Here is a 57,671-nt window from a genome sequence, read left to right on the forward strand (position 1 = left end):
CTATTTTCAATCACGTCAAATGACACGTAAATCTCTTTATGCAGTAAGTTCATCAAGAAACTCATGCTGTATTGCAATCCCGCGATAAAAAATCCGATCGGAATGATCGCGTACACCCAATACACAGGGAACTGTAAGGCTGGACTTAACCGGTTGATATCTTTCAGCTCTTTAACGTAAAAGAACGCATGGTAGGTGAGATAAAACATCAGCATTGCTGTTAATAACGCAATGATGGTTGTGAGAATTTTCTGAGCTTTCGTGCTCAATGAATCGTAGACCGCTGTCATACGAATATTTCGACCTTGGCGCACCGCATAAGCGAAGCCGACGAAGGTAACAGAGACAATCAGAAACTGATTGAGCTCTTCCGAAAAAAATAGGCTTTTATTGAAGCCGTAACGACCAATCGCATTGGCCGTAGAGTTGATCATCATCGCGAGAATGGCAGTCATGATCAAAAAGCGCTCTAGCTTTTCTGTCGCGACACTTATTTTATGTAGCAGTTCTTTCATAACAGGCAGTGCTCCATACTTCGTTCAGTGACACGAGTCCATTGCCACTATTTGGAGAAGGTTGGGATAAGCTATCCGCTGACACATATCAACGGATAACTATCATCCTTACTAACGCTTTCTATTGCGTTGCTGAAGCAGCCTTCACTTCACCTAGGATCTCTTCGAGAATGGTTTTCGCACCCTCACGAGCTTCGCTTTTCTGACCCGCCGGGTAAGCATTCGCCACTACGTCGTAGTATGTCGTGTGCAGCTTCTGGCTTAGCGTTTTAAAGCGCTCACGCTCTTCATCCGTCAACACAACCACTTGCATGTTTGGACGCTCTTTCAAGATCTTGTCCATGTTCTCTTTGTTGATGCGGATCTGATAGTCGTAAGCCGCTTGATCTGCCGCTTTGATTGCTTTGTCGACCATTGCTTGCTTCTCTTCAGACAAAGCGTTGTACCACTTACTGTTGGTCGAAACGGTACTCACATAAGGTTGCTGACCTGGGAACATTAAGTAGTCTTGAACCTCATGCCACTTTGCGTTGTAGATGAAGTAGATAGGGTTAACCATGCTATCAATGGTCTTTAGTTGCAGTGAACCGTACACTTCACCCCAAGAAAGAGGGGTAGGTGTTGCACCAAACGCTTTGTAGGTTTCAACAGGAATGGTTGAAGTGAAAGTACGGATTTTCTGGTTCGCAAAATCTTCAGGAGTACGGATAGGTTTATTACCGCCCCAAACCATTTCGCCTTCAGACATCATCGACAATAGCTTGAGGTTTACACTCTCAAACTTCGGTGCCAATTTGTTGTAGATGGTTGGGCTTTCCGTTAACACCTTATGGGTGATTTCTTCATTGGTACCCAGTACATAAGGCAAGCTCACTGCCTGAACTTCAGGAACATAAGATCCTAAGTGACCCGCTCCTACAGATACGAATTGAATCGTGCCTTTAGCAGCCAATTCTACGATGTCGTTTTCTGTCCCTAGTTGACCGTAGTAATAGATGCGGACACGGATGTCGCCATCAGATTCCTTCTTAATCACTTCCGCAAATTTTTGCGCATAGATGTCTTGAACGTCTGTTTTGTCCTCTTCTGAAGCAAACTTCCATGTTTCGGCATGAACGCCAAAAACCATGCTCAAACTTAGCAGTGCTACGCCTAATCGTTTCATCCTGTCTTTCCTTTTATTATCCTAATTACACGTTGATGACCTTGGTCACTTCACGCGCTTCAGTTTTGGCTGTGTCGACAATAAACTCCGTTTAAAGTCTGCCATCTTGCAGTGCCAAATGCGTCACTGCTGAATCCGTGTCTCTACTTATCGCTTCTAATTGAGTTGTTACTTCTAATTGAGCTGCTTTTAATTCATTGTTTCTAAATAAGTGTTTCTAAATTGATCTTGTTAAACGGTCGTTCACCAACTGAACCCAGTAACTCGCACCGAGCTTTAAGATGCCGTCATTAAAGTCATATTCAGGGTTGTGCAATGCGCAGCCACCGACCGATTCCGTACCATTACCCAACAGCACATAACAGCCCGGTTTAACACGAAGCATGCTTGAGAAATCTTCCGAAATAGTCAGCGGGTCGCAGGCGTCATTAACGTTCTCTACGCCAAGCACTTTCTGCGCGGCGGCAACCGAATATTGGGTTTGTTGCTCACTATTGATGGTTGGGTAGAAGGTATTGATGAACTCGAAATCGTAAGTAGCGCCCGCAGCCTGACAAATGCCAGCCACAATCCTCTCCATACTTTGTTTGATTCGATCGAGAGAAGACTCAGTGAAGCAGCGGCAGTCACCTTTAATGGTGACTTGGGTCGGGATAACGTTAACCGTGCCATCGGTAATAAACTCGGTCGCAGAGACTACAGCCGTGTCGTGGATCGCACTAAGGTTGCGAGATACTATGGTTTGCAGACCAAGAATGACTTGCGAACCGACGACTAAAGGATCAACACCTTGATGCGGCAGAGCAGCATGCCCACCCACACCATTGATGGTGATCTCAAAGCTACTTTCACTGGCCATTAATGATCCGGGGCGAACCATCAACTCACCTTCCGCTAAACCGGGGAAGTTATGAACGCCATACACTTCATCAATCGAGAATCGCTCAAATAAGCCATCGTCTATCATCGCTTGCGCGCCGCAACCGTGCTCTTCATCAGGTTGAAAAATGAAATACACCGTGCCATCGAAGGTTGAGTTCCCTGACAATAAGTTTTCGGCTAAATAGCTTGCTGCGCCAAGCAACATTGCAGAGTGTCCATCGTGCCCACAAGCGTGCATTTTTCCATCGTGTTGTGAGCAGTGTGCGAAGTTATTTTGTTCGTGAATATGTAGCGCATCCATATCAGCTCTCAGACCAATGCTCGCTTCACTCGATCCTGAACGAAGTATCCCAACTAATCCTGTTTTACCGATGTTACGCACCACTTCGATACCAAAGCTATGTAACTTATCGGCGATGAAATCGGAGGTCAGATTCACGTCAAAGCCACACTCAGGGAAACAGTGTAAATGTTGACGCCACTCCGTCATGCTTTGAATAAGCTGCGAAGACAGTTGGTCTGGTTTGATCGAGAAAGTAGAAGGCATAGTAGTAGTCCCAAAGTGTCATTCTTTGTATTAACGTAAAATGTAGAGTTAGCTTGACTGCTGAATGTAAACACGAAACGAGCAGCTTTAATCGAAGGTTGTTACAACGACTGCGACCTTCGGTGATTATCTGAGGTTGGCTCAAGATGGTGCTCTAGCAGTGCACCGAAACCTTTTATGGGTATGGGGTAGTTCATCAACTGAAGCGAATGCCAAGCCAATACCTGATTGCTGCTAACAACGGGCTTATCTAATTCCACTTCAATGGATTCAATCACCGATGCTGCACGCAGTGCCGTGCAAGAGATAAAAAGAAGATCCGCTTCAGGATCGCAAACTTGTAGTGCGGCATTTTTAATGTCCATTGGGTCAATGAACGTCATCGCGGTGTCATCTTCAAAGCCAAAGCCAGCAATGCTCAATACCTCAATGCCTTGCGACTCAAAAAATGCTGCGACGTCTTGATTCACAGCTTCGGTATAGGGTGTTAACACTGAGATACACTTAACTTTGAAGCTTTCGAAAGCTGCTAAGGCCGCGGTCACCGGGTTGGTTACTGCTGCATTTGGGCAAGATTGATGAATAAGCTGGGTAATTCGTTCGCTGCCAATCGCTACGGTGCCGGAAGTACAAGCGTAAATCACCACATCCAATTCGGTACCCGGAAGGATGGTATCAGCGCAAGCAGCGATTCCTGGCTCCATCTTTCGCAGGTTCTCTATCGTCAAAGGATTATAGTTTCGAACTCGGCTGGTGAACGACTGTACATCGTCTGGAAACAACGTGTTTAAATCACGCTCAATATTGAAATCTGTCGCTAACGCAATCACACCGACGCGTCCTGCTGGTGCCAATTTTTCTAATTCAAACTGTAAAGTAGCGGTTGCAGATTTCATACTTTCCGACTCCTTGAGCTGCCAATATCAACACTTAACAAATGTTAACAACATGTATCATATAAACTTCAAACTCTGTGATTTTGAACTTTACATTTCGTTCACAAGGTTAATAATGCACCGACAACTTTAAGGATTATCATTAAACGAATACCTTATTGTGCGGGAATTCCGCATTTTTATTGCGTTATAGTGATTTTTTGTTCTCAATCCTCTGTGATTAATTGTTGGAGCCAAATACCTTTAACTCGATCACACACTGGAAAAAAAGAAACAAATAATTTACAAATTGACACTGGGAAGTATGGGTATGACACAACAGCCTGCATTGGTGGTCGACAGTTTCGACAAGAAGATCCTCAACATCGTACAAGACTCAAATAGAGCAACATCAGACAAGATTGCAGAGAAGGTCGGGCTCTCTCCTGCTGCCGTTCAGCGCCGTTTAAAACGCATGAGAGCACAAGGGGTAATTCAGGCTGATGTCTCGGTGATTAACCCAAAAGCGGTCGGTCACGGAATGACGTTTATCGTTCAGGTAACACTTGAACGTGAACGTGTGGATTTGATGCATAACTTCAAAAAAGAGATGAGTTCGAACCGTTCTGTGCAGCAATGCTATTACGTCACAGGCAGCTCTGATTTTATCTTAATCGTCACGGCTGCAGATATGGAGGGGTACGATAATTTTACTCGTGAGGCCTTCTTCGACAATGCCAATATCAAAAGCTTTCAAACCAATGTGGTGATGGATAACGTCAAAGTCGGGCTGGCTATTCCGATTGATGAGCAGCGCGATTAGAAAGCAAGACATGTCATGAGATGAAGTCAAAAAGAGAGAAAAAAAGACGGTATGAAGAAACCTTACATACCGCCAACTTTGGGGCTTACTTTATTATTCGTTGTTCGCGATTAGCTATTAATTGCCAACTGCTAACTGCTAACTGCTAACTATGAGCTTTTCGTTATTAGATTTTGTTGTCGATGATTTGTTGGTAGAGATCCGGGTCAGTTGCCCCTTCAGTACCAATGACTAGCACTCGGCTGTCTTGAGTTAAATCCAGTTTTTCAGCGAAATTCGGCTCTTGCTTAGCGATGATCGCTGCGGCAAACCCTGGAACGGCAGATTCGCCCCCTTCTATCGCCGCTTCCGTCTGCTCGCCACTTGCCAACATGCGCATCGCTTGTGGGATCGCCTCTTCACTCAGCGTCATGAAATCATCGGCGCCATTTTGGAGAATCGTCCATGCCAAGCTCGAAACCTCACCACAGGCAAGCCCAGCCATCAGTGTCTCTAGATCGCCGGTAACTACAACGGGCTTGCCCGCTTGAGCACTCTTCTGCAAACAGTTGGCCTGCTCAGGTTCTACGATTACAAAACGTGGACGCTCAGCGCCCCACAAATCCCAGAAGTAACCACAGACGGCTGATGCCAAACCACCTACACCGCCTTGTACGAAGACATGTGTTGGGATTTCACCATCCAATTGCTCGACAATTTCAGCCAACATCACTGTGTAGCCAAGTGCCACATCCTTCGGGATTTCCATGTAACCTTCATAAGAGGTGTCCGACACAATCACGCGGTTTTTCGCTTTGGCTTCAGAATCAGCCAAACGAACCGATTCATCGTAATTACCTGTAATGCGAACTACTTCTGCACCGAACGCTTCCATCGCTTGTTTGCGCCCTTCAGACACATCGCGGTGAATATAAATCACACAACCACAACCAAACATCTGAGCGCCCCATGCCACTGAACGGCCATGGTTTCCGTCAGTTGCACAACTCACAACGATCTCAGCAACTTCTGATTTCCATTCACCGTTGAGCAGCTCACTGATGGTCGGATTCTTCCCATAGCGATTAGCGATTTCAATCTGAAGCTGACGAGCCACCGCATAAGCGCCGCCCAGAGCTTTAAAACTCTTTAAGCCAAAACGCTGCGATTCATCTTTGTACCAAAACTTGTTTACGCCGATCTCAGCAGAGATAGCATTCAGTTCATGCAAAGGAGTCACAGAGTAACCTGGCCATTGAGAAATATCTTTAATAGCCTGTTGAGAGTTCGCGACACTTAAAATGTCACGCTGCTCACTTGAGTATTCCAATTCACGGCGTGCTTGGGGATTAGCGTAGTGTGTCAGAGTGCCTGCCAGTAACTGCATAAATGATCGTCCTTATTAGTCATTCACATGCTCCTTACATCGTTAGATTATAGAAACCTATTGGCCAGTAAGGTTGCGGATAATAAATACTATCGTCAAAAAAGTGCTGTGATTGTGCTTTCTAAAAACCAAATCTGCAGAAATTAGTTGTTACTTAGCGAATAAATGCGGTTTTTACTCACATCCATGTTTTCTCGTTGAATTCATGAGCATTACAAGCGGTACCGCCTTCAATTCCAGAACAAAAAAGGCTGGTGATGACAAAGCACAACCAACCTTTCAACATACACACCTAATTTTTAATGCGAGTCAAAGCTACTCAATACGTGTAATGAAGCCGTATTTATCTGAGTCGGCCTTTGTCACCCAGTGTTCACCAGAAGCCGGAGCAGAATCTAAAGTGAAGATATAAAAATCGATTCCTTTGTCTCCCATCACCTTTTTGAAATAGGTCGCTTGTTGGCGATGACTTTCGTTGGTGTATGGGAATTCTTTAGCCGTTTTATCACCCTCAGCCCAACTGTGCACACCCACCTGTTTATTCAGCTCAATAGCTTTGGTGGTATCAGCGCGTTGCAAAACTCGTGGATTACCTGCAGCAAACAGGTCCGTGCCGCCAGAGAACACCGAACCCGTAGGCGTTACGATCGTCGTCATCTTGTTATTGTGGATCATGCGACCGGTGTACATATTGATATCGTCGTCGGCACTTCCACCAATATGGTTGGTAAACTTCAACGTCATCTCACTGCCTTGATACAATTTCACGATATCAAAAAGCTGAGAATAAGTTGATGCGCCTAGAGTGGAAGTAATACGATCAACAGCCCCAGTCTCGTTGAGCACATCGCGGTAAAAGGCATTGAAAGCAAATGAAGTGGTGATGGTGACCTTATTACCATTTTTGGTGTTACTCAGAATCGTCGAACCCAAGCTCGTCACGTATTGCGACAACTCATTTTGGTACTCAAGCTCAACTGCTTTTGCACTGTTCGCTGTTGTTTGGATTAACGTGGTCTCATTAGAAACAGAGCGGAGCGGGGCGCCGCAATCAAACACGTCCAAACCCTTGCTCTCTGTGTAGATACCGCAGCTATCAAACCCTGCATCAGGAAAATACAGATCAACACTTTGACCTAAACGGCTCGCAAGCCTTACTACTTTTTGCTTATCACTAATATCTTCAGCAAATTGAATTTGGTCATACTGGACACCGTCATAGGTCAGTTTCATTGACTCTTGAAGCTCTTCTCGTTCTTGATACAACTTGCCTAATTTCACTGACGAAAATACGTAATCCGCCTTAGGTTTCACTTGTGCTTTAGTCGCCGCGTTACCTGCCGATTTACCCGAGTTGGAGCTTGAATTACACCCAGCTAAAATAATCAAGGGCAGTGCCAGTAACGTTTTTCTATAGTTATTCATGCGTCATTCCCAAAATGTTTGATTGGAAAATTCTATTATTTAGCGCTGAATTTATCTGTCGTGAGAATGTATGAGAATGTCGAACCTATTTGAACAATGTTTTTTATTTTCCTATAAATGCCAATTCATCATTGAACTAACTTATAAAGTGTTTAATCATTCGCATTAGGTATTTTACGTAAGGCCTGTAAATTGGGTGTACCACAATTACTAGCTACTCAAAAAGACTCCCTCACGTAATCTCGATAAATGAAACGCACGATAAGGCTGATAATGGAATGACAAAACCTAAAATGATCATCGTAGAAGACGATTTGAAACTTCAGCGAATGCTAAAGGATTACTTTGTTACGCAGGACTTTGAAGTCTCCACACTAGATGATGGCAGTGACGCCGTGCAAACCATTCTTGCCGCACAGCCTGATATCGTACTGCTGGATTTGATGCTTCCTGTAACTGATGGACTTACAATCTGCCGACAGACGCGTACGCACTATAAAGGTAAAATCTTGATGCTCACCGCTAGCGATGATGATTTCGACCACGTTGCTGGTTTAGAGACAGGGGCTGATGACTATGTCACTAAGCCAATCAAACCAAGAGTTCTGCTGGCAAGGGTTCGTTCGCTGTTACGCCGCCAAGACACCAGTACCGCTTCAGTCGATGACTCAGACACCCTTCAGTTTGATCAACTCGTTCTGAAAAACACTTATAAGAAGTGTGAGCTTTCAGGTGCGGTTTTATCACTCACTGACAGCGAGTTTGACCTACTTTGGCTATTGGCGAGTAACCCTGACACACCGCTATCGCGTGACTACTTGACGCAAACATTGCGCGGTATTGAGTATGATGGCATTGATCGAACTATTGATAACAAGGTTGTACGTCTAAGGAAGATTTTGGGCGACGACCACACACCAGCAGAGAAAATTCAGACCATTCGCGGTAAGGGCTACTTGTTTGTTTCAACCGCCTGGCATTAACTTCGCTCACTACGAGCGTAATGAAAGAGAACGATTATGCGACGTATCTTTTTGGAGTCCTTAATAGGGCTGTTAGTTTGCTTCATGAGCGGTATTGTCGCTTACGAAATCTGTGTCTATCAGCTCAATACTGACTACGAATATGTTCTGCAAGATTATGAAGCCACAGCCCACCAGCAACTCATAGAGAACATCGCAAAAAATCAGGGGCTTGAAGCGGCTCAACAAGCCATGAACCAGTTTGTCGAAACCACTCGAAATAAACTGATTACGTTCAATCCAAAAGATGAAATACCAAGCCCTGTTTCAGAGTTCTTCTCGACCAACCCAAATACCTTTATCTTCCACGATGATGAGCGTGATCTTTGGTTTCGCTTAGCAAGCAGTGACAATACCTATCATTACCTACCCAACAGTGAAGCGTTCGTTAGGCAAAAAATAGAATTGGAAGATGACCTCATTTGGTTGTTCTTTTTAGCAAGCTTTATCCTGTATGGCGTATGCCACCTATTTATCATCTTCCGCCGAGTTAAGAAGCTTGAATCGGCGACGCTAGCCTTTGCTGAAGGGGATCTCTCCTCGCGAGCCGAGACCTCAAGCGGCATTGCAATCGGCTCACTCAATAAGTCTTTCAACCTAATGGCCGACCGCATTCACCGGTTAATTGAGAGCAATCGTTCACTCACCAATGCGGTCGCTCATGAACTGCGCACGCCGATATTCCGGATCCAATGGCAAGCTGAAATGCTTAAAGACACACCGCTCAACGAATCTCAGCAAGAGACTGTAGAAAGCATTGTGGAAGATACGGAAGAGATGGAGAAGATGGTCGACGAGCTATTGTGTTACGCCAAGCTGGATAGCTGCGACCTCGAAAATTTGCAGCAGCCTGTCGAGATAAATGACTTTCTTGGCCACGCAATGACGCGTTGGAACAAAGATACAGAGCTCAACATCAACCTATCACTGCCAGAGCAACCATACGAGATTCTTGCGGATGAGATACTGCTGAACCGCGCCCTAGATAACCTCGTACGCAACGCCATGAAATTCGCACGATCTCAAGTGTTAATTGAAGCCAGCACGCATCAAGAACAACTGAAAATTGCAGTACATGATGATGGTGATGGTGTGACTCAAGAGCATCAGGCTCGTTTGTTTGAACCGTTTTACGTAGGCGATAAAGCACGTAACAAAGCCAAGAGTGGCCATGGTTTAGGATTGTCTATCGTCGAGAAGATCTGCGCTCAACACAACGCAACCGTGGAGGTAGGTCAAAGCCAAACCTTAAAGGGTGCGGTATTCACCATAACCATTCAGCTATGTAATGGTTCGACTGACAAACCCATACAGTAACTACGAAACACCTCTGGAATAATGTTCAACATCGGTCGGGAGATACTGTCTCCCATGAACCTATTGAATCTAAACTCCAATCATTCTTAAGGTGTGTTCATGAAAAAGTTATTAGTTATTTTGGGTATTGTCTCTCTTGCAGGTTGTTCAGGTATTAGCCACAACGATGAAGTTTACACAGCGCACGCTGAGAGCTTTAACATTGTCGGTTTCCAAGTTCCAGGTAATACTCAAGACCGCGCAATGGAATTAGTGCCTGAAGGTGCAACTGTTGATACGATTCGCTCAACAAACTCTGATACGAGCTCTGTTCTGGGTATCATCAACCGTATTATCGGTATCGACTACGTTCAAGTTGGCGGTAAAAAGCAGTAATTAGCTTTAGTTACAAACCATAGTTAAGTGTCTTCGTTACGTACCTTTAATCAGTAGCCTGTACAAACTAAGTTAATCTAAGCCAGTGACCCGTCGCTGGCTTTTTTCATCCAGCAGATTTTGTGCTCTGTGCCAAAGAAGTGCCCAATCCCCCTTCCCTCTTGTAACTAACAATTCGAAAAATAAGCCTAAAAATCTTCAAATTCTTATCAAAACTGCCCTTAAAATCGCTTAACAGCCTTCAGGTTAAAATGACACTTTCAAATCGTTGATCCTTCTATCAGCTCGGAACACCTTAACTGAGGCACAGATCAATTTACTTAAGAATCTTAATTTCCAATAGAAATTAACACTTAATAAAAGTGTCATAATTTTATAAATAAAACCTATGAGTGCGTTCAAAAATAAACAGAAACGATAACTATCTGTAAATACGAAAAATATAAGTTTCATGAATAAAAGAGATCATTGCCATGCTACTAATTAATCGGATCGAATGATGTAAATTCGTTGTGATAATTTTGTTAAGTTTTCATGGATTTTACATGGAAAGAGAAAATAACAATGAAAATGAAAAAACGTTTAGTTGCCGTTGCTATAGCGAGTGCGATATCTTTATCAGTACATGCAAGTGAATCAGTTAGCATCGATCAACCGATCAACTTTACTAGCTTTTCTGGGTTGAACACTCAGTTAGGCGTCAGTAACGCCTCTAGCTTTAAGATGGTAAAGGAAGTTAACCTCAAAAAGCGTGGCATCTACAAAGTTAAGATCCAACAGAACATCTGGGGAACGCCAGTATGGGGACATTACCTAAATGCCACCCAAAGTGTACAAGGTGGCGCACTTAAGTCTGTTCAAGGCAACTACCTTAAAACGACGACCCTAGAGCGATCGTTTGTTAAACCATCGATCAACAGCTCTCAAGCCGTTGAGCTTGCGAGTAAAGATCTCAAGGTTCAGGGCTTAACAAGCAAATCTTTAGATAACGTCCAGCATGAACTGTTTATTTATCAAGGTTCAGGAAAACAAGGACATGACAAAACACGCCTAGTCTACGTTGTCTCTTATCTTGTCGAAGGCAGCGAACAGCCAACTCGACCATTCACCATGCTAGACGCACACACCGGCGAAGTTATCGACCGTTGGGAAGGTATTGCTCACGCACAGATCGGTACAGGCCCTGGTGGTAACGAGAAAACAGGCATGTACGAGTACGGTACCGACTACCACTACCTTGATGTGGTAGAAAACGGCACAGAGTGTGTGATGGAATCGGAAAATGTCGTTACCGTTGACCTAAATGGCGCGACAGACGGCGACACCACTTATAGCTACGAATGTCCTCGTAACGAACATAAAGAAGTCAACGGAGCCTTCTCTCCACTCAACGATGCGCACTACTTCGGTAACATCGTGTTCGATATGTATAAGAACTGGTTCGACACAGCGCCGCTCTCTTTCAAACTCATGATGCGTGTTCACTACGGTAACAACTACGAGAACGCATTCTGGGATGGCAAGGCAATGACATTCGGAGATGGTGAAAGCTTCTTCTACCCACTTGTAAGTCTAGATGTGTCAGCGCACGAAGTGAGCCACGGTTTCACTGAGCAAAACTCAGGTTTGGTTTACGCAAACCAATCCGGTGGTATGAACGAAGCTTTCTCTGATATGGCAGGTGAAGCGGCAGAATACTACATGAAAGGTACCAACGACTGGATGGTCGGCCGTAATATATTTAAAGGCGACGGGGCTCTGCGTTACATGGACGATCCATCACGCGATGGTTCTTCAATCAATAATGCATCCGAGTACTACGATGGCTTGAATGTTCACTACAGCTCTGGTGTGTTTAACAAAGCCTTCTACCATCTTGCAACCACGCAAGGTTGGGATACCAAAAAAGCATTCGAGCTTTTCGTGTTATCTAACCAAATTTACTGGTCGGAAAATAGTGACTTCTGGCAGGGTGCTTGTGGCGTGAAAAACTCAGCAAACGACCTTGGCTACAATGCCGATGACGTTGTTTCTGCGTTCGGTCTGGTGGGTGTTACCCCATGTGCAGAGCCACCACTGCCGCCAGAACCGGAATATCAACGCCTTGAAAACGGTGTTGAAGCTGCGGTTGCTGGTGAAACCGGCTCAAAAACTTACTTCGATATCGAAGTACCAGAAGGCCAAGACAAGCTAACGATTGATCTTGCTGTCTCTACTGGTGATCCGGATATGTATGTCGGTCTAGATTATGCGCCAAGCTCTCAAGAGAATATCTGTAAGAGTGAAAGCGTAACCGATGAAGTATGTGTAATTGAAAACCCAACAGCTGGTCGCTACACGGTGAACATTCTGGGTTACTCAGATTACGCAGGTGCAAACCTGAAAGCATCGTACGAATCAGGCAATGCTAACGTACCGCCAGTTTCTTCTTTCGAACACACGGTCGTAGGCAAAGAAGTAGAGCTGCGTAGCACAAGTTCGGACAGCGATGGCCAGATCGTTTCTTACCAATGGAACTTAGGCGATGGCAACACGCAAACCGGTGAAGTGACTCGTTATACCTACGCTGAAGCTGGCGACTACGTGGTGACTCTAACCGTGACTGACGATGCAGGCGTTGCAACATCGACAAGCAAGTCGATCACGATTGAAGGTGACTCAGCAGAAGGCTTCCCGCTAAAACTGAAGTTTGGTAACAAAAACCCGAACGGTAAGGCTCGCGTTAAGCTGGCATGGGATTACGACACCAATGACTACTTCGTGATTAAGCGTAATGGCAAGAATGTTGGTGCTACAGACTTCAACTCATACGTCGACAAGTTCCGTCACAACGGCACAGTGGATGTGGAGTACCAAGTGTGTACCTCAAGCGATATCTGTTCAGAAACCAAGCACTACCGTTTCATTAAAACACAATAATCGATAGCAAATTCAGGGCTCCGAAAGGGGCCCTTTTCGCGGTTATCTGTTCAGAAAATGAAACATCTACACAAAAACATCCACGTATTACACAAAAATCACCTCCATCAACATAACAATACTCACCATAAAAAGGACGACAAATGGCTATTCAAAAAAGCATGCTAGCTTTGGCTGTACTCGGAGGCTCTTTAGCCTTAATCAACAGTACTTCGGCTTACGCATCCCTAGGCATCACACCACCAGCGAACGAGGAAGTCTGGATTACCACCGATGCTGACGCACAGCATATAATGACTCAACATGGCGCAACGGTTTATCCAAGCGTGACTGGAAACAAGCATTCCATCGTCGCGAAAATCAACCAGAAAGAGCTCGCGAAACTATCCAGCCACATGCACGAAGAAACCCACCGTTGTGGTGGCTACATGGTGCACGAAGACAAAGCAAGTGCACTCAAAGCGGCAGCTATGCCACTGACCATGAGCAGCTTCGAAAAGCCAGTGATCAGCCATCAAGACACAGTGAACGATCTACTCGCTCAGGTCGAGCCGAACAACATGGTCACGACCATCGAAAATCTAACCAACTTCACCAACCGTTTTTATACGACTTCTACTGGTGTCGCGGCTTCAGATTGGCTTTTAGAACGTTGGGAAACAGAAATTAAAGATGTGCCGTATGCGTCTGCACGCCAAATCACACATGCTGAATATCCGCAAAAATCTGTTGAAGTGACACTGCTTGGCGCTAAATATCCTGAAGAGATCGTCGTGGTTGGCGGCCATCTTGATTCAACGGTAGGTTCTTGGACAAGCGAAGGCACCATCTCACCGGGGGCCGATGATGATGCTTCGGGCATTGCGACAGTAACAGAGTCGCTTCGCCTGATGATAGCGAGCGGTATTCAGCCAGACAAAACCATTAAGTTCTATGGTTATGCGGCAGAAGAAGTAGGGCTGCGCGGCTCACAAGATGTCGCCAACGCTTTAAGAGATGAGCAAGCCAACGTTGTGTCCGTATTGCAATTAGACATGACCAACTACAACGGTTCAGCGCACGATATCACCTTCATCACCGACTACACCGACAGCAACCTAACGGCTTACCTGAGCGAGTTGATTGATACCTACACGAGCGACATCAGTTACAGTTTCGACCGTTGTGGCTATGCCTGTTCCGATCACGCATCATGGCACAACGTTGGCTACCCAGCAGCTATGCCGTTCGAGAGCATGTTCAACGATTACAACCCTAGCATCCACACGCAGCATGATACGATTGAGAACTCAGATCCAACTGCAACCCATGCCTCGAAGTTCGCTAAATTGGCGATTGCTTATCTCGTTGAAACTAGTCTGGATTCACCTGTTGCAGGTCCAACAGAACTTCAATATGACGTCCCTGTTGAAGGACTATCCGCAGGTTACGGTGAAGAGCAATTTTTTACCCTAACAACGGAAAACGCAGGGCAATTAACCGTAACCATGACAGGCCCTCGCAGTGGCGATGCCGACTTATACGTCAAATATAACGGTGTGGTATCAAAAGCAAACTTTGACTGCCGTCCATATCAGAACAGCAGCAATGAACAATGTGTATTGAACAAACCTGCGGGTGAATTCAGCATCATGGTGCGCGGCTATCGCAACTTCAGCGATGTATCTATCGTCGCTAACTTTATCCCTGATCTTCTCTAGGGCTGACTAGCTAAACTCAAGAATGACATGGCTCACTGCCAAAATAACAAAAAAAACGCAGCTGAACTGGCTGCGTTTTTTGTTAGGGAGACTGAGGAACTTGAGAGCCAATACTATTTTACGAAAATGAGTTAATTTAAGTGTAAATAGAGAGATTCTTTTCACCTAATAATGACCACAAATATATTACGCCTATTTCAATCAGTGAAAACCACTCCCACATATTAACTTAAATAAAAGCTAAAATAGAAAAACCTTAATTAGATACTTCTTTATTAACTCTATTCTCTCCTCTCTATTATGGGAATCAACAACTCAGACCAGTAAGAAAATTTAAATAAAATTAAACAAACTTTCATTTTATGATTTATTTAAAGTAAACAAATGCCATAACCTTATTTTAATTAAGGGCAACAATCAACAAGCAACCCCATACACACCAAGGCATAAGCAATAAAATCAGCAAGTAAGACCAGTTTAATTCTGGGATATAGGTTCAATAAAAACAAGCACTCGATACACCAAATAAATAAGTAATCAATGCATTTAATAAATATTGCATATATTAATTAGATGTATATTATTCACAAATAAACCAAGCTTATACGTGAATTTTATAAGTGTTATATTATTTAAAGTTCGGACATTCGCCTGAATTATAAGAAATCTTAAAAATAATCAACACTGCTTATATTGGAAAAAGTTATGAGTGCTAAACTAAAAATATTGCTTTCTATTATGGGGCTAACAGTCATGTTAATCATGACGACAAGCTTTTTAAGCTGGAAGAATTTCGAGACTTCGTCGACCGTAAGTTATAAAAAACAGTTGGGATATAAATCTCAACTTATCGCAGATACTATCGGACAGAAAATTAATCGCTACTTTGATATTTTGAAAGTAGTGAGCAATGAGCTGTCTTTCGATGAGCGTGGTCAAGTCGACACATCACGAGCAATCACAACGCTCCATAGTGCCATGAGCTCAACCAAAGTTACTAACATCTACTTTTCTCTAGCGGATGGCACTTCCTACTCGTCAAAAACCAATGGCATCATTGAAAACTTTAATGCCAAAACCAAACAACGCGAATGGTTTTTGAAAGCAATGAGTGGCGAGGACAAAATCATTACTCGTCCTTACTTGGCGTCAACCGGTGACCAAGTAATGTCTCTAGCAACGCCTATCTACAAACAAGGCAAGATTGTCGGCGTTGCTGCTCTAAACATCCTGGTTGAAGACCTGACCAGATTCACCGAGCAACTCACCACAAATAATAAAATCTTCGTCACTCGTGAAGATGGCTTTATCTTAGCCGCACAAAACCCGTTTTTAATAGGGAAAAGTATCTTCAACGAGATCCCAGCTTTTGCGAACAGAGACACCACGCGAGAAGAGAGCTTCGAGTACGTTTATCAGAATACGGAGTTCTTGGCAGCAGGCGCTAAAATCAACGATCTTGGTTGGAGTGTATGGGCGTGGGATAAAGAGACCAATGTTAATCAGGACTCAAAAGATAACCTAACTGAAACTCTGATCACCTCTTTGACGCTACTGCTTATTTGCGCGGGTTGCGTGTACTACGTTGTTGAAGTTTTGGTTTACCGCCCACTCGGTGGAGAGCCAAGTGAAATAGAAGCGACCGTAGCTAAAGTGGCCTCTGGTGACTTTACCGCAATCAAACAACAACAGGGCAAAGCGATTGGTATCAATGCTGCAGTTAACGATATGGTCAATGAGCTGAGCACCACAATTGAGATCATCCGTAACTCATCGAACGACCTGTTTACCTTTGCAGAAGGCATAACCAACGCAGCCGACAGCGTGAATGCCAGTTCTGCCTCGCAAATGGAACAGCTAGAGCAAACTTCGACGGCAATGAACGAAATGTCGGTCGCTGTAGATGAAGTCGCACAAAACGCTCATCGAGCTTCAGAAGCGGCGATGCAAGCAGCGCAAGAAGCACAGTCCGGCAATCAAACGTTTGATACTGTAAATCACAGTATTGTGAGCCTCTCTCAAGGGATTCAAGAAGTTTCCGACGTCATCAACACCGTAGGTGAGAAAACCTCAAGTATTGGCACCGTATTGGACGTGATCAAAGACATTGCAGACCAAACCAACCTGCTTGCCCTTAACGCTGCCATTGAAGCTGCACGAGCTGGTGAGCAAGGCCGTGGTTTCGCGGTTGTTGCTGACGAGGTTCGTAACCTAGCCAACCGCACTCAACAGAGCACCAATGAGATTCAAGAGGTGATTACTTCATTGCAGCATGAAGCCAATAGCTCTATGGATATGATGCAGATGAACCGAGAAGCATCAAATGTCACCATGGAGAATGCGAAACGAGCACAGGCTTCACTCAATGAAATCTCGAGCTCTATCACCGTCATTGAAGACATGAATACACAGATAGCCACAGCGACTGAAGAGCAAACCCTTGTCGCAGGCGAAATCAATCAGAGTATCGTTGACGTCAATGACAAAGCCCGCGAGACACACAACTTGTCGGCATCAAACCAAGAGAAAGCTTCGGAACTTATTGCACTGTCTGAAAAGCTCACGCAAGCAGTCAGTACCTTTAAGCTAAACCGTTAACCTCAACAGCATTTAATAGAAACTGATTAGGGGGAGGCAATTCCCCTAATCACAACGCCAAGGCGAAAACCTCATCTCACTGCCCGGGTGATTTGAGTAAACGATTTCTCGAAGTACCCCTACACACAACCTCTAGCTGTCTCTTTTCCATCTCGGCAAGGAGAGGCTTTTTGCTTTCTAAATTAAGCATATAACTTCACTAACAATAAGGATAAACCTATGAAGTTAAAAAAAATAGCACTTATTACTGCTATGATTTCATCCAACGTTAATGCCTTTCAGGTCTGTAACATCGGCGACGAATATAACGTCTTGGACAGCGAAAGCTTTCATCAGATCCGACAGAAAAACTATGATGCCTTCGGTGAAGGTATTACGCCTGAAAACCTTTTTCCATCGGCACCAGAGCACATTGTCGACTTAAAACCCTCTCTCTCTGAAGCCAGTGATGTTTTCCCTGAAACTGCTACCTTGCTAGAAACAGGACCCGCCTCAGCTGTTACGCTAGCACCTGAAGAAGCGGCAAGACTGATGGACACATTAGGCCGCTCAACGACGGGGCTAGCGCAAGGCGCATTAGAAGCTCTGGGACCGATTGGCGACGCGGTTGCCGTTGGACTTTGGGCAAATGAGGTCGCAACTAGCTTCCAAGATGAATCACGTACCTCTTACGATCGATTTGCCACTGTAATGGGACTCGTCGATTGGTTTGGCGTTTTAAAGCTGCCCGCGAGAGAGATCGACCGCCAAATTTTGAGTAGTCGCTGGGATAGAATTGCAGCAGGTAACCATTACAGTTATCACGTTCATGAGGATCTCGTCACCCAGCAAGATTTAAGAGACAAAATTTATTGGGCAGAACTCGCCTCAGATCAGCAAGCGATGTTGAACGCCGTTGCACGAGGCTTTGCCACCGATCTTGCCCTCAAATACCAACAACATTATCAAGAAGTGGTAAAGGCTCAGACCATTATGGCGGAAGAGCTGATCACCGCGGTCGACCACGAGCTCCGCAAGGCCATCTTTAGCCAACTGGCTCTCGACCATAAAGACTCTCGTCTGTTTGCATCAGACATTGCCGCTAGCTGTAACGAGGAAACTCGAGTACTGGCAGACCTTTATCCTGATCATGATATTGAAGAGAGTAATTCCCTGCCACCAGCACTACCTTCAAAACGCCAAGCGAACCGCGCATTGGCCAAACTTCAGCACTGTCAGCAGAACCTGCTAGATCAAGCAATTGCCAAACTGAATGAGTTACGAACAGGTCAAATTGAAGGGCTTGATCAAGCTGCAGTTCAACAGCTATATGCTCGCACACTTGCAGCCAAAACCCAGATCATTGAAACGGCAGATAACCATATCAATCTGCTGATGAGTAAGCTGCAAAGAGATATGTTCACACAAGGTGATATCGCCATAGAGCGACTATTCCGTTCAGGCTCGGTCGACACCATGCATAATTTCTTCAAAGGACAAGCAGAGCGCAGCGCCATTGACGAGATGACACGCAGCATTTTAGGACGCCCAGCAACAACACAAGAAATACGCAACAAAGAGATCGTCCTTCAAAGTGGTTACGAAAAATGCGTTCGTATTGGCATTCTAGGAGGCGATCCAAACTTTAGAGGTTGTGTTGAGTACGCTTGGGTGCCGGCAGAAACTCGCCCATTTATTCCATCTGAAGATAGCGTGATTGCTCAGATCTCCGTGCCAAGCAAAGAAGCAGTAAAACGCGTGCTTTTCGATTCACTTAGTAACCTAATTGATCATGGCTGGAATGCCGAAGCTGAGGAGCGTTGGTTGGAGCAACAGCTGTTGGACTTTTCTGCGCAGCAACGTCTAAAACAGCAAGCCGAATTCGACAAACAACAGGTTTATCACTGGTTACTGGACTCCAGTGCCATGCTTGAAGGTGAATGTGGTGGCGGTAGCGCATGTGCTGGGTGGAGCTTGTCTTACCTTCAAAGAGAGAACCTTTCACGACAAGCGTCGCTGCATTACATCAACAATTGGCACGCAAACTACTCAGGCAAAGGCGCCTATGTGCACTCGAAGCGCTATCAAAAGCTTGGTGGCTTGATTACCGCTGCGCTAGAGAGCGAGTGGCAAGCTAAGAGAGCTGTCGAATTTTATAGCTTCACTTACCCAGGTAGCATTGATCTTCAAAAAAATGCACCACTAATTTATTCCGCACTGAAATCATCCTCACTGGATCTTGCTCATCTGGAAGGCAACACGCTGCAACTCGCGAAAGGGATCGTAAAAACTCGTCTTGCTGAAGCGATCAGTGTCTCCGACAGCAACGGTGTTGAGTGGCTACATTCACAAGTGGGCCAATTCCAGCGCTATACATCGATCATCCATTCTCAGCATATCTCTACTGGGCACTATGCCTCTGGGGAAGGTGAAGTCACCGCTCTGTTTTCAGAGATGCTGCCTGCTCACCTTATGCGCTACCTGATTTCAGACATCATCCCTGATAGCTACGATGCGCGCATTGAGCGCTCTATCGATGCCATCTTTAACCCAACGTCTGAACTCAATCAAAAGCTCGATAAGTTAAGCAATACAAACGAAAACTTTACCTATAAACCGGGCCGTAGCTGCATGATTTACTACCCATACCTTAAGAGCGCACTGCTTGATGTTGCGGCTGATGATGACCTGTATTGGATTTCGCCTATCTCAGAATGGTACGACGCAGTCACTCGACAACAACTCAATATGTTTGGTGCTCTGAAGTATGCCGTCATCAATCAGAACACTTTCGGCATTCCATGTGATTTAAGCCCTAACAGCTACCAATACCAATAAAGGGCGGACACTATGAATACTCGACTTTTATTACTGCTCTGTTGTCTGAGCTTTACTGCCTTCTCTCAACCGTTTGATGCGATCAAACAGCCAAACCGTTCAGAGGAAGAGGTCACCCAGCTGGCAGAAGACTTCAAAGACTGGTCAAAGGCTTCCAATGGTTGGCGCTACTCCTTCATAACTGCCAATGAAAAGGAAGCTGTGGAAGACTTTTCAATTTCCGGCTATCAGACCACTAATGACTACCTAAGAGCAACTGACACCTCAACATGGGGTGTCGCGGGGGCGGATGCGAGGCAGTACATTCGCACGGTTAAATCGGCTATCAACAAGCTGCCAAAATACAAAGGGACCGCCTATCGAGGGACTTGGGTAAAACTATCTCTGCTTAACAAGCTCGAAGAGGGGGACGTGTTGGTCGAGCCAGCATTTACTTCAACCTCTACTCTCCCAGAAGTTGCTAAGCGCTTTTCGGTAGTGCATCCCAACTCCCCACAAAGGCTCAAGCGAGTGCTGTTTGAAGTAAAGATCAATCAAGGGGGTCACACCATTGCAGGGCTTTCGGAATACAGCAAAGAAGCAGAGGTTCTGTTTGCGCCAAATGCACACTTTCGAATCAACCAGATAGAGCGAACCTCTACCCATACCTACATCGGCGTGGAAACGGTGAAGGCATCTGCCGTCAAAAATACTCAGAAATATAACCTCTACTCAGGCGAAGAAGTAGAAGCGTCATTTTGGCACTCTCTCGTTTGTACATAAGCTAAGGATCAAGCAATGAAAAGATTTATTTGGGTGCTTTGTCTCTCTTTAATGACAAGTTTTTCGGCACAAAGTGAGGAGTTTCCTGAGTTTAAAGGGCGTTCACTCTCCTATCAGGCGCAACAACAAATTGCGGATGACTTGATGGATTGGGCAACGACACACCATGTAAAAGCTGAAAAAAAGATGATCAGTGAAGAGTACTCTGCCATCAAGAATTACGGCCGAGTTGACCATGATGTGGTGAATGAATACATGAGAGCGGGAGAGCCTGAAGGCTACTTATCCGAAATGTTTGGTCGTACATTGAAATCACGCGTATTCCACATGCGAAATGTCATGAATAAACTTCCTAACTACAAAGGTACGGTTTACCGTGGCTCATCCATCAAGAACTCACTACTCGATAAACTCAACGTGGGTGATATTCTGCATGAGAAAGCATTTTTGTCGACATCGACTCTACCAAGTGTCGCCAAGAACTTTTCTTCAGCCGGTGTTTATGAAGGTGCTTCTGCTGCTCAATTCAAAATTGAACTCAAGTCGGCAGGTCGCGCCATTAACGCGTATACGTTCAAACCAGATGAAGCAGAAATACTCGCGAAGCCAAACACTTATTTTCGAGTAGAAGCGATTGAAAAAATATCGCCAAACAGAAACTACATCAAGATGAGAGAGGTAAAGAACCCTAGTCGTTATCTTAAGGCTGAACCCGATATCCATATATACGACAGCTTTAATGGTGAAGAAGTCTCCCTTCGAAATCGCAGTTCCCTCTACTGCCTGTAGCGTAATGCACCGTCTTCTCAGGTTATGTTCTTAACGAACGATTAAACACAAAAAGACCATCGAAATGATGGTCTTTTTTATTACTGATATTCGCTAATCTAGCGCTATTAACTGGCGGTTTTACGCATCACCTTAGTACAAATATACTCACCAATCGGCATTGCCGAAGTCGCTGCAGGCGATGGTGCATTACACACATGCAAGCTTCTTGGGCTTTCAGCAAACAGAAAATCATGAACCAAGGTGCCATCCTTCAGTACCGCTTGAGCACGAATGCCTGCTGGGTATGGTTTGAAATCTGACACCGTAATACTTGGGCAGTACTTATTAACCAACTTTAGATAACCCGGTTTCCACCACGAGTTCTTAAACTCAACCAAACCAGTTTTCAGGTGATTCGCAGTCACCTTCCAAAAACCCGCAAAGCTCAGCATTTGCCAAGTGTCCTTGAAACTAAAGTTAAGCTTGCCATAACCTTCTCGCTTCCAACCTTGAACCGCGTTTGGCCCTACCGTTACCGAGCCATCAATCATGCGTGTTAAATGCACGCCCAAGAAAGGCAACTCTGGGTCTGGGATTGGATAGATAAGGTGATTCACCACTTGGTTGTGTTTGGCATCAAGCTGATAGTATTCACCGCGATAAGGCACGATTTGGAAGTCGGTTTCAATGCCAAGCATGCTGGTCATTCTATCCGCCATCAAACCAGAACAAGTGATCAAAAATCGACTGTTGAGCTGTAGAGTCTGCCCATCCACTTTGCACGTTAACTGCACCTCATCTTCTTGCTCATCCGCCATAATCACTTCCGTGCCGAGGCTGAGCTTACCACCCGCTTCAACAAACTTTTGAGCCATCACTTCGGTGACTTTTTTGTAGTCGACGATACTGGTGGTTTTGACATAAATCGCGCCCAAGCCCGTGATGTTCGGCTCTGCAAGTTTCAACTGCGCTTGATCCAAGAGGTCGACATCAATGTCGTTATCGTGGCAACGCTGATAGAGCGCGTTCATGCGCTTCACTTCCTGCTCATTAGTCGCGACCAACAACTTACCGCAGTTTTCAACGGGAATATCGTGTTGGCTACAAAAGGCGATGGTGCGCTCGACGCCACGCTTACAGAAATCCGCCTTTAAACTGCCTGGAGCGTAGTAAACGCCTGCGTGAATCACACCACTGTTGTGGCCAGTTTGGTGCTGCGCAAAGCCACGCTCCTTCTCGACTAAAAGGATACTTTTATCAGGGTGAGCTTGTTGCAATTGCCATGCGGTCGATACGCCAACAATGCCACCACCAACGATAATATAGTCGTATATTGAGTTCATAATATTCCTACACTCAGTCCTTTTAGTTATAGGGAAGCCGCGACAGCGTTAGACCCGGTTTGAGGCAATTTTGACTCCTCACGCTCTTGTTCCTTTTTCACTTGATTAGAATCGTATTTGCGGCCGCTGTAGACAAAAATGCCAACAAACAGCGCCACACATACCAAGCGGATCACGATCGACACATCAGGCCAAACCAAAGCGACCCCCAATGCAATCAATACAACACGAAGAACGAGATTGATTTCACTTTCTAGGTAACCCTCAATCGCTGCGATAAACGCGTACGTACCGATAATAGCAAAGCCACCGGTAACCAAAACCGAGGTCACATCCCAACTTACCAAGTTGGTGTAAGCGATAAGCAGTGGCACCAAATACAAACCTTTGGCGATCTTCCATGCCATTAAGCCCGTTCTCATTGGCGGCGTTTTAGCAATCGTCGCTGCCGCAAAGGCGGTTAAACAAACCGGTGGCGTCACGTTACTATCTTGCGATAACCAGAATATAATCAGGTGTGCAGAGAGCAGAGCAAGGCTGATCGCTTCCAAGCCTAAGCTTTGTTCAAGCAGCGTTTCCACAAAATCAGCGGGCACTAACGCAATCAGTTCTTTTGCGGTTTCCAAAGCCATAGGTGCATTAAGCAGTTCCAGCTTTTCTGGCGCTGCCAACATGAAGATCGCTTTCGCCTGTTCAGGTAACTGACCCGAAACCAACAGGTCAAGTAATTGGCTTTCAGCAATCAACTTGTACAAAGCGGGAGCAGATAGAGTACCCAACACGATATAAGCCGCAGTTACGGGCAGGCCCATACCGAGAATCAAAGATGCCAGCGCGATCAAGGCAATCATCACCAACAAGTCACCATTAGCCCAACTATTGATCATCAACGAGAAGGTGTTACCAATACCAGTCGTGCTGATCACGTTGATAACGAGGCCAATACCTACCAACAACACCGCCGTAGTCGCCATGTTTTTCGCGCCTTGAGAAAGCGCTTCGATGATCGCCTTTGGTCCCATTTTATGATTTTTGGAGAACCACGAAGCAACAACTACCGAGATGATTGAGATACCCGCAGCGTACGTCGGCGTAAAGCCCTTCACTAACAGAGTCACTAACACTGCTAACGGGATCAGGTTGTGCCAACCTGACAGTAATACCTTCAACAGCGGTTCACAGCCAGAAGTGACCTTTTGGACACCACTACGCTTTGCTTCAATACGCACGAAAAAGGCCACCGACAAAAAGTAGATAAGCGCAGGAACGAAGGAAACCGCAATGATATCGACATAAGGGATCTGCGTGTAAGACGCCATGATAAACGCACCTGCGCCCATCACAGGTGGCATCAACTGCCCGCCCGTCGATGCAGCTGCTTCCACACCCGCGGCAAAGCGCGAAGGGAAACCCGCTTTTTGCATCAAGGGAATACTGATTACGCCAGTAGAAACCGTATTTGCCACACTCGAACCGGACACTGAGCCCATCAAGCCAGAACCAATCACCGCAATAAAGCCAGGGCCACCAATCACTTTGCCCGCGGCGGCGCGAGACACATCAATAATGTAATCACCAACGCCCGATCGCACTAAGAATGCGCCAAATAGGATAAACATGAACACGAAGGTCCAGCTGATTCGTGAGATAGAACCGAACATCCCTTCTGATGAGTAAAAGCTTCGGTAAAGCAGTGTTTCAAGGCTCAAGCCCGGAAAATGGAAGATGCCGCTGGTCCATTGTCCCCACAGTACTACGTAGCTCAAACACACTAAGATAAGCACCGGAATAAACCAGCCCATGGTGCGTCGAATCAGCTCAATAACGATGGTAATAGCCAAGATAGAAAAGAACCAATCACTGGCGATAAACTTCACGCCTCGCTCATACAAAGCATCTTCTGCAAAGGGGATGTAGATAAGACAAGCCAGAGCTGCCAAAGCGATTCCGATATCGACCGCCAGAGCGATCTTGCTCTTTTTCAGCGAGATATGGGCGGGATACCAAAGTGCACAAATGATCGCAAAGCCAGCAAAGTGGGTCGCCGAGATCCAAAGCTCTGGTAAAGTAGATAAGGTGTTAAACCAAATGTGTAATAGGGAGAGGATTACTCCCATTGTCGTTATCGCTTTGCCCACCCACGGAAAATCCGTTCGGGTCGGCAGTTCAAATTTTTTCAGTTCCTGCTGCAGCGAATCGCTCATAGAAAACTCCTGCTCTCCACAGCCAAACGCGCAGAGAAAATCCATAAAGTGAGGTGGTGCACGAACGCGTTCTCTAGCGAACGAGCACCAAGCAATTAAGTCACGAAGGGTCAGTGGACAACCAATAACTTGTCGGGAACTAGCTAGTTGACGATCAACTCAGAAGGGATATCGATACCCATTTCTTTATAGTAACGAGCCGCGCCCGGGTGAAGCGGAACAGGAAGGCCTGCAATCCCTTTATCGAGTGCCATTGCTTTGGTTGCTTTGTGGATACCTTGTAGGAAAGGTAGGTTTTCATAGATAGCCTTGGTTAGCTGGTACACGTCTTCTTCAGAGATGTCTTCACGAACCGCTAGGAAGTTAGGTTGAGCGATGGTGGTGATTGGCTTATCTACACCCGGGTAAGTATTTGCAGGGATTTCATATTTTGTCCAAATATTGTAATCACCGTTCGCTTGTTTAATTTGAGTATCGGTAAACGACAGGATTTGAATGTCTTCACCCAAGGCTGCAAACGCTTGGGTCACCGCGCCAACAGGTACGCCTGCAGGCGTGTTCATGCCATCAATCGTGCCATTCTGTAGTGCGCTCGCACTACCGCCGTACCCCATAAAGGCAAGTTTAAATTGTTCTGGGTCTACGGACAGGCCTTGCATGATCTGACGTCCCGAGTTCTCGGTACCTGAGTTTTTCTTACCAATAGAGAATTTCTTACCGTTCAGGTTCTCTAAGTCGCTCACAGTGCCTGTTTTGGCTAAGTCAGAGCGCACAATGAAGTGTTCTACGTTTTGCCATAACATGGACACCGAACGAAGCTGTGTTTGTTGACCTGATTTCTCATATGGACCTAGCCCTTGCCACGCCCACGCGCCATACAAACCTTGTAAAATGGCAAACTGTGCTTCGTTCTCATTCAGCAGTTTTACGTTTTCACCCGATCCCGCAGAGCTGATCGCGGCCAAAGAGAAGTGCTGCTTGGGTGCAAGCTTAACTTTACTCAATGTTGCCAAAGCGACGCCCACTGGATAGTAAGTCCCCCCCGTTGAGGCCGTCGCTAAAATGTAGCTGCGATCCTCTTGAGCTGAGACATTGCTGATAAGGCCGATAGAGGCCATTGCGATTGCTAAAGTTTTAACTAGCTTGTTGTATTTCATTATTACTCTCCATGTAGAGTTATTCACGTTATATTTTTGTTAACAACGATTGCTAGATAGCAAGCACAATGCCAAAATTTAAGCTATTGATTTAATTAAGTTTAAATAAAAAGCTCAATAACAATAGGCGGATTATTGCTTATTCAGTGCAGATAGCATGAGCCATTTTTTGCTCATTAAAAACAGGTAGTAACATCTATATAAAGTTAGCCACATCACACTTTACGTGAGAAATGTGACCAACAGTTATAAAATCACAAATACAGTGTGAGCCATTTATTGCTCATTAATTTTCAATAAACACTACAGTCTTGTTGCTCACTAAGATTCGACATAGTCGCTTCGATTCAGCGCATAGCGCACCATTTTTTGGTTCAGTGTTCGGCGAGGTAGATCCAAATCTTGCATCACATCATTAATACGCCCTTGATAACGCACTAACGCATCGTGAATCACCTTGCGTTCAAAGCTCTGCACCTGCACCGCCAACGGAATTCCCGCTGTGGCAGACTCCGTTACCGAGTTGGGACGACACGCCAAGATATCCCCAACTGTTAGGCTCTCATCTAACGCAAAACGAATCGCGACATTGCGCAGCTCACGCACATTACCCGGCCACGCATAAGACAATAAAGCGTAACGATCAGCCTCACTGGCTATTCGTGTTTCGGGATTTGCTTCTTGGGTGAAGTGTTCAAACAAAAGTAAGGCATCTTCTTCGCGATCACTGAGTGGAGGTAAGTGCAGCTGTGCGACGTTCAAACGATAGAAAAGATCTTGGCGAAAATCAGGGTGATTGAGTAGATCGCTTTTCGAAGCAGACACCACTCGCAGGTCAACGTTTTGTTGCTGATTACCACCGACACGTTCAACAACATTGTCTTGTAGAGTTCGTAGAACCTTAACCTGCATCGACAATGGCATGCTCTCTATTTCATCAAGGAACACCGTGCCTTTGTCGGCAAATTCAAGCTTGCCAATACGTCGCTTGGCCGCACCAGTAAATGCTCCGGCTTCGTGTCCAAACAGCTCGCTTTCAAAGAGGTTTTCTGGAATCGCGCCACAGTTTAGCGGCACAAACGGATGAGGTTTTCGCTGGCTAAACTCATGCAGACAAGAGGCGACCAGCTCTTTACCGCAGCCGGTTTCACCATAAATGATCACATTGGTATCAATCGAGGCGACTTTTTGTATTTGCTCTCGTAATTCACACATCACTTTACTGCGGCCAATCAGAACCTGTTCAATACCCTTCAGGTTATCCAGATAGTTCTGACGACTGTTTCTGTCTTGGCCACTTTGATGTTTGTCGACCGCTTCAGATACCGTTTGAGAGAGGCGCTCTGGGTCGAATGGCTTTTCAATGAAATCATACGCCCCTTGTTGTAACGCTTTCACGGCCATATCGACATCACCGTGACCAGTGATCAAGATGACAGGTACCTCAGGTACTAACTGCTTAAATCGCGCAAGCAACTCAACGCCGTCTATATCAGGTAAACGAACGTCGGTGATGATGGTTTGGAAATCACCCTGCTCTACCGCGTTTAACGCATCTTGCCCAACCTCAAATGCGGTGACATCGAAGCCCGCTAATTGTAACCATTGGCTGGTTGCTTGACGCACAATTGCATCATCTTCAATCAAAGCTATACGCTGCATGGTTTGGTTCCGCCACTTACCTCTGAATAATGTCGCCTACGGTATGTAAAAAATCCGCAGACGAAAAGGAGCTAGCTCCCACTTTGAATAACACTCCTTTAACAGTTTTATAATGTTTGCTAGCTTCAACTTGTCTCACTCTCCATTCGCTTAAAAAGCAAACAGAAAACCTTCTCAAGTCACTAGTTTTAAAAGGATTTGATCAGCAATGATGAATAACAATCGATATTGGTTATTCCTATGTGCCTGTTTATTAATTGGTTTGGTTCAGGTAACCACCAAAAGTGGTATAAGCCAATGGAAGCTCGAACAAGCCCAACGCTATGCAGAACAGCGCTTCCTCGGATACATTGCCGAAGCCAGACGTACCCTGAAACGCTTCTATTATCTGCCCTACCTAGTGACGAACGATGAAACCAGTGTACGTTTCATTGATGGTGAAGCCCGCCTTGAAAAACGCATTAAGAAACAGCTGATTCAACTGGATAAAGCGGCCAACACCAAGGGCTGGTATCTGCTTTCTGGCGAAGGTGATTTGTTGGTATCGAGTGTAGAAAGAAGCAAGCTGAGCAAAAAGAACGCCAGCACGATTGTGTCGAAAATCCACCAGCAAGGTGGGGCGATTTCAGTAGTAACCAAAAACAAAGGCGTAACCCCAGATTACTTTATTGCTGCTCCGGTGTATCGAGCCGCTGATGTGGTAGGCATTGTTGCGGTGCAAATTGACTTATCGCTGCTGACTGATCAATGGTTTGCTGATGGCGAAGCAGTCCTGTTCCAGAACCCTCGCGATCAGTTCTTTCTCTCAAGTGATAACCGATTGAGTGCTGACTGGTTTAACGACACCTTCAATTCTCAGCCTACTGCCACCAAACGCGAGTTGTACGACCAAACCCACATTCGCGTTTGGCGACTGCAAGGTAAGGATTACCTAATTCAGTCCATCAAATTAGATGACCTCAATTGGCGTTTAACCTATCTCACCCCATTAACTAGCCTCAATCAAACCACTAACTGGATAAGTTGGAGCGTGGCGGTGGGCTGTCTTTTCATCATGCTATTGCTGGTCATTCTCTACCAAAGACGCCAGAAAAAACTCAGCAACCTACGAATCCAAAAGCTGATTGAAGAATCTGAAAAACGATTGTCTGGAATGATCAACAAGACACACGTTGGACTTGTGCTGATCGATAAACACGGCCACATCCACGACATTAATCTGATGGCCAAAAACTACTTCTGCCTATCTGATTCGATGATCAACAACATCAAAGCATGGCAACTTTTTGAGGCCAGTAACCCGAATTCAACCACTTTGCAGTTGTTGAAGAACTTAGAGCAACATCAGGAGCTGGCCGAGATCACTAGTGTTGAAACCATGGCAAGACGCAGCGATGGCAGCTACTTCCCGGTGTTGTTCTCTATTAGCCCCTTTCCTTGGCATGCCACAACCTATTACCTGTGTACTGTGATTGATATCAGTAAACGTAAAAAAGCGGAGATCGCGGTTCAGGAAGCCAATAAAACACTTCAATTGAGGGTAGAAGAGCGAACGCAAGACCTCAAAGATGCACAACAAGAGTTGGTTGAATCAAGCAAACTTGCCGCATTAGGGCGTATGTCGAGTGCGATCACTCATGAGCTTAATCAACCGCTTACCGGTCTAAAAACTCTGCTTTCGAGTAACCAGTTACTGATGGAAAGAGGCGAGACTAAGATGTTGAAAGCGAACATGGACTTGGTCATGAGCCTAATCGACAGAATGGCTAACATGACCAGCCAATTGAAGTCGTTCGCCTTTCAAAGACTTGAAAAGCCCTACCCAGTTTCACTGACTGACGCATTGCAAGAAATCCTACGTATTCATCAAGCCGAATTGGAAAACGTCGATATTCGCGTGCGTGTAGCTTCCAATATTTCGATGGTAATGGGAGAAGAGGCGCGGCTTCGTCAAGTGCTTGGCAACCTACTTAGAAATGCCGTCGATGCCACGAAAAATCAGAAACCAGCAACCATTGTTATCAGCGCTCATACCGAACAGCAGCGAGTTATCATCAAGGTTCAAGACAATGGCTGTGGCGTATCCGAAGACCAACTAGAAACCATTTTCGAACCCTTCCACACCAACAAAAAAATGGGCGAAGGGCTCGGGCTCGGACTCGCCATCACCGCTAACAATGTGCGCGATATGCAAGGCTATCTAATTGCTAAGAACAACCCTGAACAAGGAATGACGTTCACGCTAACGCTTAAGAGTGCCGACAGTGAGTCGTCGCTTACATGATGTTTTGTTCCTGATACTCTATTGGAATTCTGGAACAAAAAACCGCCCCTAGAGGGCGGTTTGAAGAAGTTTATTAGCGTGTGACTTATTCTATCTCGCTTACTTGCTCAGGTGCTTAAGCAGTGACTCCGTTGGACGAACTATCGCAATGATCGATTCATCGTAGATCTTCGCTGCATCAGATAGGATAGCTTGGTAGGCGTTAGCGTCTGCTTCTCGAACTTGCTCACCCGCTTTCGCTTTAGCAATCAAGGTGAGCGCCAGATCGGCAACTTCGACAGTTTTCTCTGCCACCACCACAGTCTCTACCGAAGAGACATTACCTGCTAAGACAGTTTTAGCAGCCAGTGCAGACGCTTTCGCTTGCTGATAATGCTCTGCAAGTTGCTCAAGCGCTTGTTGATTCCCCGTCGCCACTTCATTGACCAAATCTTGCATCTCATACACTGCGTAGCTTTCCACTGGCAGCGCATCCACGAAGCGGTTTAGGCGCTCGTATTGGCTGTACAAGGTGCCCTTAGGTTCGGTGGAATTCCACTTCTCCCAGTTGCGAGCATAATACTGTGCTGGCTCGGTGTATTTTGCTAGCACGCGCAGGTCGTGAATATCTTGGCCTTTCGCAATGCGCTTCAATAACATATCAGCATCGGCGTGGTGACGTAACCCAACCGACACTTCCGACCATGTATCCATCGCTTTCATGCGCTTGTACATGCTGCGCTCATCTGTCAGTTCAGCATCCGACCAGAAACGCTCTGCAATTGCATAGCTGCGTGGCCATAGATAGTTTTCTACCGTGAGGCTATCTTTGTTTTCTAGCCACATGGTGATCTCACCACCTAAAATCAGCTCTTTTTCCTTGTCGGTTAGCTCCGCAGGGTAACCACCGTTTGGCTCAGGGATCACGCTGCCTTCTACATCGCTGCTCGCAATCACTTCACCTGTGGTTGGCCAACGCACGTTACCAATTAACTGATAGCTGCCTTCCGCAAACCCATTTGGATTGAGGTTAAGGTTGAACTCGGTGTAAGACATGAAGTTATCGAAGTGGCCAACAAAGGTTTTGCCCGGCACATAATCAAGAATGTAGATCTCTTCACGAGACTTACCGTTGTAATCACTGAACGCTCGGAAAGTGCCGTCTTTTGCTTCAATGATAGTCAATGTTCCCTTACGCGGACCGCCTTTTGAGCGTGGCTTCTCCCATTGGTACGTCACGAATTTTTCGCCACTGTTCAGCTTATCGTCAACCGTGATGCCGCTTGGCATTGGATCATTACGATAGTGGTAGCTAGTCGGCTGAGGTTGGTCTAGGTAGTAACCGGTAGACAGGATACCTGGGTAACCCTCTTTCGCCGCACGACCAATGCTGTCGTGCCCTTGCCAGCTTTGAATCACGATAGAGGTTGGCAGATCTTTATGCCAAATCTCATCCCAACCCGTCATCTTCTTGCCGCGCTCTTCCAGCATCTTTTCAACTTTTACGTTGAGGTAAGACTGTAAGCCGCGCTCACCATCGATATTGTTCTCTTCAATGAACTCTTGGTGCTTTTCGCTGTTTTTCCACTGCGCATAGTTCGGCTCATCTCCACCAATGTGGAAGTACTCATCTGGGAATAGTTCTGTCACTTCGTCGAACACGTCACCCAGCATTTCATAGAGCTCTGGGTTAAGTGGATCCATCAATGGCTCAAATACGCCCCAGCCACGTTCTTGTTCGTAGCTTTGACCTTCACCACCTGACATCAAGCGTGGGTAAGCGTGCGCCACAGAAGAAGAGTGGCCCGGCAAGGAGACTTCAGGAATCACACGAATACCAAGGTTACGAGCATACTCAACTAGGTAACGAACTTGGTCTTTGGTGTAGTAGTTGCCATCGGCGGTTTCAGACCACAGACGCGGCCAAGATTCCGTTTGAATGCGAATGCCTTGATCGTCCCAGAAGTGCCAATGGAACACGTTCATCTTCGCCGACGCCATCGCATCTAGCTGACGAATCAACACATCAAATTCAATGAAGTGACGCGAAGTATCGTAAGAGACACCACGCCAGCGGAAACGGGGCTCATCAACAATCGTGACAGCAGGAATGTGGTAGCCAGTCGCCGTCGTATCAACGAGCTGTAAAAGGGTTTCGATGCCGTGAATAGCGCCATAAGGACTTGGTGCGCTCAGCGTGATTTGTTCACCCTGAGTAGTAATCTTGTAGGACTCTACAGAATCGATATTCTGTACTTCAGACTTTGGTGCCGCGTCGATATCAATAATCAGGTTTGCTTCGTCTTCACTATCAACCTGCCAGTTTAAAATCGGCATCCCCGTCTGGCGCTCAAGGCGATCAATAAAGCGTTTCGCAGTGTATTCAACGCGATCAGAGTTAAAGCCTTTGATATAAACTTTAAAATTACCATCTACTTTTACTTGGCCTGATTTTAATTCCACAGTTTGTGGATAAGGCATTAAATTCAAGTCTGTATTTGGAGCCATTGCTAAAGCCATTGGAGAAACTACTGAACCGGATATCAATAGTGACAATATAGTTTTTTTCATTATTAATTTTCCTATATAACTTTCATTGTATTTTATTTATCAGAGCCTATTCACAAAAATAACTAGGCTATGTTGTTTTAGAATGAGAAATTAACACCAACTCGGAAGCGCCAATCCGTTTTATCATTTTCAGATTGCACCGTATCCGCATCAACCACTTCAGCGTATGGCCTCACTGTTGGTTTCCATTTGTAAACTGCTTTGACGGTATGCTCGCGGGCATTTAGATCGCCGGTTGCAAGCTCTGTCGTATGATGCGTAATCTGGTCGAAATACGTAAAGGCATACGAAATCATGTATTTGTCTGTATTGTATCCCGTCCAAATATCATAACGGTTTCGCTTTGCTGTCTCTTCATTGCCATAGTCATTCACTAAAGCTTCGGTCGAAAAGTCATAACGATAACGGCCATGTACAAAGAGCCCATTGTCAAAGTTGTAGTTGAGCTTTAGATAAGGCATCAAGAAGGTATTTGAGCCTTGAAAATTCATCACTACGCCAGGGTTCAGCATAAAATTGTCATTGATGGCATAGGTGTAATAATGGGTAAACTCGGTATTAATCACCTTCGTTTCGTCATACGCTCCCGCTGCATGTCGAACATTCGTCAGTGTTTCTAAACCATACCCATTATCAAAATGGTGACCAACAATAAAACGACTTCGATACTGATCTGTCGTACTTCGATACTCTGCCCTTAAATCGACATAACCCCCGGCAGTTGAGGTCATTGGTAATAATGCTAGTAGTGTTAAAGGAAGTAATTTTTTCATAGTTCACCGATATTATGATTATAAAAAACCACCGCACATTGATATATGCAGAAAGATGTAAATTCGGAGACTACCTGTTTTATTTCTTATTAATTTTTAGATTGTACAAGGTTTATTTATAGCTACTGCTCATATTCAGTAGCTATTATTTATTTTAATAAATGCTTAATTTAGCTATTTCACCAACTCAACCGCTTCACGAACCAACACCGCGATCTCATCCCACTGTTCGTTCTCGATCATATTTGGAGAAACCATCCAAGTGCCACCGCAACAGACTACGCGATCGATCGCTAGGTAATCATTGACGTTGTGTTTGCCGATACCGCCCGTTGGCATTAGCGACACATCAACGTAAGGCGCGAGCAAAGATTTCACCATATTGATCCCACCAGACGCTTCTGCTGGGAAGAACTTCAAAAAGTTAAGACCTAGCTCCAACGCTTGCTCTACTTGGCTTGGGTTGTTTACGCCAGGAACGATTGGCATACCGATCTCTTGGCAACGTTTTACTGTGTTTGGATTCAAGCCCGGTGTTACGATGAATTCGCTGCCCGCCTCTTTCGCAAGGTCGATCTGCGCTGGCGTTAATACTGTACCAGCACCGATACACATCTCTGGGTAGGCATCACGCATCGCACGAATCGAATCCGCTGCTGCTTCGGTACGGAACGTCACTTCTGCTACTGGCAGGCCGTTTTCTACTAACACTTTTGCTAGTGGAATCGCATGTTCCACCTTGTTGATTTGGATAACAGGGATAACTTTGAACTGCTTAAGTGTGTTGATCATTTCTTGAGACATAATAAATTCGCTTTGTTTTTCTATTTTTTAATTAAGTGATTCATAGCGCTTACCGGGATGATCGCGCCTGAGTATTGAATAACGGTAGAAGCCAATTGGTGACCCAGTTCAGCTGCATCATTGGTGCTCTCACCTGTAAGACGCGCCGCCAGATAACCCGCAGCGAAGGAGTCACCCGCTGCGCAGGTGTCGACCACGTTAGAAACACGAGTCGCGGATACATAACTCTCAAAAACATCGCCTTGTTCAACTTGAACAATCTTGCATGGCTCACAGCCACGCTTGATGACGATCTCTTGGCACCCCAAACGGAGGCAGCGTTGTTGAACGCTCTCTGAGTTCCCCCAGACAAGTAGATCGTCGTCTTCGGTAATCAAGGCGATGTCCACCAGCGGCAGTAGCTTGGCATACCAATGTCGAGCTTGCTCGATGCTCCAAAGTTGCGGGCGATAGTTGTTATCAAAAATCACCTTTCCGCCTTGGTTTGAGAACACGCTAATGGCTTTGAATAGGCGCTCACGAGAGGCGTCATCCAAAACCGCGATACTGATCCCGCTGATGTAAACCGCATCGACTTGCTTCTCTGTCAGAGCGATTTCAAGCTTATTCAAGTCATTAGCATGGAAGTAAGATTTTACTGCCGCATCGTTGCGCCAGTAGTGAAAGTGTCGCTCGCCTGTCTCGTCGGTTTCGACCATGTAGAGTCCAGGAAGCTTGTTCACAATGCGTTCTACGAAATTGGTTTGAATACCTTCTAACTGCCAGCTATCAATCATATCTTGAGACAGCTCATCACTGCCAAGCCCTGTCGCGTAATGCACAGAGATGTTTTGATGTTGAGTTAAGCGAGAAAGGTAAAGTGCGGTATTAAGTGTGTCACCGCCAAACTTTTTGGTTAATGGAGAGCCGCTGATTTCGACCATACATTCGCCAAAGAAAGCAATATTGAAATGAGAAGATGCAGGCATAGCCGCTCCTAAAATAGAGATAAATGGGGAAGAAGGCTCTGCCGCTAAGCAGAGCCTGAGCTAACTAAATCACTCCACTGTTTGTCGTACTAACTTTGCTGTACTGACTCGCCGCGGAGCGTTGAGTTAGCTTGTTTGATTTGCTGGACGTTGAGGTGCCGCTTCTTCTTCAAGTACGCCAGACTCAGACATTTCCATCTCCATCAGAGCACGCTCGTCATCAAGAATCGCTTTTGCCATTTCAGGTGTTACTTGGTTAGCCGGAGTACATAGGCTCACTGCCACACCTGCAGCTAGAGCAAACAGACATGAAGGAATCACTGGGTTGCCCCAGAAGGCTGTGTAGTCAGCGTTTAGCATTACTACGAATGAAGCGACAGAAGCACCCGCTAGCGTTGCAAGCGCACCTTGCCAGTTGTAGCGTTTCCAGAATTTACCCAACATACCGCACACAAACATGCCCGACATTACCGTTGAAATCATCTTAGTGATGTAGCCAATGATGTCGTTTGAGGTCAGTGCAAACAGTAGTGCGAAGCCAATCACCACAACTAAAGCTAGACGAGAGTAGTTCAGCATTGATTCTTTGTTTGGTACGCGGCCTGTGAACATCACGTACACGTCACGCAGTAGGATAGATACACCGGCAATCGCATCTGAGCTTGCGCTCGACATCGTTGCAGATAGGCCAGCGATAAGAACAATCATACCTACGCCAACTGGAAGAACCGTTGCAGCTACGTAAGGAAACGAGTAGTTCGGGTTGTCCAATGATGGGTCGATTGCGTGAGCAGCCATACCAATGATTGCTGGAATAATTGAGAAGAAAAGGTACAACACACCAGAAGCGACGAATGAGCGACGGATAGTTGAAACATCTTTACCAGAATAGATGCGTTGGCGGAATGAAGGCGTTGCCAGTACACCCACACCGATAACCACAGCCAGAGAAACAGCAGGCAGAATGCCCAGTTTATCGATTGCTAAAAAGCTTGTAGCAGCAGGGTCCATCGCAGCGTAAAGGTTGTCCATGCCACCAATGTGATCAACAGACATTACCGCCATTAGGATGAAGCCAGCAAAAAGGATGATTGCTTGAATCGTATCGGTCCATACAACCGCTGTGTAGCCACCGATAACAACATAGATAGTGAATGCCGCTGCAATAATGATTTTCGCAAGGTTAAGGTCGATGTCTGCAATCCACGCTAGGTACATGCCACCACCTAGAATGTGCGCACCTAACCAACCGATTGACGCGATAAAGATAAGTAGGCCAACCACGTTTTTCACGATTCGGTTAGCGCCTACGTAGTAAGCCAGCTCTTCACTCATGGTCATGAAGTTCAGTTTACGAACCGGAGCAAACCAAAGGGCTAGCAATAGGATGCCTATAGCGCCACCAATGCCGTACAGAGCACCTGCCCAGCCATTTGCGTAGCCGAAGCCAACCGCGCCCATACTTGAACCCGTGCCGACCATAGTCGCAACAGTTGTACCAAGTACTAAAAACAGTGGCAGGCCACGGCCGCCTAATAAGAAATCTTCGCCAGATTTTTGATTACGCGAGACAAACCAGCCTAACCAAATTAAAAAACATACGTACACGCCGAAGCCTGTAAGAAAAAGTGTGCTGTTCATTTGACACCTCTCAGTGAAATATTGAGTTCATTCTTGAACTTTATTTATGATTCATTCATTTTTATATTTCATATAATTACTTTATTGATTCTATCTATTTTAATTAAAGTAATTTTTATAAATGTAGGGTGAGAGTATTAAAGGATAATAACAGGGAAGACTAACCCCTAATACTCTCTAAGTAGGTAATTGTGATTAGGTTATTACTAAACGCGATCAGCGCGGTAGCAAGTCACATCTACTTCAACCTTCACGTCTACAACTAGGTCGCAAACCATGCAGATACGAGCCGGTGGGTTAGCACCAAAGAACTCTTTGAATACCTTATTAAAAGATTGGAAGTAACGAGAATCCGTTAGCACAACCTTTACGTGCATTACGTCTTCTAGGGCGTAGCCCGCTTCAGTCATGATATCGACACAGTTTTGGATCGCTAGGCGAGACTGGTCTACAATGCCACCCTCTACCACTTCACCATCTGTCATCGGTGTCTGGCCAGAAACGTATAGGAAACCACCCGCTTCAGTTGCGCGTGCAAATGGTAAATGTTGTCCGCCTGTACCTGTACCGCCTTCAACACCGTAACGTTTAATAGTCATTTTTTAACTCCACTTCTTTATAGATAATATTGGTTCTTTTCCAATATATTTAAATTAATTCGTCGTTTTATTACTACTGTATATTTAATGAAACAATTAAATTCTAATTACGGTAAATAAAAACGCCTGAACGATTATTTTTTACTTTTCCTTTTTGGTAAGTTAACTCACCATTTACAAATACACTTTCTATTCCCTCAGCAACTGAAATAGGATTTTCAAATGTTGCTGTGTCTTTAATACTCTTTGGATCAAATAAAACTAAATCAGCAAATGCGTCTTGGCGAATCTCACCTCTTCCCGCGAGGTTGTAGCGCTTCGCAGACATTCCGGTCATTTTGTGAATCGCTTCTGGCAGCGCGAACAGTTTTTCATCTCGGCAGTAGTGACCCAACACTTTCGGGAAGGTGCCCCACAACCTTGGGTGTGGATGCGGGTCATTTGGTAAACCATCAGAACCAACCATGGTCAGCTTGTATTTCAATACGCGCTTTACGTCATTCTCATCCATGCAGTGGTAAACCGCACCGGCTGGTTGAAGTGCTTTCGCCGCATCCATCAGTGGTAGATTCATTTCATCAGCAATTTGCTTCAGCGTTTTTCCTGCATGTTCTGGCTTTGCTTCAGACCAAGTGATGAAGATATCGAAATCGTCCGTCACCTGTTTCAGATCTAATGTCGAAGAGCTCGCTGAATATGGGTAGCAGTCACAAGACACATCTTGGTGCTCAGAAACCTTGTCCATCAAATCAAGCACTTCAACGGTTCTTCCCCAGTTGCCCGCCCCAGCACATTTAAGGTGAGAGATAACAACAGGCACTTTCGCGTATTGCCCAGTCTCAAACGCTTCTTCCATCGCGCTTAAGATCTCTTCAAATTCGGTACGCATATGCGTGGTATAGATGCCGCCATGGTTAGACAGCACTTTGGCTAACTGCATCACTTCGTTGGCATTCGCTTGTTTCGCACTTGCGTAAGCCAAACCTGAACTCAAACCCAACGCACCCTGATCCATCGCTAAATCAAGGTTGGTTTGCATTGCTGCAATTTCTTCTTCGCTTGCGGTGCGCTGTAGATCGTCCATCACTTGGTTACGCAGTGTGGTGTGGCCAACTAACGCTGCTACGTTCACCGCTGGTTGCGCTTGCTCTACCGCTTGTGCATACGCCGCAAAAGTTGGGTATTTGAAATCAGCCTGCGCGCCTAATAGATTCATTGGGTCAGGTGGATCGCCCGCCAAAACCGTTGGCGATGCGCTGATGCCACAGTTGCCAACAATCACGGTCGTCACACCTTGGCTGATCTTTGGTAGGCAGTCTGGGTAACGAATTACATTGGTATCGTCATGTGTGTGTACATCGATGAATCCAGGAGCCAATGCTAAGCCTGCTCCCTCAACCAACTGGCTACAATCTTCATGATCGATTTTGCCAATTTCAGCGATTTTTCCATCTCGGATTGCTACATCGGCACAAAACGATTGTTCGCCGGTGCCATCAAACACCTCTACATTTTTAATTATCGTATCGAACAACATTTCTCACTCTCTCAATCCACTCTGTTGATGGAGCTATATTAGAAATCCAGCCGATTATTTTCAGTGACAAAACACACATAATATTTTAATTTGTGTGATAGTTTCTATCACAAAGTACATTATAGATATATTTAAACATTAAATAACAATCACTTAAATCATGTTAGGAATCAGCAATGAAACATAACCCGGCGCAAAAAGATGTTATAAAGTATCAAAAAGATAGTTTCATCTTGACTGAAAAAGGCCAAAAAGGGAGAGCAGTATCACAATCTGAGAACGGTGTTTATCGACTGGTTGATGAAGACATTTCGCTTCCGGTAGCAATTATCAAACAATCAGCGTTGACCAATAACCTGAATTGGATGCAATCATTCGCCGATCATCATCAGGTTAAATTGTCGCCACACGGAAAAACATCGATGACACCTGACTTCTTCCGTCAACAGTTAGAAAATGGCGCTTGGGGAATTACCGTTGCGACACCTGCACAAGCAGAAATTGCAGCAATGGCAGGTGCAAAAAGAATCATCATGGCTAACCAATTGGTAGGTAAAACCAACATGGCGATCATCGAACAGCTTATTAGTGAGTTCGACGTTGATTTCTATTGTTGTGTGGATTCGTCAGTAAACGTGCAGCAACTCAACCAATATTTCTCCAACAAAAAGCAGACGCTAAAAGTTCTAATCGAGTTTGGTGTTCCGGGTGGCCGTTGTGGTTGTCGTTCACCTCAAGAAGTTCTAAAACTGGCGCAAATTATCCAAGATACGCCTGCGCTTTCGCTAGCGGGTATTGAGGTATACGAGGGTGTGATTCATGGCGACAATGCCGAGCAAGACATTCGTACCTTCTTAAACCAAGCGCTCACTTCGGTCGAAAGCCTCGCATCAGATGGCTTAATTACCGGTCAACCTATAATTACGGGCGCAGGCTCGGCTTGGTATGACGTGGTGGCAGAATGCTTGGCAAACCTCACAAATTACTTAGCGATTATCCGCCCAGGTTGTTATGCCATTCACGATACTGGGATCTACCTAGATGCCCAAAGCAAGGTATTGCAACGTGCGCAAGTAAACCAAGGTTACGCGTGTGAATTGGGTGGTGATTTAGAGTCGGCACTTGAAGTGTGGGCATATGTTATCTCTCGCCCAGAGCCGACCAAGTTAGTGATTGGATTAGGTAAGCGTGATGTTGCCTTCGATGCCGGTTTACCAATTGCAGAGCGCGGCTATCGTAACGGCGAAGCTATCTCAGTAAAAGGGCTCACTGCTACCGCGGTAATGGATCAGCATACCTTTGTTGAAACAGACGGTTCTTCTGAGATTGAAGTCGGTGACATGATTGCGTTTTCTACCTCACACCCGTGCTTGACGTTCGATAAGTGGCGTTACATTGCTATCAGCGATGACGACTATCAGGTAACAAACTGGGTAGAGACCTGCTTCTAGCTCGATTTTTCAATAAGCTAGAATCAGCGAAACATTCAGATATACTTACGGGGCTAAGGCTGAGTTTTATATAGGTTAGTGCTAAATGGCTTAATGCCAAATAGCCTAGTTCTAAATAGCTTGGTTCTTACGAGCTAGGTTCTTAAAAACTAAGCCATAACGGTTAGCCCCATCAACAAAGGATCAAGATTCTTGAGTTTAGAAGTAGATATCATTTCACAGATAACAGAGCGTTTTCCCGCTCTTCGTGATGCCGAGAAAAAAGTCGCCAAGCTGATCATGGACGACATTGATTTTGCTGCCAATGCCAGTATCACAGAGCTTGCTGAAGGTGCTCAAGTCAGTGAAGCCACGATAACCCGTTTTGCTAAGGCGATCGGCTGTAACAACGTACGTGATATGAAAATCAAGCTTGCTCAAACCTTAACGGTGGGCCAGCGCTTTATTCTCGAACCGGTAAACCAAACGGGCTATCAAGGTATCTACGAATCGATCAAGCAGAGCCTAGACATCAACCGCACTCTATTCAAGGAGCAAGACGTTGAAACCGCGGTGAGCTGGCTGCACAACGCCAGACAAATTATTGCTATCGGCATGGGTGGCGGCTCAACCATCGCCTCTCAAGAGCTGCAACACCGCCTGTTCCGCTTGGGCTACCCAGTGGTGTCGTACAACGATGGTTTAATGTCACGCATGGTTGCTGCCACGGCAGATGCCAACGATGTGATGGTGATGATTTCCGCGACCGGTTTCACGCCTGTGATCACCGAAACCGCAGAGCTAGCTAAGCAGTATGGGCTTAAGATCATCGCGATTACCCCACAAGACACACCACTGGCAAAGATTGCAGATATCTTGCTACCTATCAAACACATGGAAACCGACTTCATCTACAAACCATCGGCATCTCGCTACGCAATGTTAGCCTTAGTGGATGTGCTTTCTATGGGTATGGCGGTCAATCACAAGAACCGCTCGCGCGATAAACTGCGCCGCTTGAAGGTTGCACTCGATTCCTACCGAGGCGGCGGCGACCGACAACCTCTCGGTGACTAACGAATCAAGGACAGAATGAGCTTAAATGCTGGTGCGCGGCAATCTTTCACCAATTCGTATAAGCTCATTTCCAATCCTGTGATTTGGACACCAGCGTCCCGCAATCGGCTGATGGCCAATTTCTTATTCAGTGCGGTTCGTGAACTAATGCAATCACCAACTACTTGAACCTTGTACCCGAGATCCAATAAACCCAATGCGGTTTGATAAACACAAATATGAGCCTCGATACCACACACTAACCAAGTATCCACGTCCTTGGCTTGCACCGCCTCAACAAATTTAGGTTCGTCACACGCGTTGAACGTGAATTTAGGTATCGGCTTAGCATCACTCAACAGGTCATTCAGTTCATCGACTGTAGCACCTAGCTTCTCGGGATTCTGTTCCAAACTAATAATTGGCAGATCCAAAGCCTGCGCTCCTTGAATTAACTTCCCACAGTTAGAAATCAGCGAATCGCTGTCATCGACGAGGCGTGCGAGCTTGCCTTGTACGTCCACAACCACCAAGCCTGCGTTTTGTCTCATTAACATGTTTATTCCTTATTTTGGGGAACCTTATCCACTACGCAATCTGATGTGTATTTTTTCTACTATGTAACGATTCAACTTACAAAGCCATACAGTAATAGGTACAAGACTACGGAATAATGCTCACCAACGGTCGCAAAACAAAAATTATTGATACTGGCATGACATTAAAGAGTGAGTAACGAAGATGAACAAGATAACAAAATCAGCATTAGCACTAGGTTTAATCAGCGCAGTTTCTCTTCCTGCTTTAGCAGCAGGTACTGACGGCGGTGCGTACATTGGTGGCGGCCTTGGCGTATACCAAGATTCTGATACAGATGGTCAAGGTGACTTAGATTCAGATGGCATGGGCTACAACCTATACGGCGGCTACCAATTCAACCGTATCGTAGGTGTTGAACTTGGCTACAACGATTACGCAGACTACAAAAAGGGGACGGCAAAACTGTCTCCGACGTCTGTTTCTTTGTCAGCAAATCTTGGTTACACATTCGACAACACAATCCGCCCATTCGTATTGGCTGGTTTAAGCTCTGTTGACCTAAACGCAAACAAGAGCGCTGGCTACGATGATGATAGCGGTACAGGTTTCCACTTTGGTGTTGGTGTTGAATACACGCCAATCGAACATCTAACACTACGTCTAATTTCACAAGCAGACGCAGTGAGTGTTGAAAACGACTACGGCTTTAAGAAAGAAGACAAAACACTAGCATTCAGCAGCATTAGCTTCGGTGGTTCATACAACTTCTAATGTGATTGAACCACATAGAATAAGCTGAACATACTAATTCACTTTGCTGTTCCACCTTGTCATGAAGGTCACTCAGTAAAGTGAATTTTTGTATCTACACACCTATCGCGTCATTTCACTTTAGTCGGTTTATCGCCGCCTATCTGAGCTTTATGCGTTGATATTAGAGCTTTCTTGGTAGCCAGACTAAAATAAAGGGATAAGAGACGCAGGAAAATAAGACCTATGAATCTACCAAGCTTAAACATCTCGATAAACAAGCTGCCTTTTGTGTTGGCCGTGTATTACCTGCTTGTCATCAACCTACCTCTCACCCAAGAACTGTTTAGTATTGTTCAAGCATCGAAGTCTGAAAGCATTGCGTTTCTTATCTCCATTCCTATCTTCTTCCTTGCTGCCTTTAATTTCATCTTCCAAGTATTCAACTGGCCTATCTTCTCTAAGCCGTTTTTCATCTTATTGCTGATCACCTCAACCTTAGTCAGCTACAGTATGTTCAATTACGGCATATTCGTCGACTACGGCATGATAGAGAATGTGTTTGAGACCAATAGCGGTGAAGCAACCAGTTATATCAGTGGTCACTCGATATTATGGCTACTAACGATGGGCGCTATTCCATCACTCATCCTGTTGTTTACCAAACTTGAAAAAGAGTCTTGGAAAGATTTCTTTGTCTGGAAATCGATTGGCTTACTTTCTTCTTTGATCGTCATTGCGATTATTGCCGGGCTTTTCTACAAAGATTACGTATCGTTTGGCCGCAATAACTCGCACATCAAAAAGATGATCATTCCGACCGAGTATGTGGCATCAACGGTGAAATACATCAATAACACCTACATCAAACAGCCCATCCCCTATCAAGAATTGGGATTAGATGCGAAGCAAACACCGCAAGCCAAAGCGTCAACCAAACCGACCTTACTGGTGTTTGTGCTTGGTGAAACCGCGCGCGTGTATAACTACCAATATCATGGCTATGAGAGAGAAACTAACGCTCACACCCAGCCTTACAACCCGATATTTTTCTCTGATGTTCAGTCGTGCGGAACAGCCACTGCGGTTTCTGTGCCGTGTATGTTCTCGAACATGAATCGCAGCAACTACGACCGCGACAAGGCTTACAATCAAGATAACGTGGTCGATATCATGAACCGCGCGGGCATTCACTCTATCTGGCGAGAACATGATGGTGGAGACAAGGCGGTTGCACACCGAATCAAAGAGATGACCCTCGTCGCCAAAGACAGCGACCCGTTGTGTAATAACGATGTGTGCTACGACACAGCGATGTTAGAAAACTTCGAGCAAGATACTCAAGATCTTAAGAAAAATAGCATCATTTTCTATCATATTTCTGGTTCTCATGGCCCTACATACTTTGAACGCTATCCAGAAGAACATAAGAAATTCACGCCTGATTGCGCTCGCGCCGATATTGAAAACTGTACCAAAGAGGAAGTGGTTAACACCTACGACAACACCATCCTGTACACGGATTTCTTTCTCTCACAGGCGATTCAGAAACTGGAGAAACTGACCGACAAGTACAATGTCGCGCTGATGTATATCTCGGATCACGGAGAGTCTTTAGGGGAGAATGGCGTGTACCTTCATGGCATGCCCTACTCACTGGCACCAAAAGAACAAACCCACGTACCGATGATCCTATGGATGTCTGATGGTTTTGCTGCGCAGAAAGGGATAAGCGAGACCTGCTTAAGAAAGGCGGGGAAAGAGCAGAGCTTTTCTCACGATAACCTGTTCGACTCCTTGCTTGGCCTGATGGACGTGCAAACCAACGAATACCGAGCGAGCCAAGACATCTTCGCACCGTGTCGGTAGTGCTTTTGCTTATGTAAACCATCGGAAAGCTCGAGTTGCCTGAACAAACTGAAAAAAAGAATAGAAATACGTACCTATTTTCTATCATTGCGGGTATTTTCCTCCCTGCTGGGTTTTTCACCGGTTTACTGGGTGTCAATATTGCAGGGATACCCGGAACAAATAACCCAATAGCAATCCCACCATTTTACGTTGGGCTACTCGTGGCCGTAGAGCCAGAGGTCGTTATTTTGAAAAATGAGGTTTATTTAATGATTGAGTTTTTGCAATCCAATATGTGGCTTAAACAAGTAAGTTTAGGTTTACTTCTTATCACTGTGTATTGGGTGATAAAACGCTTGGGGAAAAACTGGATAGAAACATTAGCGGAGAACAAGCGTGTCGAGTTGAAGCGAAAGCAGTTCGTGATTAAGTGTTTCAATATCGTTCTGTTTCTACTCTTCATCGCTGTGTTTACGATTGTTCTTAACTTGGGCTTTGGTGATATTTCGCTATTCTTGTCATCCATATTTGCGGTGCTGGGTGTCGCTTTATTCGCGCAATGGTCGATTCTAAGTAACCTAACAGCCAGCGTACTAATATTTTTCGTATTCCCTTATCGCATTGGTGACAGAGTTAGGGTCGCAGAGAAAGACGAAGACATCAGCGGTGTGATCATCGATATCACCATGTTCCACGTTATTCTTCGACACAGTTCGGGCAACATCATCACCTACCCTAATAACCTGATCCTACAAAAAGGCGTGATAAAAGTTTTGTTTGAACCTGAAGCAAAAAGTGAAGCAAGTGATTCTGAGCTAATCAAAACTAAAAATTCAAAATCATAAGATCTACTGGTGCCTTAGATATCGGCAAGTCAAATAGACAGGCACAGCGAACTGACACGCAAGGTGCTGGGGGTGCTTGGTTCAACGCCGATTGCAGAGCTTGGCAACAAACTGTTTTGCTCACAACGAACCTTAGAGAGAAGCTTTAACAAGGTGACTGGCCTCACGCTAAAACAGTGCCAATCGATGAACAAACTCGAAGCTATGTTGGAATACTTGTATAAGAGAAATTTGGATGACATCGACTGGATGGACGTCGCCTTTCAATTTGGGTTTAGTGACCAACCGCACCTAATTCGTTACCTCAAGAAAACCATTGGCCTAACACCCAATACTTATGCCCAACAAGGGGGATTAACTATAGACGTTTATGGCGGGGTCAGGTCAGAATAACGAACTGCCACTACGACACTCTCTGTCTATTGTGTCCCATTCACAGCAAGTTTTGTTGAGTTTAGAATTGCGACTCCATATACTGAAAACACCATCAGTCGGAGGGCAATAATGAATAATAAAAACAAACACATAGTTTTGATTCATGGTCTGTATATGCCTGCGTTGATCATGCAATATCTAGATAGAAATTTCAAAAAACGTGGCTTTACAACCCACAAGTTCGCTTACAACTCGCTGCGTTTCCCTTCTGCTGCTAAACGCCTTAACCGCTTCGTGAATGCACGCTTTGATGAACACGATGAGGTTTATTTCTTTGGTCACTCGCTCGGTGGCTTACTCATTCGTCACTACTTTAAGTTTTACCAGCCCGACTTTGCCGACACCTGCATCATTACCGCGGGAACTCCACACAACGGCGCAACTATCGCGAAAACGCTGTCAAATCATGGCCTCGGATTTATATTTGGTTCGAGCAAGATGATCTTGAGCGATGGCTTGGGTGATTATGATATTGATGTGCCGATTGGCGTGATTACTGGCACCTACGACGCTGGTGTAGGTCGCATTGTATTGGGCAGAAACCCTGGTGATGGCACTGTGACACTTGAAGACGCTAACCTGCGAGGCGCAACAGACACCTGCGCCCTCAAGCTCAATCACACTGCACTGGTGTATTCTAAGGAAGTAGTCTCACTCTCAACTCAATTCATCGAACACAGGGCTTTCAAGAGCGCCTCATAGCTTTTGTAAGTTAGCTCTTGTATCTAGTTTTGGTTTTTTTTCTGTCTTCTTACTTCTGATAGACCAATTCAAAGATAAGCTAATACAAAAATACCACTCTTCAATGAGAGTGGTATTCGAAGATTGATTACTAGAAATGAGTGCTTGTTACAGACGATTTACTCGCGTTGGTAAGAACACCTCACCCAACATGCATCGCACCGACCCCCCACCAATGTCTTCGATCGTTTTCACGTTAAATGGTAGTAGCTTACCGTGTGTCGAAAGTTGTGCGAGTTGAGCTGGGGAGAACGCGTCGTAAGCCGATTGAGACATCGCGATCACTTTGTCGCCATTCACGGTTTCAAGCTGGAGGATGTTGCCGCAGAAACGGTTCATCTGATCGATTGAAATAGAGATAACCTGCTTATCTTTAGCAAGCGACTTCACCACAAAACGGCGCTCAAACTCTGGGATCACTTCATCACAGATCACGCAGAAATTATCACCAATCGCCATCATCACATTGGTGTGGTAGATCGGCTGACCAGACGGCAGTGCTGTTTGGAATGACACCACGCGAGAATAACCAATGCGCTTCGCGTAATCTTCTAATACTTCGCGGTCACAACGTTGAGAGAGTGCCGCGTAGATAGTCTTATTGATATGGTCGATCACCATCACGCCAGTGCTCTCGAGGTATGAACCTTGTGCGATATAAGACTCTAGAGACTCACTGTGGTTAACAATTCGACCAGACGCTTCTAAAGCTTCAATAAGGGCATTTGGCTTAACTTCATTCTGACGGTTTTCACACGCCATAGGAAAAGTGAATAAGCTTCCATCACTACAGGTACTGAACCAGTTGTTTGGGAAAACAGCATCCGGAGTTTCAACTCCCAATTCTGGGTAATCAAACTCTACAACTTGCACACCTTCTTTACGCAACGAAGCGACCATCGCCTTAAATTCGGCCATGGTTTCTAATTTGACCTCAGCTTCGGTCAGATTCACTCTGTTCTGAAACTCATTATCTTGTGCCGTTTCTTCATTAAATTTAAATTCTTTTGGCGGCACCATAACAACGCAATTGGCGTTTTGAACATTAGTAATGTGAAGTGATTTTTTGTGTAGGTTTAACATCTCAACCGTCCCTATCTTTTATTTACCTCAGAATTGTAAACAACTTGTTACGACAAGATTCACTGAAAAGAATAATGATTTGAATATTTATCCCAGACAATTCCTGCAAAACTCAGTTTATTCAGTAATTTTTACTGCAAGATAACAGCACATCAGAAAGAACCAACAGTTTGCATATGAGATGCAGGTTTTGCTGAATAAATATCCGAGCTTCATTCTCTAGCTTGCGGCGGGTTTAGGTTACAATTTAATCCATTTAGCGTTAGGATTATCACCGTTGCATAACAATCAATTACGTTTGAAATAAGCTTAACTTTTCCTGTCCGATTCAATCTAAAATACGCGTCATGAAAGACACGCTTTGGACCTTTCCTGCGACATCGCTTAAACAACGTATTAGTGTTAAACGAACTCGTGAGCCAAGTTTTTCAACCAAACGCTTAAACCAAAATCCATCGAATGGCTTAATGCTTATAAGAACGAATTGGCGCTTATATAATTTCAAGCTAAGACGCCCAATTTCAAACCGAACCTATAAAAACAAAGCTACACAGACGATGCAGTTGCTAATAGATGCATTCGTTATAAAGGGAAATCTATGTACAAAAAATTTGAAGGCTTTACTGAAGCCTTTCCAAAGGGAGAGCCGATACAACCTCCTACTGGAATACTGGCATTCTGTCGCCATTACACTCGAGGTTTTGAAAAACCGTTAATCTTGCTCGGCCTAATGAGCATGACCATCGCGATCATCGAAGTCGCGTTGTTCGGTTACATGGGCCAACTGGTTGATTGGCTATCAACCAGCAACCCAGAAACCTTCTTAGAAGATAACCAATCCACACTGATGGGGCTTGGTGTTCTGTTATTGGTCGTAATGCCGATCTTGATCAGTGTTTACTCGCTTTTGCTTCACCAAACCTTGTTGGGCAACTACCCAATGTCGATCCGTTGGTTAGCGCACCGCTATCTTTTGAAGCAAAGCTTGTCGTTCTATCAAGATGATTTTGCCGGACGTGTCGCCACTAAAGTGATGCAAACATCACTCGCAGTGCGTGAAACCGTGACTAAAATGGTTGATGTTTTTGTCTACGTGACGGTTTACTTCACTGCGATGCTATTCATGCTCGCCGAATCAGATTGGCGCTTGATGGCTCCGATGCTGATTTGGCTGTTCGTTTACATCGGTATCCAACTGCACTTCGTACCAAAGCTGAAAGATGTGTCATCAGAACAAGCCGATGCGCGTTCATTGATGACAGGTCGTATTGTTGATAGCTACACCAACATCGCGACGGTGAAATTGTTCTCACACAGTAAAAGAGAAACCGAATACGCAGAAGAAGGCATGGAAGGCTTCCTTGATACTGTGCACCGTCAAATGCGCTTGGTAACTGGCTTCAACATCTGTGTAGAGTTCGCTAACTATCTATTAGTGTTCAGCATTGCGGGTATCTCTATCTACTTATGGCTAGATAGTGCAATCACCGTGGGTGCAATTGCGATTGCAGTCAGCTTAGCTCTGCGTATTAACGGCATGTCGAAATGGATCATGTGGGAAATCGGTGGTCTGTTCGAAAACCTAGGTACTGTGATTGATGGCATCAAAACCCTGTCTAAACCTATCGCTATCGAAGACAAAAAAGATGCGAAGCCTTTGGACGTTCCACAAGGTGGTATTAACTTCGACAACGTCAGCTTTAACTACGGCGAGAACAAGGGCGTGATCAACAATCTGAACCTCAACATTAAGCCAGGTGAAAAAGTGGGCTTAGTGGGCCGTTCAGGTGCAGGTAAGTCGACCCTAGTTAACTTATTACTGCGTTTCCACGATGTAGAAAGTGGTCGCATCCTGATTGATGACCAAGAAATCTCCAGCGTTACTCAAGACTCACTGCGCAGTAACATAGGTATGGTGACTCAAGATACCTCACTGCTGCACCGTTCGATCAAAGACAACATTCTTTACGGTCGACCAGAAGCATCCGACGAAGAGGTATACGCGGCGACTAAACAAGCACACGCTCATGAGTTTATCGAAACCCTAACCGACCCGTTTGGCAATATTGGTTACGATGCTCAAGTCGGTGAAAGAGGCGTTAAGCTTTCTGGTGGACAGCGTCAACGTGTCGCTATCTCGCGTGTTCTTTTGAAAAATGCGCCACTATTAGTTCTGGATGAAGCAACGTCTGCACTCGATTCTGAGGTGGAAGCGGCAATCCAAGAGAGCTTGATTGAGCTAATGGAAGGTAAGACGGTTATCGCGATTGCACACCGCCTATCGACCATTGCTGCGATGGATCGCCTGATCGTGCTTGATGAAGGCAATATCGTCGAAGAAGGCACACACCAAGAGCTGATTACACAAAATGGCATCTATGCTCAATTGTGGAATCACCAAACCGGTGGCTTCATTGCCGATGATCTTGAACAGGCTACGAGCGCTTAATTTTTGTGCTATTTTAAAAGTGCGGCGTGATTCACAACAATTTGTTAATTAGTGGTAAATTACACGTGGCAGAATGTTATGTCGTAATTATATAATGACATTAACACCAAAGACGCCTCGCTTGCGCGTTCTGGAATAAGGCTAGACTTCGGGGGGAGGCTAGCCTTTCTTATGCCCCTAGATCAGCAACCTTTCCCCACCTGTTACGTAAACTTCATCGATCCTTTTGTTTTTTTCTTGGCGTTTTTTTCTTAAAATACGCGCAGTATTATTTCTAGAGATCAACCATGAACAAAAGTGTCTTAACTAACGTTATCGCGTTAGCACTGCTTGCTGGCGGCTATGCGACAGCAAACCAATACTTGCTTTACGCAGGCCTATTCGCATTTTCAGGTGCCATAACCAACTGGCTTGCGATTCACATGTTGTTCGAGAAAGTACCCGGCCTATACGGTTCTGGCGTTATTCCGGCGCGCTTTGAAGAGTTCAAGGCAGCCATCAAACAACTGATGATGGAGCAGTTCTTTACTGAAAGTAATATCGACCGCTTCCTAAGCAGCGAGATGACAGGAAAATCGCTTAATCTAGAGCCTGTGATTCAGAAGATCGACTTTAATCCTGCATTCGACTCACTGGTGCATGTTATCGAGAACTCACAGTTTGGCGGTATGTTGGCAATGGTTGGTGGCACCGAGGCACTACAGCCGATGAAAGCGCCATTTGTTGAGAAAATGCAAGAGTCAGTGATTGAAATCAGCAAGAGTGACTCTGTAAAAAATGCCATCAAAGACGAGTTAGAATCGCCTGCGATGATGGATGAAATCAAAGAGAACATTGAGGCGATCATTGATCAGCGCTTGAATGAACTGACACCGAAGCTTGTAAAAGAGATGGTTCAAACCATGATCAAAAAACACCTTGGCTGGCTAGTAGTATGGGGTGGTATATTCGGTGGTGTGATTGGCTTAATCTCTGCGGCAATTACGCTGTAAGTAAGCCGGACAAGTTTATCGGATTACTCTTGCTCTAACGTCCCACAAAAATGGAAGCTTATTGGCTTCCATTTTTTATATCTAAACAAACACGCTTGAAGTAAAACCGGTGCCCTACTTTAAGGTTGCCAACAATTCAGGGTTAACACCAAAGCCCTTTTTATGCTCTTCAATCACGACCTCACTGCGTGTCTGAATCACACCTGGCAAGGTACCTAACTTTGTTGCCATAAACGCTTGGTACGCCTTCATGTCTTTCACTCGAACCTTGATCATGGTATCGAAGTCTCCCGACAATGAATAACATTCTTCCACCTCGGGCATCATTTCAACCGCTTGGGCAAACTTATCAAAAATAGAAAAGCTAGTCTGGTCGAGACGAATATGGATAAAAACTTGGACATCGAGTCCCAACTTTTCTGAACAAAGCTCAGCATGATAGCCTGTGATATATCCCTCTTTCTCCAATCGCTTGAGCCTGTCAGAGCAAGGTGACGTCGTGAGGTTAACCTGCTTTGCAAGTTCAACAACAGGCAAACGCCCCTTCATATGCAGAATTCGTAGTATCTCTTTATCGATACGATCAAGTTGATGCTGAGACATAACATTCCTTAAACATTCTAAATTCCGCTCAGTATATTCCATACCTAGAGCAATCGAAGAAAACCTCGCTCACACATTTAAAAAACTAAATGCACGCATGGCATTCACGTCAAATATAAATAAATACAAATAGATAATGGAGCTTATAAATCAAACTCTGATTATTAACAAATTATTATAGAAATGACCCGATTAACAAATAAGTTGAGCCGGAAACGAAAGAAAGGATATAGGCCAGAGTGAATAATAGAATTATCAAAGAGAAAGGATGACTCTATTATGAAAACGCAAGAACTCGCATATAAACCTTACGGTATTGGTTCATGGACATACGTAACGGTATCAAAAGATGTTGCTCAAGCACTAGCAAATGAGTACTCAAACTATGGTTGGGATGTGAAGATTGATGGCAATGCCATTGAAACTGAACTTGCACTCAAAGCAGCCTAGAAACGCAAAAACCTCCCAACACGGAGGTTTTTTGAATCAAGTTAGTAAGCACTTACTATGGGTTAGGCTAAACCAACTTGGGGAACAGTACTTCCGGTTTCGCAGCGGCAATTGCACGTGCGGCAGAAGTGCTGAGTTTCCATATCGTAGTACAGGTTTCCACTAAATAGCTTTGACGTCCATTGCATCATACGGCCAGAGGCTGTCTCGGGCTCTGTTTCACAACGTTTCATTATAGACTTATGTAGTGTTGTTTTTTTACATCCTTTGCAATAGAGATCAGGCATACCTTTGTCCTATAGGTCTTTAGTGGTTACTGACAATTGACACATCATGTCCAATTCGGTTCCACAATTCACCGAGCTAATGACAAAAGTGAGCGCTAAGTTCAAAAAACAGCCACTTTTCTATTTTTTTTTTTGACATCAAACGCGATCAACAAGATTGATCTTTCATTTCTCGCTCAAGATCCTACGCTTTCGATTTACATTGTAAACCCCAATTTCAACATCAGAAAACCTCGAATAGACTTAATTTGAAATAAGACAAAGGTCGTACTCACATAAAAAAATAGAGCCACCAAAGTGACCCTATTTATTACTCTAAGTTTTACAATGTAAATTCGGCTGTTTTTTAACCGATAGTCATTGGGATTAGTCTAGCTCAACGAGGTTCTTCTCGAACTCAGCGTGTTGCTTCTTAACTTCGTCTTCTGGCTCGCCAGTGATTAGGCTCACGATAACGATAGAGATAGTCGATAGGATGATTCCCGGTACGATTTCGTAAACATCGAACCAACCGCCCGTGAACTGTTTCCAAAGTACAATCGTAACACCACCAACCACGATACCCGCTAGAGCGCCGTTACGGTTCATACGAGACCAGTATAGGCTCAACACGATAGCTGGACCAAATGCAGCACCGAAACCAGCCCATGCATAAGATACAAGGCCAAGAACTGAACTGTCTGGCGTCATCGCTAGCACAAGTGCAATTAGAGAGATTAGGATAACCGCGAAACGGCCTACACGAACAATCTCTTCTGACGTTGCGTCTTTCTTCAGAACTTGCTTGTACAGATCTTCTGCCATCGCAGATGAAGAAACAAGAAGTTGTGAATCCGCAGTACTCATGATTGCCGCTAGGATTGCAGCCAGTAGGATACCTGCAATTACTGGGTGGAACATCGCGTTTACAAGAAGCATGAAGATCTTCTCGCCATCGTCTAGCTTAGGTGCACCAGAGTTCGTCACATAGATTAGACCAACAAGACCAACCAGCATTGCACCAACCATAGACAGTGCAGTCCATACCACCGCGATGCGACGCGCTGTTGTTAGGTCTTTATTAGTACGTGTTGCTTTAAAACGAGCAAGAATGTGTGGCTGACCGAAGTAACCTAGACCCCATGCCGCTAGCGAGATGATCGCGATAGCAGAAAGCGGCTCACCTTTCGCATCATTCCATAGCGTTAGAAGCTCTGGGTTGATGTTGTGTAGGTCAGTCGATAGTTGACCAAGGCCACCGTTCATTGCTGCGATTGGTACAATCAATAGCGCAGCAGACATCAGCAGACCTTGAACCAAGTCCGTCCAAGATACTGCAAGGAAACCACCAAACAGGGTGTACGAAACCACACATACCGTACCGATAATTACCGCAGTTGTGTAATCTAGGCCGAATACCGTTTCAAACAATTTACCACCCGCTACCAAGCCTGAACTTGTGTAGAAAAGGAAGAATAAAAGGATAAAGAAAGCAGAAATTGTTTGGATCAGCTTAGAATTATCATTGAAACGACGAGATAGGAACTCAGGCAGCGTCAGTGATTCAGTCGTAATGCTGTAAGTACGTAGACGTTTTGCACTGATTAACCAGTTTGCCCAAGTACCAACAAGTAGACCACCAGCAAGCCAAAATGCTTCAAAGCCAGCAGCGTAAGCGTAACCAGGCAGGCCAAGTAGCAACCAACCACTCATGTCTGATGCACCAGCAGAAAGTGCAGCAGGCCATGGGCCTAACGAACGACCACCTAGGAAGTAGTCAGTTGAGTTAGATGTACGTTTGTAAGCAATAACACCGATCGCTAGCATCATAATTAGATACGCAATGAACGTCGTCGTTATTGCAAAACTGTTTTCTATCATTTGATAGTCCTCATTTTGTAGAAAGCCTTCCATGCCTAATTCAATGCAAGGCACTCACCGTAAAGGCAAGCAAGTGCATTGAGTTAGGTATTCAGGCTCCAAAGCACTATCAGTTAAATCCAAAGAGGGTGAAAACCAAAGTTGGAAAGAACCAAAAGTGCTTAGAGCCAATTTTACTGAAGGTTAGTGAGCTTCGCTTCCAAGTTCGAGCAAGGTCGCGTTACCGCCCACGGCTGTTATATTTATAGTTCGCGTACGCTCGGTAATGAAGCGCAGCGATAGGTGTGGATCATTGGCAACATTCATTGTCGCCAGATCCGTTTCAGCTACTAAACCGACGATTGCGCCGTCACGCTTAGCAAGCTGTAAATTGATAGCTTGTGCCGTTTGCGAGTTACCCACGTAACCCACGCTACGTACATCGCAAGACAACAACTGTTGAGCAGCGTCATACGAGGCAACTTGCACCAAGTTAGTTGGCAAGTTCGCCGACTTAGCTGCGTCTGCAACTAAGGTATTGAACTGCACATCATCACTGCACAATTGAACGCTGTTACCTGCCAATAGCGCAGCAGTAATCAAAGCCATTGCAGTTTGCAGTGCTGGCACTTTCTCTTCGCAATCATCAACAATCACCAAAGCCACACCGCGGCCAGCGGCATACAACTCATTGGTTTCGCCCGTAGGACCTGCCATTAGGTGATGTTCAGAAAGTAGCGCAGACGCTTGCTCTAGATGATAAGTCGCCACCGTCGCCAAAGGCGCAGATTGACTTTCGATCTCTGATTTCAGCGCAAGTACCTGAGCACTCTTGTAATCAAAGTCTGTAAGGTTCCATTGTTCCCACGCTAGCAAAGCATCAGAAAAACCTGTCACTTGATGAACCATGATAATGCTCCTTATGCCTTGTCTTGTGATTGAGAGAAATGAACATCAGTAAAGCGGTATAGGTAGTGAGGACCACCCGCTTTAGGGCCAGTACCTGACAAGCCTTGACCACCAAATGGTTGAACACCAACAACGGCGCCCACTTGGTCACGGTTGATGTAGCAGTTACCCACACGAACGTGTTTTTCGATCCAACGGTAAGTTGTCTCGTTACGGCTGTGGATACCCATGGTTAAGCCAAAGCCCGTTTGGTTGATTTGGTCTACCACTTGCGCTAGCTCACTCGCTTTGAAGCGAACAATGTGTAGCACTGGGCCAAACTGTTCTTCTTTCAAGCAGCTGATGTCATCAATCTCAAAAGCACTCGGTGGAACAAAATCACCATGTTCACAATCCGTACCTAGAGAAAGCTGAGCTACCTTCTTCTGGGTATTGGTCATGTTTTCTAAGTGCGCCATTAGCTTCTGTTTCGCGTTTTGGTCGATAACAGGGCCAACATCGGTTTTATGAAGGTGTGGAATGCCAACACTCAGCTCGTCCATTGCACCGTGAATCAATCCAACCACGCGGTCTGCAATGTCTTCTTGGATGTAAAGCACACGTAGTGCAGAACAACGTTGACCTGCTGAAGCGAATGCTGAACGAATCACATCACGAACTACCTGTTCAGGCAGTGCAGTACTGTCGACGATCATCGCGTTCTGGCCGCCTGTTTCCGCAATAAACGGAACTGGCTTAGCGTTACGAGTGGCTAATGACACATTGATACGCTGTGCCGTTGGCGTAGAACCAGTAAAGGCTACGCCCGCAATCGCATCATGGCTTGTTAATGCACTACCGATCTCAGCACCGCGACCCGGTAGTAACTGAATGGTGCCAGCAGGGAAGCCCGCTTCATTCATCAGTTCAAACGCACGAGCAGCAATCAAGCTTGTTTGCTCGGCAGGCTTAGCCACAACAGTATTACCCGCCACTAGTGCTGCTGTAATTTGGCCAAGGAAAATCGCTAGAGGGAAGTTCCAAGGGCTGATACAGACGAACACACCACGACCTTGTCGAGAAGCGATTCGTGTTTGGCCATCAAAACCTTTTAGTTCGAAACCTTGTAGATTGTCAGCTTGTTTAGCGTAGTAACGACAGAAGTCGACGGCTTCACGTACTTCATCAACACTATCGTGAATTGTCTTACCCGCTTCTTGATGACAAATCGCCACCAATTCAGCGAGGTTGTCTTCCATCAAGTCAGCTAACTTATCAAGTACCGCCGCTTTGGTTTCAACCGATGTTGCGTTCCAATCAGCGAATGCTGCGTCTGCGCCAGTGATCGCAGCGGAAACATGATCAAGGTTAGCGAAAGCCACCTGACCCACATGAATACGACGATCATAAGGTGCCGTCACTTGCTCAACGTTCTGATCAGCCTTGATCATGCTTTCGGCAAGAGATTCACCGTTGATCACAGGGCCCGCAGTCCATTGATTGTTTAAGAAGCCTTTTACTTGCTCTTCAAACTGATGCGCTTCGCTTTCAATATCAATGTTCACACCGTAAGAGTTCTTACGCTCAGGGAATACCGCTGGAGGCAGAGGAATCTTAGTGTTGTGCAATGTATCGAACGCCAGAAGCATATCGACAGGATGTTGAGTCAGCTCTGCCACAGGGCAACGCGCATCAACTAGACGGTGTACAAACGAGCTGTTTGCGCCGTTTTCTAGCAAGCGACGTACTAGGTATGGCAGTAGATCTTTATGGCTGCCAACTGGCGCGTAGATACGTACCGACTGTTGGTAAGCTTCCATCGCATGGTTGTAAAGAGAATCACCCATGCCGTGTAAGCGTTGGAATTCAAAGTCTTTATGGTCGGTCATTACGGCAATAGCAGAAACCGTATGAGCATTGTGGCTCGCAAACTGCGGGAAGATATTGCCACGAACACTTGGGCTCAACAGGTAACGAGCACAAGCAAGGTAAGCCACGTCTGTCGCTTCTTTGCGTGTGTAAACTGGGTAA

Annotated in this window: 43 protein-coding genes and 2 pseudogenes (2 of these 45 running past the window's edge); 22 read left to right on the plus strand and 23 right to left on the minus strand. The window is 45.3% G+C overall.

Annotated features, from left to right (window positions below; translation table 11 throughout):
* From CWO08_RS02155 to CWO08_RS02170, 4 genes are all read right to left on the minus strand, one after another.
* Window positions 1-515, minus strand: partial view of a TRAP transporter small permease gene (locus CWO08_RS02155; RefSeq protein ID WP_108019714.1) — the 5' portion only. It extends 28 nt beyond the left edge of the window; the window shows 515 of its 543 coding nt (coding positions 1-515); the start codon lies at window positions 513-515; its stop codon lies off the left edge, out of view.
* Window positions 516-636: 121 nt separating this feature from the next.
* Window positions 637-1,680, minus strand: a complete 1,044-nt coding sequence (dctP, locus tag CWO08_RS02160) for a TRAP transporter substrate-binding protein DctP (RefSeq protein WP_102432479.1) — start codon at window positions 1,678-1,680, stop codon at window positions 637-639.
* A gap of 217 nt (window positions 1,681-1,897) precedes the next feature.
* A complete protein-coding gene (locus CWO08_RS02165; RefSeq protein ID WP_108019716.1) occupies window positions 1,898-3,109 on the minus strand; it encodes a M20 aminoacylase family protein in 1,212 nt (403 codons plus the stop codon).
* Window positions 3,110-3,210: 101 nt separating this feature from the next.
* A complete protein-coding gene (locus CWO08_RS02170) occupies window positions 3,211-4,005 on the minus strand; it encodes an Asp/Glu racemase (RefSeq protein WP_060980762.1) in 795 nt (264 codons plus the stop codon).
* Window positions 4,006-4,315: 310 nt separating this feature from the next.
* Here CWO08_RS02170 and CWO08_RS02175 point away from each other — a divergent pair, with 310 nt between their 5' ends.
* The gene (locus tag CWO08_RS02175) at window positions 4,316-4,807 is read left to right on the plus strand and encodes an Lrp/AsnC family transcriptional regulator (protein WP_102432486.1); all 492 of its coding nucleotides are present in this window, start codon (window positions 4,316-4,318) and stop codon (window positions 4,805-4,807) included.
* Between the two features lie 166 nt (window positions 4,808-4,973).
* Here the strand turns inward: CWO08_RS02175 and CWO08_RS02180 are convergent, their stop codons facing one another.
* The gene (locus tag CWO08_RS02180) at window positions 4,974-6,173 is read right to left on the minus strand and encodes a diaminopropionate ammonia-lyase (protein ID WP_108019718.1); all 1,200 of its coding nucleotides are present in this window, start codon (window positions 6,171-6,173) and stop codon (window positions 4,974-4,976) included.
* A 315-nt stretch (window positions 6,174-6,488) separates the two neighbouring features.
* Window positions 6,489-7,598, minus strand: a complete 1,110-nt coding sequence (locus CWO08_RS02185) for an alpha/beta hydrolase (RefSeq protein ID WP_102432483.1) — start codon at window positions 7,596-7,598, stop codon at window positions 6,489-6,491.
* Window positions 7,599-7,876: 278 nt separating this feature from the next.
* Here CWO08_RS02185 and CWO08_RS02190 point away from each other — a divergent pair, with 278 nt between their 5' ends.
* The 9 genes from CWO08_RS02190 (at window position 7,877) to CWO08_RS02230 (ending at window position 21,897) form a co-directional block, all read left to right on the plus strand.
* Entirely contained in the window at window positions 7,877-8,581 is a 705-nt protein-coding gene (locus tag CWO08_RS02190) for a response regulator transcription factor (RefSeq protein ID WP_048664466.1), read from the plus strand.
* Between the two features lie 36 nt (window positions 8,582-8,617).
* Window positions 8,618-9,937, plus strand: a complete 1,320-nt coding sequence (locus CWO08_RS02195) for a cell wall metabolism sensor histidine kinase WalK (protein WP_102432485.1) — start codon at window positions 8,618-8,620, stop codon at window positions 9,935-9,937.
* A 99-nt stretch (window positions 9,938-10,036) separates the two neighbouring features.
* Window positions 10,037-10,312, plus strand: a complete 276-nt coding sequence (locus tag CWO08_RS02200; protein WP_048664464.1) for a hypothetical protein — start codon at window positions 10,037-10,039, stop codon at window positions 10,310-10,312.
* A 564-nt stretch (window positions 10,313-10,876) separates the two neighbouring features.
* Window positions 10,877-13,231 (plus strand): M4 family metallopeptidase, encoded by a 2,355-nt coding sequence (locus CWO08_RS02205; protein WP_108019720.1) that lies wholly within the window; start codon window positions 10,877-10,879, stop codon window positions 13,229-13,231.
* A gap of 143 nt (window positions 13,232-13,374) precedes the next feature.
* Window positions 13,375-14,931, plus strand: a complete 1,557-nt coding sequence (locus tag CWO08_RS02210) for a M28 family metallopeptidase (protein WP_108019723.1) — start codon at window positions 13,375-13,377, stop codon at window positions 14,929-14,931.
* Window positions 14,932-15,636: 705 nt separating this feature from the next.
* Window positions 15,637-17,529: a methyl-accepting chemotaxis protein gene (locus tag CWO08_RS02215; protein ID WP_108019725.1), complete on the plus strand. Its 1,893-nt coding sequence runs from the start codon at window positions 15,637-15,639 to the stop codon at window positions 17,527-17,529.
* 219 nt (window positions 17,530-17,748) lie between these two features.
* Window positions 17,749-20,346 carry a hypothetical protein gene (locus tag CWO08_RS02220; protein WP_108019727.1) on the plus strand — a complete coding sequence of 866 codons (2,598 nt, stop codon included), beginning with the start codon at window positions 17,749-17,751 and terminating at the stop codon, window positions 20,344-20,346.
* A 12-nt stretch (window positions 20,347-20,358) separates the two neighbouring features.
* Entirely contained in the window at window positions 20,359-21,108 is a 750-nt protein-coding gene (locus CWO08_RS02225) for an ADP-ribosyltransferase (RefSeq protein WP_108019729.1), read from the plus strand.
* A gap of 15 nt (window positions 21,109-21,123) precedes the next feature.
* Window positions 21,124-21,897: an ADP-ribosyltransferase gene (locus CWO08_RS02230; protein WP_108019731.1), complete on the plus strand. Its 774-nt coding sequence runs from the start codon at window positions 21,124-21,126 to the stop codon at window positions 21,895-21,897.
* 107 nt (window positions 21,898-22,004) lie between these two features.
* Here the strand turns inward: CWO08_RS02230 and lhgO are convergent, their stop codons facing one another.
* The 4 genes from lhgO to CWO08_RS02250 form a co-directional block, all read right to left on the minus strand.
* Window positions 22,005-23,222: an L-2-hydroxyglutarate oxidase gene (gene lhgO / locus CWO08_RS02235; protein WP_108019733.1), complete on the minus strand. Its 1,218-nt coding sequence runs from the start codon at window positions 23,220-23,222 to the stop codon at window positions 22,005-22,007.
* Window positions 23,223-23,248: 26 nt separating this feature from the next.
* Window positions 23,249-25,426 carry a TRAP transporter permease gene (locus CWO08_RS02240; RefSeq protein WP_057622652.1) on the minus strand — a complete coding sequence of 726 codons (2,178 nt, stop codon included), beginning with the start codon at window positions 25,424-25,426 and terminating at the stop codon, window positions 23,249-23,251.
* Window positions 25,427-25,569: 143 nt separating this feature from the next.
* Entirely contained in the window at window positions 25,570-26,583 is a 1,014-nt protein-coding gene (locus CWO08_RS02245; RefSeq protein ID WP_108019735.1) for a TAXI family TRAP transporter solute-binding subunit, read from the minus strand.
* Between the two features lie 321 nt (window positions 26,584-26,904).
* Window positions 26,905-28,245 carry a sigma-54 dependent transcriptional regulator gene (locus CWO08_RS02250; RefSeq protein ID WP_048660488.1) on the minus strand — a complete coding sequence of 447 codons (1,341 nt, stop codon included), beginning with the start codon at window positions 28,243-28,245 and terminating at the stop codon, window positions 26,905-26,907.
* 208 nt (window positions 28,246-28,453) lie between these two features.
* On the opposite strand from CWO08_RS02250, the gene CWO08_RS02255 reads away from it, so the two are divergent.
* Window positions 28,454-30,529 (plus strand): ATP-binding protein, encoded by a 2,076-nt coding sequence (locus tag CWO08_RS02255; protein WP_048660489.1) that lies wholly within the window; start codon window positions 28,454-28,456, stop codon window positions 30,527-30,529.
* A gap of 99 nt (window positions 30,530-30,628) precedes the next feature.
* Here the strand turns inward: CWO08_RS02255 and CWO08_RS02260 are convergent, their stop codons facing one another.
* The 7 genes from CWO08_RS02260 to CWO08_RS02290 all read right to left on the minus strand — a co-directional run bounded on the left by CWO08_RS02260 (window position 30,629) and on the right by CWO08_RS02290 (window position 39,401).
* Window positions 30,629-33,079, minus strand: coding sequence for a family 20 glycosylhydrolase (locus CWO08_RS02260; protein ID WP_108019737.1), 2,451 nt, complete (start codon window positions 33,077-33,079; stop codon window positions 30,629-30,631).
* 77 nt (window positions 33,080-33,156) lie between these two features.
* The gene (locus tag CWO08_RS02265; protein WP_240699163.1) at window positions 33,157-33,810 is read right to left on the minus strand and encodes an oligogalacturonate-specific porin KdgM family protein; all 654 of its coding nucleotides are present in this window, start codon (window positions 33,808-33,810) and stop codon (window positions 33,157-33,159) included.
* A 216-nt stretch (window positions 33,811-34,026) separates the two neighbouring features.
* Window positions 34,027-34,656, minus strand: coding sequence for a bifunctional 4-hydroxy-2-oxoglutarate aldolase/2-dehydro-3-deoxy-phosphogluconate aldolase (locus tag CWO08_RS02270; RefSeq protein WP_108019739.1), 630 nt, complete (start codon window positions 34,654-34,656; stop codon window positions 34,027-34,029).
* A gap of 20 nt (window positions 34,657-34,676) precedes the next feature.
* Window positions 34,677-35,624 (minus strand): sugar kinase, encoded by a 948-nt coding sequence (locus tag CWO08_RS02275; RefSeq protein WP_102479718.1) that lies wholly within the window; start codon window positions 35,622-35,624, stop codon window positions 34,677-34,679.
* Between the two features lie 126 nt (window positions 35,625-35,750).
* Window positions 35,751-37,265: a sodium:solute symporter family protein gene (locus CWO08_RS02280; protein WP_102479719.1), complete on the minus strand. Its 1,515-nt coding sequence runs from the start codon at window positions 37,263-37,265 to the stop codon at window positions 35,751-35,753.
* Between the two features lie 206 nt (window positions 37,266-37,471).
* The gene (locus CWO08_RS02285) at window positions 37,472-37,864 is read right to left on the minus strand and encodes a RidA family protein (protein WP_102431864.1); all 393 of its coding nucleotides are present in this window, start codon (window positions 37,862-37,864) and stop codon (window positions 37,472-37,474) included.
* A gap of 103 nt (window positions 37,865-37,967) precedes the next feature.
* Window positions 37,968-39,401 carry an amidohydrolase family protein gene (locus CWO08_RS02290; protein ID WP_108019741.1) on the minus strand — a complete coding sequence of 478 codons (1,434 nt, stop codon included), beginning with the start codon at window positions 39,399-39,401 and terminating at the stop codon, window positions 37,968-37,970.
* A gap of 176 nt (window positions 39,402-39,577) precedes the next feature.
* Between CWO08_RS02290 and CWO08_RS02295 the strand changes: the two genes are divergently transcribed.
* Both CWO08_RS02295 and CWO08_RS02300 read left to right on the plus strand, forming a co-directional pair.
* The gene (locus tag CWO08_RS02295; protein ID WP_102480803.1) at window positions 39,578-40,852 is read left to right on the plus strand and encodes an amino acid deaminase; all 1,275 of its coding nucleotides are present in this window, start codon (window positions 39,578-39,580) and stop codon (window positions 40,850-40,852) included.
* Window positions 40,853-41,044: 192 nt separating this feature from the next.
* Entirely contained in the window at window positions 41,045-41,908 is an 864-nt protein-coding gene (locus tag CWO08_RS02300; RefSeq protein ID WP_048660500.1) for a MurR/RpiR family transcriptional regulator, read from the plus strand.
* On the opposite strand, the gene CWO08_RS02305 is transcribed toward CWO08_RS02300, so the two are convergent.
* The gene (locus tag CWO08_RS02305; protein ID WP_108019744.1) at window positions 41,905-42,444 is read right to left on the minus strand and encodes a hydrolase; all 540 of its coding nucleotides are present in this window, start codon (window positions 42,442-42,444) and stop codon (window positions 41,905-41,907) included. The two genes, CWO08_RS02300 and CWO08_RS02305, sit on opposite strands and share 4 nt — an antisense overlap.
* A 184-nt stretch (window positions 42,445-42,628) precedes the next feature.
* Here CWO08_RS02305 and CWO08_RS02310 point away from each other — a divergent pair, with 184 nt between their 5' ends.
* From CWO08_RS02310 to CWO08_RS02330, 6 genes and pseudogenes are all read left to right on the plus strand, one after another.
* Window positions 42,629-43,198 (plus strand): porin family protein, encoded by a 570-nt coding sequence (locus CWO08_RS02310; protein ID WP_102266842.1) that lies wholly within the window; start codon window positions 42,629-42,631, stop codon window positions 43,196-43,198.
* A gap of 225 nt (window positions 43,199-43,423) precedes the next feature.
* Entirely contained in the window at window positions 43,424-45,046 is a 1,623-nt protein-coding gene (locus tag CWO08_RS02315) for a phosphoethanolamine transferase (protein WP_102480801.1), read from the plus strand.
* Window positions 45,047-45,087: 41 nt separating this feature from the next.
* Window positions 45,088-45,282: pseudogene (locus CWO08_RS24070) on the plus strand (CorA family divalent cation transporter); the annotation flags it as partial.
* A gap of 15 nt (window positions 45,283-45,297) precedes the next feature.
* Complete coding sequence (locus CWO08_RS02320) at window positions 45,298-45,873, plus strand: mechanosensitive ion channel family protein (RefSeq protein WP_107898558.1); 576 nt, start codon at window positions 45,298-45,300, stop codon at window positions 45,871-45,873.
* A 30-nt stretch (window positions 45,874-45,903) separates the two neighbouring features.
* Window positions 45,904-46,266 (plus strand): annotated as a pseudogene (locus CWO08_RS02325) (helix-turn-helix domain-containing protein); the annotation flags it as partial.
* Between the two features lie 111 nt (window positions 46,267-46,377).
* On the plus strand, window positions 46,378-47,010 hold the full coding sequence (locus CWO08_RS02330) for a triacylglycerol lipase (protein ID WP_048660507.1): 633 nt from the start codon (window positions 46,378-46,380) through the stop codon (window positions 47,008-47,010).
* Between the two features lie 147 nt (window positions 47,011-47,157).
* On the opposite strand, the gene CWO08_RS02335 is transcribed toward CWO08_RS02330, so the two are convergent.
* The gene (locus CWO08_RS02335; protein ID WP_107898560.1) at window positions 47,158-48,132 is read right to left on the minus strand and encodes an arginine deiminase-related protein; all 975 of its coding nucleotides are present in this window, start codon (window positions 48,130-48,132) and stop codon (window positions 47,158-47,160) included.
* A gap of 598 nt (window positions 48,133-48,730) precedes the next feature.
* Here CWO08_RS02335 and CWO08_RS02340 point away from each other — a divergent pair.
* Both CWO08_RS02340 and CWO08_RS02345 read left to right on the plus strand, forming a co-directional pair.
* The gene (locus CWO08_RS02340; RefSeq protein WP_108019746.1) at window positions 48,731-50,581 is read left to right on the plus strand and encodes an ABC transporter ATP-binding protein; all 1,851 of its coding nucleotides are present in this window, start codon (window positions 48,731-48,733) and stop codon (window positions 50,579-50,581) included.
* A 287-nt stretch (window positions 50,582-50,868) separates the two neighbouring features.
* Window positions 50,869-51,573: a DUF445 domain-containing protein gene (locus tag CWO08_RS02345; protein ID WP_048660510.1), complete on the plus strand. Its 705-nt coding sequence runs from the start codon at window positions 50,869-50,871 to the stop codon at window positions 51,571-51,573.
* Between the two features lie 114 nt (window positions 51,574-51,687).
* Here the strand turns inward: CWO08_RS02345 and CWO08_RS02350 are convergent, their stop codons facing one another.
* Window positions 51,688-52,176 (minus strand): Lrp/AsnC family transcriptional regulator, encoded by a 489-nt coding sequence (locus CWO08_RS02350; RefSeq protein ID WP_004732526.1) that lies wholly within the window; start codon window positions 52,174-52,176, stop codon window positions 51,688-51,690.
* A gap of 279 nt (window positions 52,177-52,455) precedes the next feature.
* Between CWO08_RS02350 and CWO08_RS23910 the strand changes: the two genes are divergently transcribed.
* Complete coding sequence (locus tag CWO08_RS23910; protein ID WP_165886738.1) at window positions 52,456-52,626, plus strand: hypothetical protein; 171 nt, start codon at window positions 52,456-52,458, stop codon at window positions 52,624-52,626.
* Between the two features lie 653 nt (window positions 52,627-53,279).
* Here the strand turns inward: CWO08_RS23910 and putP are convergent.
* From putP to putA, 3 genes are all read right to left on the minus strand, one after another.
* Window positions 53,280-54,806, minus strand: coding sequence for a sodium/proline symporter PutP (gene putP / locus CWO08_RS02360; protein ID WP_170960787.1), 1,527 nt, complete (start codon window positions 54,804-54,806; stop codon window positions 53,280-53,282).
* Window positions 54,807-54,956: 150 nt separating this feature from the next.
* A complete protein-coding gene (locus CWO08_RS02365) occupies window positions 54,957-55,661 on the minus strand; it encodes a 1-pyrroline-5-carboxylate dehydrogenase (RefSeq protein ID WP_019823311.1) in 705 nt (234 codons plus the stop codon).
* A gap of 11 nt (window positions 55,662-55,672) precedes the next feature.
* Window positions 55,673-57,671: the 3' portion of a bifunctional proline dehydrogenase/L-glutamate gamma-semialdehyde dehydrogenase PutA gene (gene putA, locus CWO08_RS02370; protein WP_108019748.1), read on the minus strand. The gene runs 1,139 nt beyond the window's last position; 1,999 of the gene's 3,138 nt are visible here — the last part of the coding sequence; the start codon falls outside the window, past its right edge; its stop codon occupies window positions 55,673-55,675.

The organism is Vibrio sp. 10N.286.48.B8 (assembly GCF_003050085.1).
GTDB lineage: Bacteria > Pseudomonadota > Gammaproteobacteria > Enterobacterales > Vibrionaceae > Vibrio > Vibrio crassostreae.

Bases quoted from the DNA above. Each gene is read 5' to 3' on its own strand.
- CWO08_RS02285 (WP_102431864.1), bottom strand. From the start codon at position 37,864: ATGACTATTAAACGTTACGGTGTTGAAGGCGGTACAGGTACAGGCGGA.
- CWO08_RS02245 (WP_108019735.1), bottom strand. From the start codon at position 26,583: ATGAAATACAACAAGCTAGTTAAAACTTTAGCAATCGCAATGGCCTCT.
- CWO08_RS02175 (WP_102432486.1), top strand. From the start codon at position 4,316: ATGACACAACAGCCTGCATTGGTGGTCGACAGTTTCGACAAGAAGATC.
- CWO08_RS02180 (WP_108019718.1), bottom strand. From the start codon at position 6,173: ATGCAGTTACTGGCAGGCACTCTGACACACTACGCTAATCCCCAAGCA.
- CWO08_RS02215 (WP_108019725.1), top strand. From the start codon at position 15,637: ATGAGTGCTAAACTAAAAATATTGCTTTCTATTATGGGGCTAACAGTC.
- CWO08_RS02305 (WP_108019744.1), bottom strand. From the start codon at position 42,444: ATGTTAATGAGACAAAACGCAGGCTTGGTGGTTGTGGACGTACAAGGC.
- CWO08_RS02340 (WP_108019746.1), top strand. From the start codon at position 48,731: ATGTACAAAAAATTTGAAGGCTTTACTGAAGCCTTTCCAAAGGGAGAG.
- lhgO (WP_108019733.1), bottom strand. From the start codon at position 23,222: ATGAACTCAATATACGACTATATTATCGTTGGTGGTGGCATTGTTGGC.
- CWO08_RS02230 (WP_108019731.1), top strand. From the start codon at position 21,124: ATGAAAAGATTTATTTGGGTGCTTTGTCTCTCTTTAATGACAAGTTTT.
- CWO08_RS02290 (WP_108019741.1), bottom strand. From the start codon at position 39,401: ATGTTGTTCGATACGATAATTAAAAATGTAGAGGTGTTTGATGGCACC.
- CWO08_RS23910 (WP_165886738.1), top strand. From the start codon at position 52,456: ATGAAAACGCAAGAACTCGCATATAAACCTTACGGTATTGGTTCATGG.
- CWO08_RS02280 (WP_102479719.1), bottom strand. From the start codon at position 37,265: ATGAACAGCACACTTTTTCTTACAGGCTTCGGCGTGTACGTATGTTTT.
- CWO08_RS02165 (WP_108019716.1), bottom strand. From the start codon at position 3,109: ATGCCTTCTACTTTCTCGATCAAACCAGACCAACTGTCTTCGCAGCTT.
- CWO08_RS02275 (WP_102479718.1), bottom strand. From the start codon at position 35,624: ATGCCTGCATCTTCTCATTTCAATATTGCTTTCTTTGGCGAATGTATG.
- CWO08_RS02345 (WP_048660510.1), top strand. From the start codon at position 50,869: ATGAACAAAAGTGTCTTAACTAACGTTATCGCGTTAGCACTGCTTGCT.
- dctP (WP_102432479.1), bottom strand. From the start codon at position 1,680: ATGAAACGATTAGGCGTAGCACTGCTAAGTTTGAGCATGGTTTTTGGC.
- CWO08_RS02295 (WP_102480803.1), top strand. From the start codon at position 39,578: ATGAAACATAACCCGGCGCAAAAAGATGTTATAAAGTATCAAAAAGAT.
- CWO08_RS02170 (WP_060980762.1), bottom strand. From the start codon at position 4,005: ATGAAATCTGCAACCGCTACTTTACAGTTTGAATTAGAAAAATTGGCA.
- CWO08_RS02310 (WP_102266842.1), top strand. From the start codon at position 42,629: ATGAACAAGATAACAAAATCAGCATTAGCACTAGGTTTAATCAGCGCA.
- CWO08_RS02330 (WP_048660507.1), top strand. From the start codon at position 46,378: ATGAATAATAAAAACAAACACATAGTTTTGATTCATGGTCTGTATATG.
- CWO08_RS02350 (WP_004732526.1), bottom strand. From the start codon at position 52,176: ATGTCTCAGCATCAACTTGATCGTATCGATAAAGAGATACTACGAATT.
- CWO08_RS02270 (WP_108019739.1), bottom strand. From the start codon at position 34,656: ATGTCTCAAGAAATGATCAACACACTTAAGCAGTTCAAAGTTATCCCT.
- CWO08_RS02210 (WP_108019723.1), top strand. From the start codon at position 13,375: ATGGCTATTCAAAAAAGCATGCTAGCTTTGGCTGTACTCGGAGGCTCT.
- CWO08_RS02195 (WP_102432485.1), top strand. From the start codon at position 8,618: ATGCGACGTATCTTTTTGGAGTCCTTAATAGGGCTGTTAGTTTGCTTC.
- CWO08_RS02220 (WP_108019727.1), top strand. From the start codon at position 17,749: ATGAAGTTAAAAAAAATAGCACTTATTACTGCTATGATTTCATCCAAC.
- CWO08_RS02365 (WP_019823311.1), bottom strand. From the start codon at position 55,661: ATGGTTCATCAAGTGACAGGTTTTTCTGATGCTTTGCTAGCGTGGGAA.
- CWO08_RS02255 (WP_048660489.1), top strand. From the start codon at position 28,454: ATGATGAATAACAATCGATATTGGTTATTCCTATGTGCCTGTTTATTA.
- CWO08_RS02200 (WP_048664464.1), top strand. From the start codon at position 10,037: ATGAAAAAGTTATTAGTTATTTTGGGTATTGTCTCTCTTGCAGGTTGT.
- CWO08_RS02315 (WP_102480801.1), top strand. From the start codon at position 43,424: ATGAATCTACCAAGCTTAAACATCTCGATAAACAAGCTGCCTTTTGTG.
- CWO08_RS02260 (WP_108019737.1), bottom strand. From the start codon at position 33,079: ATGAAAAAAACTATATTGTCACTATTGATATCCGGTTCAGTAGTTTCT.
- CWO08_RS02185 (WP_102432483.1), bottom strand. From the start codon at position 7,598: ATGAATAACTATAGAAAAACGTTACTGGCACTGCCCTTGATTATTTTA.
- CWO08_RS02190 (WP_048664466.1), top strand. From the start codon at position 7,877: ATGACAAAACCTAAAATGATCATCGTAGAAGACGATTTGAAACTTCAG.
- CWO08_RS02265 (WP_240699163.1), bottom strand. From the start codon at position 33,810: ATGACCTCAACTGCCGGGGGTTATGTCGATTTAAGGGCAGAGTATCGA.
- CWO08_RS02250 (WP_048660488.1), bottom strand. From the start codon at position 28,245: ATGCAGCGTATAGCTTTGATTGAAGATGATGCAATTGTGCGTCAAGCA.
- putP (WP_170960787.1), bottom strand. From the start codon at position 54,806: ATGGAAGGCTTTCTACAAAATGAGGACTATCAAATGATAGAAAACAGT.
- CWO08_RS02205 (WP_108019720.1), top strand. From the start codon at position 10,877: ATGAAAATGAAAAAACGTTTAGTTGCCGTTGCTATAGCGAGTGCGATA.
- CWO08_RS02240 (WP_057622652.1), bottom strand. From the start codon at position 25,426: ATGAGCGATTCGCTGCAGCAGGAACTGAAAAAATTTGAACTGCCGACC.
- CWO08_RS02320 (WP_107898558.1), top strand. From the start codon at position 45,298: ATGATTGAGTTTTTGCAATCCAATATGTGGCTTAAACAAGTAAGTTTA.
- CWO08_RS02335 (WP_107898560.1), bottom strand. From the start codon at position 48,132: ATGTTAAACCTACACAAAAAATCACTTCACATTACTAATGTTCAAAAC.
- CWO08_RS02225 (WP_108019729.1), top strand. From the start codon at position 20,359: ATGAATACTCGACTTTTATTACTGCTCTGTTGTCTGAGCTTTACTGCC.